56 protein-coding genes (1 of these 56 running past the window's edge) are annotated in these 56,555 nt (G+C 62.6%); 29 read left to right on the top strand and 27 right to left on the bottom strand.

Annotated elements, in window-relative coordinates:
* The 3 genes in view from RE4_RS25455 to RE4_RS25445 are tightly spaced (at most 25 nt apart) and all read right to left on the bottom strand, a layout consistent with a single transcriptional unit that may run on beyond the window.
* On the bottom strand, positions 1-642 hold the 5' portion of the coding sequence (locus tag RE4_RS25455; RefSeq protein WP_020969356.1) for a 2-aminoethylphosphonate ABC transporter substrate-binding protein. 408 nt of this gene lie to the left of the window's left edge; only the first 642 of its 1,050 coding nucleotides appear in the window; its start codon is at positions 640-642; its stop codon lies off the left edge, out of view.
* A gap of 25 nt (positions 643-667) precedes the next feature.
* Positions 668-1,345 carry a phosphonatase-like hydrolase gene (locus tag RE4_RS25450; RefSeq protein WP_020907384.1) on the bottom strand — a complete coding sequence of 226 codons (678 nt, stop codon included), beginning with the start codon at positions 1,343-1,345 and terminating at the stop codon, positions 668-670.
* A 25-nt stretch (positions 1,346-1,370) separates the two neighbouring features.
* Positions 1,371-2,498, bottom strand: coding sequence for a TIGR03364 family FAD-dependent oxidoreductase (locus RE4_RS25445; RefSeq protein ID WP_060939585.1), 1,128 nt, complete (start codon positions 2,496-2,498; stop codon positions 1,371-1,373).
* A 96-nt stretch (positions 2,499-2,594) separates the two neighbouring features.
* Between RE4_RS25445 and RE4_RS25440 the strand changes: the two genes are divergently transcribed.
* Both RE4_RS25440 and RE4_RS25435 read left to right on the top strand, forming a co-directional pair.
* Positions 2,595-3,338, top strand: coding sequence for a GntR family transcriptional regulator (locus RE4_RS25440; protein ID WP_051720809.1), 744 nt, complete (start codon positions 2,595-2,597; stop codon positions 3,336-3,338).
* Between the two features lie 102 nt (positions 3,339-3,440).
* Positions 3,441-4,283: an SDR family NAD(P)-dependent oxidoreductase gene (locus RE4_RS25435; protein WP_042951642.1), complete on the top strand. Its 843-nt coding sequence runs from the start codon at positions 3,441-3,443 to the stop codon at positions 4,281-4,283.
* Between the two features lie 23 nt (positions 4,284-4,306).
* On the opposite strand, the gene RE4_RS25430 is transcribed toward RE4_RS25435, so the two are convergent.
* The 7 genes from RE4_RS25430 to RE4_RS25400 all read right to left on the bottom strand — a co-directional run bounded on the left by RE4_RS25430 (position 4,307) and on the right by RE4_RS25400 (position 12,720).
* The gene (locus RE4_RS25430; protein ID WP_060939584.1) at positions 4,307-5,434 is read right to left on the bottom strand and encodes an FAD-dependent oxidoreductase; all 1,128 of its coding nucleotides are present in this window, start codon (positions 5,432-5,434) and stop codon (positions 4,307-4,309) included.
* A gap of 9 nt (positions 5,435-5,443) precedes the next feature.
* Positions 5,444-6,130 carry a TetR/AcrR family transcriptional regulator C-terminal domain-containing protein gene (locus tag RE4_RS25425; RefSeq protein WP_020969360.1) on the bottom strand — a complete coding sequence of 229 codons (687 nt, stop codon included), beginning with the start codon at positions 6,128-6,130 and terminating at the stop codon, positions 5,444-5,446.
* Positions 6,131-6,426: 296 nt separating this feature from the next.
* Positions 6,427-7,587, bottom strand: a complete 1,161-nt coding sequence (locus RE4_RS25420) for a serine hydrolase domain-containing protein (RefSeq protein WP_060939583.1) — start codon at positions 7,585-7,587, stop codon at positions 6,427-6,429.
* A gap of 126 nt (positions 7,588-7,713) precedes the next feature.
* Positions 7,714-8,598, bottom strand: coding sequence for a hypothetical protein (locus RE4_RS25415; protein ID WP_238077138.1), 885 nt, complete (start codon positions 8,596-8,598; stop codon positions 7,714-7,716).
* 124 nt (positions 8,599-8,722) lie between these two features.
* The gene (locus tag RE4_RS25410) at positions 8,723-10,081 is read right to left on the bottom strand and encodes an L-serine ammonia-lyase (protein WP_060939581.1); all 1,359 of its coding nucleotides are present in this window, start codon (positions 10,079-10,081) and stop codon (positions 8,723-8,725) included.
* Complete coding sequence (locus RE4_RS25405) at positions 10,078-11,292, bottom strand: amidohydrolase (RefSeq protein ID WP_046378407.1); 1,215 nt, start codon at positions 11,290-11,292, stop codon at positions 10,078-10,080. The genes RE4_RS25410 and RE4_RS25405 overlap by 4 nt, the downstream gene beginning before the upstream one ends.
* A gap of 84 nt (positions 11,293-11,376) precedes the next feature.
* The gene (locus tag RE4_RS25400) at positions 11,377-12,720 is read right to left on the bottom strand and encodes a DUF3100 domain-containing protein (protein WP_060939600.1); all 1,344 of its coding nucleotides are present in this window, start codon (positions 12,718-12,720) and stop codon (positions 11,377-11,379) included.
* Between the two features lie 136 nt (positions 12,721-12,856).
* On the opposite strand from RE4_RS25400, the gene RE4_RS25395 reads away from it, so the two are divergent.
* A complete protein-coding gene (locus RE4_RS25395) occupies positions 12,857-13,855 on the top strand; it encodes an Lrp/AsnC family transcriptional regulator (RefSeq protein WP_238077137.1) in 999 nt (332 codons plus the stop codon).
* A gap of 36 nt (positions 13,856-13,891) precedes the next feature.
* Here RE4_RS25395 and RE4_RS25390 read toward each other — a convergent pair whose 3' ends face one another.
* The 4 genes from RE4_RS25390 to ppk2 are packed head-to-tail and all read right to left on the bottom strand — an operon-like array spanning position 13,892 to position 20,153.
* On the bottom strand, positions 13,892-14,857 hold the full coding sequence (locus RE4_RS25390) for an endonuclease/exonuclease/phosphatase family protein (protein WP_020969367.1): 966 nt from the start codon (positions 14,855-14,857) through the stop codon (positions 13,892-13,894).
* A 47-nt stretch (positions 14,858-14,904) separates the two neighbouring features.
* Complete coding sequence (locus RE4_RS25385) at positions 14,905-16,599, bottom strand: SulP family inorganic anion transporter (RefSeq protein WP_019748017.1); 1,695 nt, start codon at positions 16,597-16,599, stop codon at positions 14,905-14,907.
* On the bottom strand, positions 16,596-19,358 hold the full coding sequence (locus RE4_RS25380; protein WP_060939580.1) for a cation-translocating P-type ATPase: 2,763 nt from the start codon (positions 19,356-19,358) through the stop codon (positions 16,596-16,598). Before RE4_RS25380 ends, RE4_RS25385 begins: the two co-directional genes overlap by 4 nt.
* Positions 19,359-19,385: 27 nt before the next feature.
* The gene (ppk2, locus tag RE4_RS25375; RefSeq protein WP_153212522.1) at positions 19,386-20,153 is read right to left on the bottom strand and encodes a polyphosphate kinase 2; all 768 of its coding nucleotides are present in this window, start codon (positions 20,151-20,153) and stop codon (positions 19,386-19,388) included.
* A 219-nt stretch (positions 20,154-20,372) separates the two neighbouring features.
* On the opposite strand from ppk2, the gene RE4_RS31690 reads away from it, so the two are divergent.
* Both RE4_RS31690 and RE4_RS25365 read left to right on the top strand, forming a co-directional pair.
* Positions 20,373-20,624 carry a three-helix bundle dimerization domain-containing protein gene (locus RE4_RS31690; protein WP_019748020.1) on the top strand — a complete coding sequence of 84 codons (252 nt, stop codon included), beginning with the start codon at positions 20,373-20,375 and terminating at the stop codon, positions 20,622-20,624.
* Between the two features lie 131 nt (positions 20,625-20,755).
* Positions 20,756-21,133 (top strand): SHOCT domain-containing protein, encoded by a 378-nt coding sequence (locus RE4_RS25365; protein ID WP_020969370.1) that lies wholly within the window; start codon positions 20,756-20,758, stop codon positions 21,131-21,133.
* Here the strand turns inward: RE4_RS25365 and RE4_RS25360 are convergent.
* Together RE4_RS25360 and RE4_RS25355 are read right to left on the bottom strand one after the other, a co-directional pair.
* Positions 21,111-22,556 (bottom strand): hypothetical protein, encoded by a 1,446-nt coding sequence (locus RE4_RS25360; RefSeq protein ID WP_042951662.1) that lies wholly within the window; start codon positions 22,554-22,556, stop codon positions 21,111-21,113. The two genes, RE4_RS25365 and RE4_RS25360, sit on opposite strands and share 23 nt — an antisense overlap.
* Before the next feature lie 78 nt (positions 22,557-22,634).
* Positions 22,635-23,033 carry a DUF7144 family membrane protein gene (locus tag RE4_RS25355; RefSeq protein ID WP_019748023.1) on the bottom strand — a complete coding sequence of 133 codons (399 nt, stop codon included), beginning with the start codon at positions 23,031-23,033 and terminating at the stop codon, positions 22,635-22,637.
* Between the two features lie 162 nt (positions 23,034-23,195).
* Here RE4_RS25355 and RE4_RS25350 point away from each other — a divergent pair, with 162 nt between their 5' ends.
* On the top strand, positions 23,196-23,789 hold the full coding sequence (locus RE4_RS25350; RefSeq protein WP_060939579.1) for a GNAT family N-acetyltransferase: 594 nt from the start codon (positions 23,196-23,198) through the stop codon (positions 23,787-23,789).
* 17 nt (positions 23,790-23,806) lie between these two features.
* Here RE4_RS25350 and RE4_RS25345 read toward each other — a convergent pair whose 3' ends face one another.
* The 4 genes from RE4_RS25345 to RE4_RS25330 all read right to left on the bottom strand — a co-directional run bounded on the left by RE4_RS25345 (position 23,807) and on the right by RE4_RS25330 (position 26,572).
* Positions 23,807-24,883, bottom strand: a complete 1,077-nt coding sequence (locus RE4_RS25345) for an ABC transporter substrate-binding protein (protein WP_225989566.1) — start codon at positions 24,881-24,883, stop codon at positions 23,807-23,809.
* Between the two features lie 142 nt (positions 24,884-25,025).
* Entirely contained in the window at positions 25,026-25,844 is an 819-nt protein-coding gene (locus RE4_RS25340; protein ID WP_019748026.1) for a helix-turn-helix transcriptional regulator, read from the bottom strand.
* A 54-nt stretch (positions 25,845-25,898) separates the two neighbouring features.
* Positions 25,899-26,225, bottom strand: a complete 327-nt coding sequence (locus RE4_RS25335; protein ID WP_019748027.1) for a DMT family transporter — start codon at positions 26,223-26,225, stop codon at positions 25,899-25,901.
* Entirely contained in the window at positions 26,222-26,572 is a 351-nt protein-coding gene (locus RE4_RS25330) for a DMT family transporter (protein WP_019748028.1), read from the bottom strand. Before RE4_RS25330 ends, RE4_RS25335 begins: the two co-directional genes overlap by 4 nt.
* A 53-nt stretch (positions 26,573-26,625) precedes the next feature.
* Here RE4_RS25330 and RE4_RS25325 point away from each other — a divergent pair, with 53 nt between their 5' ends.
* From RE4_RS25325 to RE4_RS25305, 5 genes are all read left to right on the top strand, one after another.
* Positions 26,626-27,345, top strand: a complete 720-nt coding sequence (locus RE4_RS25325; protein ID WP_060939578.1) for a transglutaminase domain-containing protein — start codon at positions 26,626-26,628, stop codon at positions 27,343-27,345.
* Positions 27,346-27,374: 29 nt separating this feature from the next.
* Positions 27,375-28,232 (top strand): type I methionyl aminopeptidase, encoded by an 858-nt coding sequence (map, locus tag RE4_RS25320; protein ID WP_007734970.1) that lies wholly within the window; start codon positions 27,375-27,377, stop codon positions 28,230-28,232.
* A gap of 8 nt (positions 28,233-28,240) precedes the next feature.
* Complete coding sequence (locus RE4_RS25315; RefSeq protein ID WP_060939577.1) at positions 28,241-29,752, top strand: cobyric acid synthase; 1,512 nt, start codon at positions 28,241-28,243, stop codon at positions 29,750-29,752.
* Positions 29,753-29,836: 84 nt separating this feature from the next.
* Positions 29,837-30,406, top strand: coding sequence for an RNA polymerase sigma factor (locus tag RE4_RS25310; protein WP_020969378.1), 570 nt, complete (start codon positions 29,837-29,839; stop codon positions 30,404-30,406).
* A 76-nt stretch (positions 30,407-30,482) separates the two neighbouring features.
* Positions 30,483-31,316 (top strand): GAF and ANTAR domain-containing protein, encoded by an 834-nt coding sequence (locus RE4_RS25305; protein ID WP_019748033.1) that lies wholly within the window; start codon positions 30,483-30,485, stop codon positions 31,314-31,316.
* Here the strand turns inward: RE4_RS25305 and RE4_RS25300 are convergent.
* Together RE4_RS25300 and RE4_RS25295 are read right to left on the bottom strand one after the other, a co-directional pair.
* Complete coding sequence (locus tag RE4_RS25300) at positions 31,313-31,738, bottom strand: DUF6069 family protein (protein ID WP_060939576.1); 426 nt, start codon at positions 31,736-31,738, stop codon at positions 31,313-31,315. The two genes, RE4_RS25305 and RE4_RS25300, sit on opposite strands and share 4 nt — an antisense overlap.
* A gap of 88 nt (positions 31,739-31,826) precedes the next feature.
* Positions 31,827-32,696, bottom strand: a complete 870-nt coding sequence (locus RE4_RS25295) for a PhzF family phenazine biosynthesis protein (RefSeq protein ID WP_238077136.1) — start codon at positions 32,694-32,696, stop codon at positions 31,827-31,829.
* Between the two features lie 121 nt (positions 32,697-32,817).
* Between RE4_RS25295 and RE4_RS25290 the strand changes: the two genes are divergently transcribed.
* The 3 genes from RE4_RS25290 to RE4_RS25280 are packed head-to-tail and all read left to right on the top strand — an operon-like array spanning position 32,818 to position 34,749.
* Complete coding sequence (locus RE4_RS25290; protein ID WP_060939574.1) at positions 32,818-33,279, top strand: PPOX class F420-dependent oxidoreductase; 462 nt, start codon at positions 32,818-32,820, stop codon at positions 33,277-33,279.
* Positions 33,280-33,325: 46 nt separating this feature from the next.
* On the top strand, positions 33,326-33,946 hold the full coding sequence (locus tag RE4_RS25285; RefSeq protein WP_060939573.1) for a TetR/AcrR family transcriptional regulator: 621 nt from the start codon (positions 33,326-33,328) through the stop codon (positions 33,944-33,946).
* The gene (locus RE4_RS25280; protein ID WP_021333016.1) at positions 33,943-34,749 is read left to right on the top strand and encodes an enoyl-CoA hydratase/isomerase family protein; all 807 of its coding nucleotides are present in this window, start codon (positions 33,943-33,945) and stop codon (positions 34,747-34,749) included. The genes RE4_RS25285 and RE4_RS25280 overlap by 4 nt, the downstream gene beginning before the upstream one ends.
* A 34-nt stretch (positions 34,750-34,783) precedes the next feature.
* Here the strand turns inward: RE4_RS25280 and RE4_RS25275 are convergent, their stop codons facing one another.
* Both RE4_RS25275 and RE4_RS25270 read right to left on the bottom strand, forming a co-directional pair.
* Positions 34,784-35,815 carry a phosphotransferase family protein gene (locus RE4_RS25275; protein WP_060939572.1) on the bottom strand — a complete coding sequence of 344 codons (1,032 nt, stop codon included), beginning with the start codon at positions 35,813-35,815 and terminating at the stop codon, positions 34,784-34,786.
* Positions 35,808-36,953 carry an Rv3169 family protein gene (locus RE4_RS25270; protein WP_060939571.1) on the bottom strand — a complete coding sequence of 382 codons (1,146 nt, stop codon included), beginning with the start codon at positions 36,951-36,953 and terminating at the stop codon, positions 35,808-35,810. The genes RE4_RS25275 and RE4_RS25270 overlap by 8 nt, the downstream gene beginning before the upstream one ends.
* 102 nt (positions 36,954-37,055) lie before the next feature.
* Here RE4_RS25270 and RE4_RS25265 point away from each other — a divergent pair, with 102 nt between their 5' ends.
* On the top strand, positions 37,056-37,685 hold the full coding sequence (locus tag RE4_RS25265) for a TetR/AcrR family transcriptional regulator (protein ID WP_238077135.1): 630 nt from the start codon (positions 37,056-37,058) through the stop codon (positions 37,683-37,685).
* Between the two features lie 232 nt (positions 37,686-37,917).
* Positions 37,918-38,463 (top strand): alpha/beta fold hydrolase, encoded by a 546-nt coding sequence (locus RE4_RS25260; protein ID WP_003942671.1) that lies wholly within the window; start codon positions 37,918-37,920, stop codon positions 38,461-38,463.
* Between the two features lie 77 nt (positions 38,464-38,540).
* Here RE4_RS25260 and mtr read toward each other — a convergent pair whose 3' ends face one another.
* Complete coding sequence (mtr, locus tag RE4_RS25255) at positions 38,541-39,917, bottom strand: mycothione reductase (protein ID WP_020969385.1); 1,377 nt, start codon at positions 39,915-39,917, stop codon at positions 38,541-38,543.
* Positions 39,914-40,963, bottom strand: coding sequence for an alpha/beta hydrolase (locus RE4_RS25250; protein ID WP_060939570.1), 1,050 nt, complete (start codon positions 40,961-40,963; stop codon positions 39,914-39,916). Before RE4_RS25250 ends, mtr begins: the two co-directional genes overlap by 4 nt.
* A gap of 146 nt (positions 40,964-41,109) precedes the next feature.
* Here RE4_RS25250 and mqo point away from each other — a divergent pair, with 146 nt between their 5' ends.
* The 10 genes from mqo to RE4_RS25200 all read left to right on the top strand — a co-directional run bounded on the left by mqo (position 41,110) and on the right by RE4_RS25200 (position 52,530).
* The gene (gene mqo / locus RE4_RS25245; RefSeq protein ID WP_020907417.1) at positions 41,110-42,648 is read left to right on the top strand and encodes a malate dehydrogenase (quinone); all 1,539 of its coding nucleotides are present in this window, start codon (positions 41,110-41,112) and stop codon (positions 42,646-42,648) included.
* A gap of 11 nt (positions 42,649-42,659) precedes the next feature.
* Positions 42,660-43,136: a GNAT family N-acetyltransferase gene (locus RE4_RS25240; RefSeq protein ID WP_003942808.1), complete on the top strand. Its 477-nt coding sequence runs from the start codon at positions 42,660-42,662 to the stop codon at positions 43,134-43,136.
* Positions 43,137-43,360: 224 nt separating this feature from the next.
* A complete protein-coding gene (locus RE4_RS25235; protein ID WP_060939569.1) occupies positions 43,361-45,343 on the top strand; it encodes a magnesium chelatase subunit D family protein in 1,983 nt (660 codons plus the stop codon).
* A gap of 21 nt (positions 45,344-45,364) precedes the next feature.
* Positions 45,365-45,979: a cob(I)yrinic acid a,c-diamide adenosyltransferase gene (cobO, locus tag RE4_RS25230; protein WP_019748043.1), complete on the top strand. Its 615-nt coding sequence runs from the start codon at positions 45,365-45,367 to the stop codon at positions 45,977-45,979.
* Positions 45,973-47,349 carry a cobyrinic acid a,c-diamide synthase CobB gene (locus tag RE4_RS25225; RefSeq protein WP_060939568.1) on the top strand — a complete coding sequence of 459 codons (1,377 nt, stop codon included), beginning with the start codon at positions 45,973-45,975 and terminating at the stop codon, positions 47,347-47,349. The genes cobO and RE4_RS25225 overlap by 7 nt, the downstream gene beginning before the upstream one ends.
* Positions 47,333-47,746, top strand: coding sequence for a cobalamin biosynthesis protein (locus RE4_RS25220; RefSeq protein WP_041814958.1), 414 nt, complete (start codon positions 47,333-47,335; stop codon positions 47,744-47,746). The genes RE4_RS25225 and RE4_RS25220 overlap by 17 nt, the downstream gene beginning before the upstream one ends.
* Entirely contained in the window at positions 47,743-48,969 is a 1,227-nt protein-coding gene (gene cobA, locus RE4_RS25215) for a uroporphyrinogen-III C-methyltransferase (RefSeq protein ID WP_019748046.1), read from the top strand. The genes RE4_RS25220 and cobA overlap by 4 nt, the downstream gene beginning before the upstream one ends.
* A gap of 11 nt (positions 48,970-48,980) precedes the next feature.
* Positions 48,981-50,477, top strand: a complete 1,497-nt coding sequence (locus RE4_RS25210) for an MFS transporter (protein WP_019748047.1) — start codon at positions 48,981-48,983, stop codon at positions 50,475-50,477.
* An 80-nt stretch (positions 50,478-50,557) separates the two neighbouring features.
* Positions 50,558-50,986, top strand: coding sequence for a CBS domain-containing protein (locus RE4_RS25205; RefSeq protein ID WP_007735005.1), 429 nt, complete (start codon positions 50,558-50,560; stop codon positions 50,984-50,986).
* A gap of 35 nt (positions 50,987-51,021) precedes the next feature.
* Positions 51,022-52,530, top strand: a complete 1,509-nt coding sequence (locus tag RE4_RS25200) for a protein adenylyltransferase SelO (protein WP_060939567.1) — start codon at positions 51,022-51,024, stop codon at positions 52,528-52,530.
* Between the two features lie 12 nt (positions 52,531-52,542).
* On the opposite strand, the gene yaaA is transcribed toward RE4_RS25200, so the two are convergent.
* Entirely contained in the window at positions 52,543-53,286 is a 744-nt protein-coding gene (gene yaaA / locus RE4_RS25195; protein ID WP_060939566.1) for a peroxide stress protein YaaA, read from the bottom strand.
* A 55-nt stretch (positions 53,287-53,341) separates the two neighbouring features.
* Here yaaA and RE4_RS25190 point away from each other — a divergent pair, with 55 nt between their 5' ends.
* The 3 genes from RE4_RS25190 (at position 53,342) to RE4_RS25180 (ending at position 56,520) form a co-directional block, all read left to right on the top strand.
* Positions 53,342-55,087, top strand: coding sequence for a proline--tRNA ligase (locus tag RE4_RS25190; RefSeq protein ID WP_020907423.1), 1,746 nt, complete (start codon positions 53,342-53,344; stop codon positions 55,085-55,087).
* Positions 55,088-55,166: 79 nt separating this feature from the next.
* On the top strand, positions 55,167-55,838 hold the full coding sequence (locus RE4_RS25185) for an O-methyltransferase (RefSeq protein ID WP_041814959.1): 672 nt from the start codon (positions 55,167-55,169) through the stop codon (positions 55,836-55,838).
* A 22-nt stretch (positions 55,839-55,860) separates the two neighbouring features.
* Positions 55,861-56,520: a rhomboid-like protein gene (locus RE4_RS25180; RefSeq protein ID WP_060939565.1), complete on the top strand. Its 660-nt coding sequence runs from the start codon at positions 55,861-55,863 to the stop codon at positions 56,518-56,520.
* Positions 56,521-56,555: the final 35 nt, after the last annotated feature.

The following is a 56,555-nucleotide window of genomic DNA, read 5'->3' as shown; positions in this document are numbered from 1 at the left end:
GACCTTGGGCTGGAGCTTTCCGGTGGAGGACGAGGGACCGACGTTGTTGGCCTGGAGCTTTCCGAGGTAGTCGAGTGCGCCTTCCTTGCCCATCAGATGCTGGAGCAGCAACAACACCGCGGTACCGTCGCCGGCCTGGCCGGGCGTGGAGTACTGCAACTTGCCCTTGAACTGATCAGTGAGCAGATCGTCCCAAGATTGTGGGGCGGGTGATGCAGTCGGATTGGCGATGAACGAGAGGTAATTCTCGACGACGGGTACGTATTTGCCGGCGTCGTCCTTCTCGTCCGCGGGAACGGCGGAGGTGTCGATTCCGCTGGGCTCGAGCAGACCTTGGGCGTCGGCCTTCTGGATGAACGGCGGCAGCGTGATGATCACGTCCGCCTGTGGGTTGGACTGTTCTTTCTCGACCCGCGAGACGACCTCGCCGGATCCGGCTTCCACGAGGTTGACGGCGATACCGGTCTGCGCGGTGAAGGCGTCGAATCTTCCCTTGTACCAACCGGACAGACCGTCGGCGCTGTAGACGGTGACGGTCTCGGTATCTGATCCGGCAGCAGTGCCGGTGCCACCGCAGGCAGTGGTGAACGAAAGGACGGACACGGCGAGAGCGGCCGCAGCGATGCTCGGGCGTAGACGCATGACGATTCCTTTTTCGGAGGTGAGATCAGGAGTGGGTGAGGAGTTCGGCGAACTCCGTCACGGACGGGACGATGTGGGTGGCTCCGGCGTCGCGAAGCTGTTGCTCGTCGTGTGCGCCGGTCAGAGTTCCGGCGACGATGGATGCGCCGGAACGAATGCCGCTGAGCACGTCGTTGGACGTGTCGCCGAGTACGGCGATCTGGTGGACGTCGTCGATCGAAAGTTTGAGCAGGGCAGTCAGAATCAGGTCCGGGTACGGTCGACCGCGACCGGCCTCGGCGGGGGAGAGGGTGAGATCGGCGAGGGTTTCCCAGCCGAGCGCGACGAGGAGTTTGTCCTGTGTCGATCGGCTGAATCCGGTGGTCAAGGCAACTTTGATGCCGGCCTCGCGCAGTGTGGTGATCGCCTTCTCCGCGCCAGGGATCGGCTCGGCCAGGCCCTGGTCGATGAGGGAATCGTAAGTGGTTTCGAAGGCGGCGTTCGCGGCCTGGGCACGGTCTTCGTCACCGAAGATCGCCCGGAACACGACGATCTTCGACTGGCCCATGGTGTCGAGGACGTACTGGCGAGCGGCGTCGGCTTCCGGGCCTTCGGCAGGCAGTCCGCCGGCTTCGGCAGCGGCGGCGAACGCGCGAAGAACCAGTCCGTCGTCGGCGACGGTGGTGCCGGCCATGTCGAGAACGGCAAGGGTGATGGGAGACATGAGAAGTCTTTCTTGTCGGAAGGATTCAGAGACCGAGCTGGTCGGCGGTTTGTTCCGCCAGTGCCGGGCCGAGCGTCATGCCGCGGCCACCGGGACCGGCAACCACCCAGACGTTGTCGGCGGCTTGTGCGCGGTGAACAAGTTGTGAGGGGTCGAGGCACTGGCTGTAGACGCCCGCCCATCGCTTGACGATGGGCGGAAGATCGCGCCCCAGAAGTGTTTCCACCACTCCGGACAGATGGCGATAGGGCGCCTCGTCGACGTCGAAGTCGAAGGGCTCCTCGTATTCGTGGGTGTCACCGATGGTCAGACCGCCGTGCAAGCGCTGCACGCACAGGAGTTGCATGCGGTGCTCCTCGGCAGTCGGTTCCTGTGGCTGCACCGTGCGAAGGTGATCGAGGGCAGATCCGGCGAAACCGGGGTAGTAGCGGAAGCTGTCACCGTCAGCGATTGCGGTGGTGAGCTTTTCGCCGAGTGGGGCGGTCTGCATCATCTGCAGGCGCACACGTCGCAACGGGAGATCGCCGGCGAGATCGCGGGCCAATCCGCCGAGTGTTGCTCCGGGGCAGACGATCACGAGATCGGCGTCGAAGTTGCGACCGTGATCGTCGCGGATGTGTACGCCGGGGGTGTTCGTCGTGAGCTCGCGGGCTTCCGTTCCGGCGTGGAAGGTGTAACGGCCGGTGGATTCGAGGTAAGAACGGATGGCGGGGAGCGCTTGCCGTGACTCGACAGCGGCGTCCAGGGTGCAGTGCAGTCCGCCGAGAAACTTGCCCCGGAGCGCGGGGTTGACGACGCGAACGGCGTCGGGATCGAGAAGTGCGAACCCTCGGTTGTCGGCGTCCGGCCGAGCGAATGCTTCCTGCGCGACCGCGACCTCCTCCTCGGTGCGCATGAGGGTGATGGAGCCGGCCGGGCGGTATCCGACGCCGGGGACACGGGCGGCAAGGTCCGCCCACAGCTCGCGCGAACGCAGCGCGGCTTCGAGTTCGTGCGGAGCACGCCCGGATACCCAGACCAATCCGAAGTTCCGTACCGTTGCACCGCGGGCTTCGGGCTCGCGTTCGAGATGGATGACGTCGTGTCCCCGGCGGATTGCCTCGTCGGCGTGCGCCGTTCCGAGGATTCCTCCGCCAACAATCAAAATTCGCATGTAGAGATAGTGACGTTTGGTCTAGACCAATAGGGGGAATCGAGACGAACTCCAGGTTAACAATTGGTATAGACCGAATTCTTGTACGCTTGCGCCATGAATCAGCAGACGTCCACCGGGCCGGGGACCTCGAGCGTCGTGATCGAACCGGAGCTGAAGTACTACCGGGTGCGCACCGAGATCGAGACCATTCTCAGTGGGCTCGAGGAGGGCGACGCAGTCCCGTCCGAGCGGGAATTGGCGGCACGGTTCACTGTCGCTCGCGAGACGGTCCGTCAAGCGCTTCGTGATCTCCTTGTCGAAGGACGGATCGAGCGGCGGGGGCGGGGCACTGTCGTCGCGAGTCCGAAGTTGGTTCAGCCGCTCTCGATTCGTTCTTATACCGAAGGCGCACTGAGTGCTGGGCGAGTGCCCAGTCGTAAGGTTGTGACGTTCGAACGAATGTCGGCCGACGACGGTCTCGCCACGGAGTTGGGTATCGAGGTGGGCGACAGCGTCGTTCATCTCGAGCGTGTCCTCTTCGCCGACGGTGAGAAGATCGGACTCGAGTCAACCTTCCTGCCGGACAGCAGGTTCGGTGAAATGCTCGACGCTTTCGATGCCACGACGTCGCTGTACGCGGCCATCCGTTCCATCGGCGTGGTCTTCGCCTCCGCAACCGAACGGATCGAGACGGTGCTCGCGTCACCGCGTGAGGCAACGCTCGTCGAGTCCACGACCTCGATGCCGATGCTTCTGCTGCACCGGACCTCCGTCGATCCGGAGGGTGTGCCGATCGAGCGCGTTCGTTCGCTCTACCGTGGTGACCGTATTGCCTTCTTGACGACTCTTCGCGAGTAGGAGGGGCGTCGAGGGGGTCTGCTGTTACCGGGAACGATAGGCACTCCCAGGCCCGTGGAATCTGTTCTGTACTGGACTCCATCAAACGGGAGGACAGTGAACATGGGTGACAAGAAGGTCTGGTTCGTAACCGGCGCAGGCCGGGGCATGGGAGTCGACATTGCGCAGGCGGCTCTTGCCGGCGGGCACGCGGTGGTGGCAACGGGGCGTGATGCGGACCGTGTTTCTGCAGCGATCGGTGAGCATGACGACCTGTTGGTGATTGCCTTGGACATCACCGACGAACAAGCCGCATATGCTGCGGTGGACACGGCAGTTGCACGATTCGGTGGAATCGATGTGCTGGTGAACAACGCCGGAAACTTCTACGCCGGGTTCTTCGAGGTTGTCAGTCCGGCGCAACTTCGCGCTCAGATGGAGACCAACTTTTTCGGGCCGATCAATGTGACACGGGCGGTGTTGCCGGTGATGCGTAGGCAACGGGGTGGACATGTCGTGACTGTCAGTTCGCTTGCGGGCCTGGTTGGTCAGGAGTTTTGCGCAGCCTACGCCGCGTCGAAATTTGCGCTGGAGGGCTGGATGGAATCATTGCGATTCGACGTCGAACCGTACGGAATCGGGACGACGATCGTGGAGCCGGGATTCTTCCGGACCGAACTGCTTGTCGAGGGTGCGTCGTCGATCTGGCCTGAATTGTCGATAGACGATTACGACGCCCGGACTGGCAAGACCGTCGAAGCGTGGAAGAGCATGAACGGTGCCCAGGGTGGGGATCCGGTGAAACTTGCCGCGGCACTTGTGGCACTTGTCGATTCGCCGCTACCCCCGCGTCGGTGGGTCGCCGGCGCCGATGCACTGTCCGTGGTCGAGCAGAAAGCCCACCAACTGCTCGATGAAGTCGAAGCCCACCGTGGTTTGTCTTCGTCGCTTGCCCTCGAGGCATGACGACCTGATCCGAATTCGTCAGGTCACGGTTGTGAGTTGAACATGTCCAGGAGCCCCTGGGGTGCGTTCTCGCCGAAGCACATGTCCAGACCGTCAGCCGACTGTTGTGCCGATGCGGCGCTGCGTGGGAAGAGTCGTTCTTCGTAGGCAGCAAGTCCTTCCTCCGTGCCGCTATGTGACGCGATCGCCTGGCCGAGTTCGGCGCCGTCGAGCATTGCCAGGTTCGCGCCCTCTCCGGCAAACGGCGACATGACATGCGCTGCGTCCCCGAGCAGAGTGACCCCGGGAGTACGGCTCCAACTGTGCCCGATGGGAAGAGCATGGATGGGGCGAGGGGTCAGCGAGCTGTCCGCTTCGACGATCAGTGACCGCAGCGACTCGTCCCAGTCCGAGAAGTGTTCCAGCAGAATCTTCTTCGCAATATGATCGTCGGAGAAGTCGACACTCGCTGACCAGTTCTCGGGAACTCGCAGGGCGGCATAGATGTGCAGACTGTTGTCGGTCTCACGGTGGGCAAGGAAGCCCTTGTCGGCACTGAGCGCGAACATCATTCCGCCGCCGACTGTTTCAGCGGCCTTCGCGTGCTGGTTGTCGGCGTCGTGAAGGTCGAACTCCACGAAAGATACTCCGGTATAGGCAGGAGTGGCGTTTGAAACCAGTGGGCGAATTTTCGACCACGCGCCGTCGGCGCCGACCAGGAGATCGGTGGTGAAGTGGGTGCCATCCACGAGGTGGACTTCATGCCGACCGTCCGGCAACGGATGGGCACTGCGGACCTTTGCTCCCCAGCGGATTGTTTCTTTCGGAATTGAGCTGAGCAGTAGGTCACGCAGCTGGCCGCGGTCGATTTCCGGGCGGTCGCCGTCTCCGGTGTCCTGCTCGCTCAGGTGCACGACGGCATTTCGATCGAGGACGCGTGTCTCTTCGCCGCCTTGATGAACGAGTGCGCGGAACTCGTCGTAGAGGCCTGCGGCACGAAGCGCGATCTGGCCCGAGTCTTCGTGGATGTCGAGCATCCCGCCTTGGGTCCGAGCTGTTGGTCCGGATTCGAAATCGAATACCGCCGAATCGATTCCGCGGAGATGGAGGACTCGGGCGAGGGTGAGGCCGCCGAGGCCGGCGCCGATGATTGCGATGGGGTAGTGGTTCATGGTGGGTTCCTAAGAAGTGAGTGGGGTGTTCTCGATGCCCGTGATGAGCGTGCGGAATCCCCAGGAGAGGCGCGCGGTGGGTTCACCGGCAAGTAGAGCTGTTGCATGGCCTGCGACGAGTGGGTGCGTCTGCGGGTTTGCGTTCCGGATTGCGTCGGTCAACGCGCTCCATTGGGCATCCGAGTCGGCGGAATTGTTCGGCGCCGAGTGTTCGGCAGCAGTGGACGTCGCGTACTGCAGCAGCAAGTCCACGCCCCACGCGGCTTGACCCGAAGGGACTTCGCCTTCGTCGAGCAATGCCAGCAGGCGCTCGAGCAGGCGTACGTAGTGAACTCCGCTGGGCCGGGAAACGAGAGCCGACTGGGCAAGGCCGGGATGATCGAACAGTATGGCCGTGTAGGACGTCAGCACCCGTTCGAGGCGCGCTTGCCAAGTGCCGGAGGAATTTTCGGCGAGGTCCACGACTCCGAGCAGTTCGTCCAGAACGGCGGCGTGCAATTCGGCGGTATTTTGAACGTACACGTACAGCGACGCCGGCCCGGTGTCGAGTTCGAGGGCGAGTCGACGCATGGTCAACTTCTGCAACCCCTCCGACCGCAAGATTTCCACCGCGGTACTGACGATGCCCTCGCGTGTCAGAGCGGGTTTGGCCGGACGATTGCGTCGGCTCGATGGACTTGCTGGCTGATTGGGCATATTTTCACGGTACACGAACATGTTCGTAACGAACATGTTCGTTGAGTCACGTGAAGATGTCACGAATCACATGCTGATGTGAATGGGCTACATGCCCGTACCGCCGGAGAGCATTGCGATCGTCAGCAGGATGCCGCCGACTATGCCCACGAGCGGGCTGTCGCTGTTGAGTAGCCAGTCGTTCAACGATCCCATGAGCGCCTCTTTCGGGTTTCGATCTGCCGACGGTCGAGCTTATCGACAGATCGAACCCGGTATGTCACTTTTGTCCGAATTGTGGATCGGACCTGAGGTGATCAGCCGTAGACGTTGTCGGGGCTGATCAACTTGGTGATCGGTGCCATCAATGCGCTGGTCAGATCAGTCTCGCCGTCGATGTCGGTGTTGATGAAGACGACCAGGGTGGTGTCCTTCTCGGGCAAGTAGACCGAGACTGTCTTGTAGCCGGGCAGGCTTCCGTTGTGACCGATCCAGCCACCGCTGTTGAACAATCCGAGTCCGTAGCCGGAGCTGTCGTCCCCTTCGCTCAAGTTCACGGTTTGCAGGCGCTGCTTCTGAGTGTCGTCGGTGAGGAGATCGCCCTTGGCCAGCGCCGGAACCCAGATGCGCATGTCGTCCAACGACGAGATCATTGCACCCGCGGCGCCGCCCCACGACGGATTCCAGTCCGTCGCCGCGGTCACGGATTCGTCGAGCGTTTGGTTGGTGTACCCCTGTGCGTGTGGTGTCGGGAACGCGTTGGTCGTGGGAAAGCTGTTGTGCTCCATGCCGAGTGGTGTCGTGATCTTGGTGTCGATGACGTCCGACAGTTTTGAGCCGGAGACCTTTTCGATCACCATTCCCAGCAGAATAGTGTTGGTGTTCGAGTAGTCGACGGTGGTCCCTGGTCGAAGTTGGAGTGGGAGGTCCTTGACGTATCCGACGAGTTCCTCCGGTGTGAAAGTTCGGCGAGGATCCGAAAGATATTCCATCACAAACTGTTCAGACGTCGTGTAGTCCACGAGGCCGCTGCGCATCCCTGCCAGATGACGCAAGCTGATCGCATCACCTTCCATGACCCCGTCGACGTACTGGGAGATCGGATCGTCGAGACCGATCTTTCCCTCGTCGACCAATTGCAGCAGGGCGGTGACGGTAAATGTCTTGGTGACGCTACCGATCCGGTGGTAGAAGTCGGTCTCCATCGGTGCCTTGGTTGCAGTGTCGGCGACTCCTGCAACCTTCACATAGTTGCCGTCGGGTCCCCAAATGCCCACCATCGCACCGGGAATCCCCGTCGAATTCACCGCAGCGTCGATGATCGAATCGAGCTGGCCGGTGATGGCAGAGTCCATGACCTTGTCAGTGGTGGATGTGGGATTGTCTGCGGATTTGTCCGTGCTGCAGCTGATTACAGCGCCGGCAACCATGGCGCTGCACAGGCCGACAAGCATGATGCGTCTTGCTCCGGTTTTCATGAGTCGAACTCTGCCTGTCCGAGGGCACTCACACATCGACCCCGGGTACGGCAGACGCAGTCCCCAGGTACCTCCTCAACCGGTACCGGGGGACTACGGAACCCTGGCCTGAACCCTTGACTTGGGTCAGAGCCCGCCGTCGAAGAACGCCGCCAGCGCCGGTGCGGGGTCTGCCGCGGTGCCCATATTTGCTACGCCGACAACGATCAATCCCAGCGTGAACAGTGCAGTGAGAAGGCCTATCGACCCCGACATGAATCTCGTCCGCCTGTCGGATCGTGCCGTTCTCGCGAAGCGTGCCCACACGACCACAGTCACGGCCAGTGATATTGCTGCCGCGATCAGCGCGATCACCGCCATGGCCAAGTGATACCGCGCGAAGTCGCTGATCATCAGTTCGACGGCGGGACTTTGCTGATTTCCGGTGGCCGTCGACTGAGCGAGCTGTTGTCGGACCTGCCCGACAGTTTCGGAGAGTGCCCCATCCGTCTGGGCCACGGGCAACATCGAGATCAGCGAGGAGAAGGGTGCGACAACACCTTGGACATTTGCCATCACGAGTACCGAAGAGAACAGCGCGAGGAGCGTGACCAGGCCTCCCGCCGAGACGAATGCGAGTTTCTTTACAACCGTCAGAGAGCCGGCGTTCACGAACGACGCCTTGACCATGCGGCCGAGTGCGAGCAGAACCGTCAGCAGGATTACCGCGATCACAGCCTTGGCCACGTGGTAACGCAGCCAGTAGTCGACAGCGGACTCCAAGCTCGGAGAGAAGGCTTGGACACCGGAACTCCAGTATTCGACGAACGCGGCGCGGACCGTCTCGACGAGTTCCCCCTCGCCTGCGTACCCATCGCCCGGCCTACTCGTCAGCATGCCCGGGGCGAGAACGAAGGCAGCGGAGAAACCGGCGACCAACGCGATCAACGTGGCGATCTTGCGACCGGAGGACTGCGTCGAGCGCAGTGGAGAGTGGTGCAGTGGGATTCCTCCAGCGTGATGAGCGATCATCTGGTCACCGTCCACAAAGTCATGTCAACGAGTGTAGAAATCGGTACACCGGACTTCATCGTTCGAGAGGATGATATTTCCGGTGATGGCGTCCGCCCGCCGTCGCCGCTGCCGTCGACATCCCTCAGCACTCGACGACATTGACGGCGAGTCCGCCTTCACTGGTTTCCTTGTAACGCACGGACATGTCGTTTCCGGTTTGGCGCATGGTTTCGATGACGGTATCGAGGCTCACCACATGCGTCCCATCACCCAGGTATGCGAGCTGAGCTGCGGTGACTGCAGTCGAGGCGGCTACGGCATTTCGTTCGATGCAGGGGATTTGGACCAGGCCACCAACCGGATCGCAGGTCAGCCCCAGATGGTGTTCCATGGCAATCTCAGCTGCATTCTCGATTTGTCGTGGTGATCCGCCCATGACAGCGCACAAGCCGGCTGCCGCCATCGCGCAGGCAGCTCCGACTTCACCCTGGCACCCCGCCTCCGCACCCGAGATCGAGGCATTCGCCTTGATGATCGATCCGATTGCGGCAGCGGTGAGGAGAAAGGTTCGAACGTCGTGAGCGCCGGCGCCCGTAGCGCGTATGTGGTGATAGAGCACCGCCGGCACGATGCCCGCAGCGCCGTTCGTCGGAGCCGTTACCACGCGGCCACCTGCTGCATTTTCTTCGTTGACCGCCATGGCGTAGACGGTCAGCCACTCGCGTGAGGAGGGGTCGCAGTTACGTTGTTCCAGTTGAGTGTTCGCAGACCGTGCTCGTCGGCGAACTCCGAGACGCCCGGGCAATACACCTTCGGTCTGGGTACCGCGTTCGATGCATGCGCGCATCGCGGACCAGATCGCGTCGATGCCGGTGAATGCCCGATCCTGGCCATGCATCGCGATTTCGTCCGACAGTGCCAGTTCGGCGATAGTTCCGGAGTCGCATTCCGCCAGTAGCTCTTTCGCGGTTCGATAGCGTGAGTTGATCGAATGCGCGCTTGCTTGCGTCTCCGTTCCGGCGTGCAGGACGAATCCGCCACCGATCGACAGATATGTACTCGTACAGACGATTTCGCGACCGTTGAAGGCCGTCAGTGTCATCGAGTTGGGGTGCCCGTGACGGCGAACGAGCGGCTCGAACACCATGTCCTCGTGAGTGAACACAACATGTCCGAGTGAACCGCCGACGAGCATCACCGATCCGCCGTCCGACAGTTCGGCCCATCGCCCGTGAACGTCGGTCGGCTCGCACGTTTCAGGATCCAACCCACGAAGTCCCGCAATCACCGCGTCGGGAGTGCAGTGACCTATTCCGGTGGCGGCGAGAGAGCCGTGCAGGTTGCAGCGAATTCGGTCGACCGACGCGGTCAAGCCGGCGGCGGAGAGCTCGCCGCCGAAAGTGTGGGCGGCGCGCATCGGACCGACCGTGTGTGAACTGGAGGGTCCGATGCCGATGGAGAAGAATTCGAGAGCGGAAACGTAGACGCCGGTGGTGCTCATTCGGCGCTCGTGACGGTGGTCGCTCCTGACTCGCGCTGGGCCGCAATCGTCAGGAGGTTGGAGCGCGAGTCCCCGGTGGCGGCTCGGATCACTGTGCGCGCCATTGCGATTGCTCCGTGCAGAACAGCTTCGTCGCCCGCTGCGGAGCGGGCATCAGCGGCAAACTCGATAGTGTGAGGAACTCCGGTGACGCCGCGCAACGCGATCATCGGGTGGATCGAGGGGACCACCTTCGACACGTTGCCCATGTCCGTCGAGCCGCCGGTCAGGGGAGTTCTGGCGGCCGCGGTGCGGCCCAGGCTCGCGATCTCCTCGTCCCAGATCGTCGCCAGCACGCGATGTTGAACAAGCTCCTCGTAGCGCGGTTCGGCGCGTTCGGTCGACCAGGAGCAGTCGCTGGCCACAGCTGCGCCCTCGAAGCAGGCGAGCATGCGACGCTTGGCGTCCAACAGCACGTCGAGTTCTGCGGCCCGAACTTCCGCTCGCACCAACGTCGAGGCCGGAATGATGTTTGTTGCTTCGCCGCCGTGCTCGACGTAGGCGTTGAGCCTGACGTCGGACGGAAGTTGTTGACGGAGAAGTCCGATGGCGACCAAGGCGATCGTGGCGGCGTCACCTGCGTTGATGCCCTTGTGTGGCGCAGCGGCCGCGTGTGCGGCTCGTCCGGTGTAGGTCACGTCGAACCGGTCGACTGCCTGCGTTCCGGTGACGGTGCAACTGACGTCTTCACCTGCAGCGCCGTGGACCATGATCGACATCGCCGCGCCCTCCCATGCGCCACGTTCGAGCAGCAAGACTTTCCCGCCGCCATGTTCTTCGGCCGGCGTACCGAGAAGGACGACAGTCAGGCCGTGTTCCTCCGCGACCTCTCCGAGCGCGATCGCTGCTCCCAGTCCGGCAGCGGCGATGACATTGTGTCCACACGCATGACCGATGTCGGGAAGGGCGTCGTACTCGGCGCAGACTACGACGCGGAAGGGGCCGGAGCCTCGCACAGCTTCGAATGCCGTCTCGAGGCCGTAGGCGGCGCGAGTAACAGTGAAGCCGGCTTCCTGTGCGGCGTCCGCCAAGAGGGCGGACGCCCGATGCTCTTCGAATGCCAGCTCTGGGTGAGCATGGATCGTGTGGCTGACATCGATGAGGCGTGATGCCCACTTCTCGATCGTGCTCGAAACCGAGTCTGTGTGGGTGAGGGTGTCAGCGATGGACATGGGTATTGCTTCCTTTCAACATCTTTGGTTCTCTGTGTCTTCGGATCGCGGTGTCTTCGGTTCTCAGCGTCTTCGGGTGCAGTTCTAGTGCCAGAGGCCCAGCGCGAACTCCGCGACGACCACGGAAAGTAGGTAAGAGGCGAGGATCGCGACGATTCCGACGGGCACGATCTTCCAGCCGATCGTCTTGAGCAAGGGAAGGTCCTTGCCGAGGCTGAGACCTGCGACAGTCAAGGTGAGGGTGCAGATCGAGAGAAAGTCGACAGTCCCGACGGTGCTCGAGACGAAATCACCGATGGGGGACCACGGTGTTGTCGCCAAGGCGCCGATGGTGATGATTGCGATCATCGCCGCGATCTTGCCGCGCGTCAGGCGGGCCACGCCGACGCCCAGGAGCAACAATCCGGTGAGGATCAGGTAACCGACGATGATCGATCGAGATACGCCACCCGCTGCGATCGAGGAGACGATGACCCCACCGACGAACAGAATCGGAACGATGGTGGTCAGCGGCACGGTGACGCTCGGCGCAACCGCTCGTGGGGCCGTGTCGGCTTTCCGTTCGCTGGTCGTCTTCGAGCGCTTGGTGAGTGCGCCGTAGATTCGATCGGCAAGGGGGAGTGCGACATACATGCCGACATACACGCCGAGGAGGCCGGTGATGATGTTGGATGTTGCCGCTACGGCGAGTACCTGGTCGGCCATCTCGGGGTGCGCCGAAACGACGCTGGCGGCAGCGGCAGCCATCATCGAGCCGGATCCGACCCCAGCACCCATCGCCAATGCAAGGGGGTCGAAGATGTTGAAGGATGTAGCCAGCGACGCAATCAGGCTGATCAGCACGGCACCGAACAGAGTGCCGAAGACGTACATCGACAGGACACCACGGTAGTGGTCGGAATCGGGACCGTAGCGTTCACTGACCATCGCGAAGGACCCCTCGCGGTCGATGGAGAAGGTGGCTCCGACGGTGGCCGGTCCCATCCGAAGGAGTACCGCCAGCGGGAGTGCGAGAGCGATAGTGCCGAACAAGTGCCCCAGTTCCTGCAGTAGCAGGGCGGGGCCCGCCTCGAACAACAGTTGGATGTTCGGGCCGATGGTGAAAGACAGTCTCGCGCAAAGCAAGAGAACAGCCAGCCCCATGATTGCCGAGGCTGCGGCCTGAAGATCGAGGCCGAGAGGTTTCCACTTCTGACTCGAGACGACACCGCCGGCAATCAGTCCCCACACCATGGGCAAGATCGTGATGGCGGCAGCGCCGACAGGAATCACTGCGGGGCCGATCAGTTGGGCACCTGCCGCAAGCGCGAGGAGCAGAATCGCCACGATCCACAGGCGTGGCGACCTCAAGGCGAAAACGACCTTTTGCGTCGCGGTTTGATCGCTGACCGGAGAATCGTCATGCGAGACAGGGAATGCTTCGGTCATGTCGGTGTCTTTCTCGAGGGGGCGAACGAACGCAAGAAGCAAGCGTTCTCGAGGTTCAGGATTTGGTGGACTATTGATGTGATGAAGTTAGGATCGATGCGTTTCGATCCTGTTTCGGTGCAGCATTCTTTTGAAAGTGAGGTCCTCGGTGCAGGATCAGGTGCTCAAGGACGAAGATCTTCGACTGTTGAACGCACTGCAGATCAGGCCGCGAGCCTCGTGGTCCGAGCTTTCACGCGCGATCGGTTCCGACCCGGTCACCCTGACCAGGCGTTGGGAGCGTCTGCACTCGCAAGGGATAGCGTGGATCGCTGCGTACCGTGGGGGTCCCATCGTGTCGGCGACCGCACTGCTCGAGATCGAATGCGCACCGGCACAGACCTTGAGCGTGGCCGAACAGATCGCGCACGATCCCGAAGTTCTCACAGTCGATCTCACAACCGGCAATCGGGATCTACTCGTCACGCTCACCTGCACTGACCTCGATCAATTGTCCAGGTATGTCTTGGAACGAACACGATCGCTGCCCATGGTCACTGCGATGCGAACTCAGATCGTGTCCTCGGCGAATTCCGACGCACGAAACTGGCGTCTACGTGCTCTCGATGCGGAAGAAATTGCCGCGCTCGAGTCGGCCCCGGCGGCGAAGAGTCGTGGGGTACGCGCCAGCGAAGAGGAACAGTCGAAGCTGTTCGACATCCTTTCTCGCGAACCACGAATTACCGTCTCGGCTCTCGCTGCAGCCCTCGGCGTCACGCCGGCTCGCGCCGGGGCGCTCCTTTCTCACGAGCTGTCGACGGAGCGCCTGGTCGTCCGCACGGAGATTGCTCGGCCCTACTCCGGCTGGCCGGTCTACGCCTGGTATTTCTTACGTCTCGAGGGGCGAAAGGAAGCCATTGCTCAGCGCCTTTCCCTCCTGCGTGAGGCGAGGCTTGTTGCTTCGACGATCGGCAGCTACGACATCGCATTGGCGGTGTGGCTGCGCTCGATCGACGACGTGCAGCGTTTGGAAGGTTATCTCGCCGAGCAGTTTCCGGGCGTATCCGTGGTGGACCGGTCGATCGTCCTGCGTACGCCGCATCATCTACATCGAACAATCGATGTGTCGGGTCGAAGCATGCCGAAGCACGGGTGATCCGTAACGCGTTCGCGCGGATCGGGTGCTCTCCGGTTACTGGGGGATCGCCACGTCGACGATCAAGCCGTAGTGATCGGAACCTTCGATCTCGATGCGCTCGAGAGACTTCGCCTGTGCACCCCGCAGAAGTACATGGTCGATGCCGACGATCGCGGGAAATTTTTTGTCCGCCGGGTAGGTGCGAACGATGCCGACTCCCAATTGGTCTGCGGTATCGGAGTAGCCGACGTCGAGAAGGTCACGGAATTGCTTGTGCGTGAAGGTCGTGTTGAAATCGCCACTGACGACGACGGTTCCCTCGGCGGCAGCAGCGTCGAGCGCGTTTCGCAAAGTGCTCAGCTCGGCAGTCCACACGTCGGGCGGGGTCACGTACGCCGGTCCGGGGTGAACCGCCAGAAGGGTGAACGGGGTTGAGAATCCCACTTCGGCAACAAGATTGGTAGGTCCGAAGCCGTTCAATTCCCGAGTTTCCGTCAGTGGATAACGGCTGTAAATACCTGCGCCACCCCCGCCGGCCTCGTCCGGTACCAAGTAGTGATGCGGCAGCAGTTGCTCGAGCCCTTGATCTCTCAGAGAGCCTTCGAGTGATGTGGTCAGTTCCTGAACCGTCAGGACATCGACTGCCTTCTCACGCACCGTCGCAGTCAAACTGACGGGGTCTGCCTGCCCGAAGAGAAGGTTCGCTTGCATTACACGCAGAGACGGCCCGTCGATTTCGGAACTGTTTGCTACATACAGTGGACTGATCACCGACGCGCCCACCGCTGTCAGTACTACCGAGATCGCCAGCAGGATCCAGCGGCGAAAAACCAGGCATATCAGGGACGCTGCGAGTGTGACTGCAAGCAGCATCGGGACAAAGGAGGCCACGGCGATCAACGGGTTGATCGGCTTGGTGGAGTACAACGAGATCAGCGCAATGACACCGACGGCAATCCCACCCACCCCGGCGACCTGAGCGATACGGCGAGCCGGAACGTTGTCCGTCGTGAATCCCATACCAAACGGTACCTAATGCAGCTTAGGCTCCCGATTGCCTGGCGTTGTCAGTCGCCGGTTCGGGTGCGGAATGCGTTCACGGCCGCTTCGATGGTCGGGTAGAAGTGCGTCGAATCGAACCTGTCGCCGACCCCGAATCGGATGAGTCGATCCTTGATCGGACCTTTCATCTCCGCGAATGCCAATCGAATTCCTTTGCCCTCCAAAAATGTATCCAGATCGACGAGTTCGTCGACGGCGGTCGTGTCGAGCCCGGTGATCGGCTCGGCGGCGATGACCACCCATTCGACCGGGTCGGGTGCCTTGGCGACGACGGAGCGAACGTACTCGTCGAAGATCTCGCCGTTCGCGAAAAACAGTGGTGCGTCAAATCTCACCAACACGAGGCCGGGGATGCGATGTCCGTCCGGGTGGCGTTCGACGTCGTGGAATCCCGCGGGTTCGCCCGTCTCGACGAGTTCGGTTCGATGTGGCTGCCATACCTGCGCGATGACCGCTACGAAGGAGAGTCCGATCGCAACAAGGATGCCTTGAAGCACCCCGACCAGGGCAACGCCCAGAAACGCCGCGACGGCGAGGCCGAATTCCACGGTGCTCATGCGCCACATGCGGACCATGCCGCCCACGTCGATCAGTGCACACGCGGCGACGATGACGACGGCGGCCAGTGTTGCATCGGGCAGATATGCCGTCAGTCCGGGAGCGACGAGGACAAACACCAGGACGGCGAGTGCTCCGACGACACCGGCCAATTGTGTATGCGCCCCACTCTGTTCGGCTACCGGCGTCCGTGATCCGCTCGCCGATATCGGAAATCCGCCGAACAGTCCGCCGGCCACGTTCGCGACACCGATCGCCTTCATCTCGGTACTGCCGTTCACGTCCTCGCCGTGGCGGGCGGCGAAGGTGCGCGAGAGAACGCCGGTGTCGGCGAAGGCAATCAGCGCGATACCTGCCGCCGGTCCGATCAGGTGCCCGACGTCCTGCCAGGTGACTCCACCGAGAGAGGGGAGGGGAAGTCCTTCCGGCAGTGCGCCGACCATGCCGATGTCATCGGTGAGACCGGCGGCGGCGGACAAGACTATTGCCGCGACGACGGCGACCAGCACACCGGGTACAACAGGTACCCAGAGCCGGAAGACCACAATGACAATGAGCGAACCCACGCCGATGACGGCAGCGAGGGGATCGACATCTCCACCGGCCAGAGCCTTTCCGATCTCACCGATTTCACCGAGGAGGCCGGACGCGTCGACGGAGAAACCGAGCAGCTTGGGAATCTGACCGATTACGACGACGAGCGCGATGGCGTTGAGGTAGCCGAGGCGGATCGGTTTCGAGAGGAGTTCGGTCACGAAACCCAGACGCAGGAATCCGCCGATCACCAGGATGAGCCCGACAAGAACGGCGAGAACCCCGGCGAGTGCAAGCGCGTTCTCCGAATCGCCGACCACCGCCAGCGGTATGACTGCGGCGGCGATGAGCGGTGCCAGCGACGAATCAGGCCCGAGTACAAGAATCTTCGACGGTCCGACTACCGCGTACGCGAGCAACGGCACGATGGTTGCGTACAGACCGGCGTACGCGGGCAATCCGGCGGCCTCGGCGTAGCCCATCCCCGCCGGGATCAGCAGGGCCGTCAAGACGAGCCCGGCTGTGATGTCGGTTCGCAGCCATTCGCGGCGGTACCCGCGGGCAGTCGCGATCCCCGGTAGCCGACCTAGACCCTCCGTCCACGTCATCGTGTGATTGTCCCTCCCTCAGCGGAGTGACGGGCGCGCTCGGGGGCAACTGCAGTGGTCGCGGTGATGGCGACAGGTGTCGGTGAGAGGCGGCGGCGTCGGATCGCCTTTTCCAACTCGACGACAACCGGGATGATCAGCGACCAGCCTAGGCAGACGAGCCACTGGGCGCCGGTCAGTGAGGTTGTCATGAGGAGATCCTGGAGAACACCCGCCTCGACGGCAAATACGGTCACGACCGTGGGGATGGTCAAGATCTTGATGGCACCGAGAACCGGCGGAACAAGTCCGGACTCGGGATCACGCCGCATGGTCAACCCAGCGAATATCGAACCGAGAGAGAGCACGACGAATGCGGTGGTCATGGGGACATTCGCCTCAGTAGTACTCATTTCGCCGGGCGCGAGAAGCATCGCTGCGAGTGTCACGGCAAATTGCAAGACGCCGTACGCGAGCCACTGAGCGACTGCGCTTCGATGTGCGATCGGCATCTTGGGATCGCGTGGCGGCTTGTTCATCAGATCCGGTGGCGGCGGGTCGAGCATGATCACGGCGACGGGGAACAGTGTGATGAAGAAGTGCTGGAACAGCACCATCAGCGGTGTCAGTGCCACACCCTCGTTGATGTTGAAGATGCTCGCAGCGAGGAAGAGGAGAACCAACGAGAAGAGTTTCGACATCTGGTAGCGGATGTACGAGACGATCTTCCCGTAGATGTTGCGGCCCAAGGTGATCGCGGTGATGAGGGTTCCGAAGTTGTCGTCGGTGAGCACCATCTTGCCCGCCTGTTTGGTTACCTCACTGCCCGAGCCCATGGCGACGCCGATATCGGCCTTCTTCAACGCGGCGGCGTCGTTGACAGCATCTCCGGTCATCGCGACCACGGCGCCACCGCTCTGCATGACATCGACCAAGCGAAGTTTGTCCTGCGGAGTGACTCGGCCGAACACGTGCAGGTTCGGCAACGCGGCCGAGAGTTCGTCATCGGTCATCGCTTGCAATTCGGCTCCGCCGACCGCGCCCGGGCCGAGTCCGAGTTCGGCACCGATCGCGGCGGCGGTGATGGCATGGTCGCCGGTGATCATGCGGACCTCGATGCCGGCCCGGTGTGCGGTTCGCATCGAATCGACCGCCTCCGGACGCAGCGGGTCGATGATGCCTGCCATACCGACAAACGTCAGGTCCTCGACAAAGGACATAGGGTCCGCCACGACAGCGTCTTCCCGTCCGTCGAGGCGTCTGACCGCGAATGCCAGCACCCGAAGACCCTTCTCGGACATGGACTGATTTGCTGCCGTGAGTTCGTCTCGGACTTCCTCGATCGGGACCTGCCGACGGCCGGGGAGAAAGGCCGAAGAACACCGAGCGAGGACGACATCGGGTCCGCCCTTGACCAATCCGACGAACTGACTTACGCCGTCGACTTCGAGATGGTGGTACGTGGCCATGAACTTGTACGCGGAATCGAACGGAACCGTCGCCACCCGCGGGTAGGTCCGTCTGGTGAGTGGTGCGTCGGCACCGATCTTTGCCGCGAGCACCACGAGTGCGGCCTCGGTCGGGTCGCCGACAACTTCCCCGGAATCGGAAACCGTTGCATCGCTGTCGAGACACAGTCCGTATGCGAGAAGGGTGAAGTCGGGCGGTGCCTCGCCGGCAACCTGCGTGATCCTTCCCGCTTTGGCGTAGCCTTCGCCGTCGACCGTGTACCAACGGCCGTGGACGTACAGCGATCGGACGGTCATCTGGTTCATGGTCAGCGTGCCGGTCTTGTCCGAGTTGATTGCACTGGTCGCGCCGAGAGTTTCGACGTCGGTCAGGTTCTTCACGACGGCCTTGGCGTCGGCCAGTTGACGGGCCCCGTAGGCCAGCATTGCCTGGACGAAGGTTGGCAGGCCGGTCGGAATCGCGGACACTCCCATCGCGATACCAAGGAGCAGAAGCGTTGTCAGGTCCTGACCACGAATGAGTCCGATGACGACGATGACGATCACGGCCGTCCACGCGATGATGCCGAGAAGTTTGGTGAGAGAGTCCAATTCTCGTTGCAGTGGCGACTTGCCAGGGGCGACGGCCGACAACATCGACGCGATCTGGCCGATCTGCGTCTGCATTCCGGTCTCGGTGACCACCATGGTCGCTGTGCCGCGGGTGACCGAGGTGTTCTGGAACACCAGATTGCTGCGGTCTCCGAGTGGAATATCCTCATTGCTCAGCGTTTTCGGGTCCTTCGGGATCGGCGCGCTTTCCCCGGTCAATGCGGCTTCCTGTGTCTCCAGGGTGGTCGAGGCGAGCAACCGCCCGTCGGCAGCGATGATGTCTCCTGCCTCGACTTGGACGACGTCACCCGGCACCAGTTCGGTAGCGTCGAGTTGAATCAGGTTCCCGTCACGAATGACCCGCGCTTGGGGTGTCTGCATCTTGGCGAGCGCGTCGACGCTGGCCCGTGCCTTCAACTCCTGTCGAGTTCCGAGGACGATGTTGAGCACGACGAGCACCGCCACCACGATCGCTGTCGGCACTTCACCGATGGCGATGCTGACCGCGGCCACGGCGACGAGCATCAAGTTCATCGGATCTTTCAGTTGCAACAGTGCGATCGACCACGTCGACGGCGGTGGCGTCGAGGTGATTTCGTTCGACCCGTAGCGTTGTCGACGTTGGTCGGCCTCACTCGATTGCAGTCCGCGCTGCTGGTCCGACTGCAGTACGGACACGACTGATTCGCCACTCTGCGCATGCCACGGCGTGGGGCTCATGACCGCACGTCCTTTCCTTGGCGATCGTCAATACCGGGTCGGAATCCAGTGAAGCGGTTGTTTGGGCGTCTGGTAGCCGTGGGCCTTCTGCCGTTTCGGCAGGGTGATGTCAGTGGATTGCACGGGCTCGTAGGGGATCTGACTCAAAATGTGACTGATGATGTTGAGTCGTCCGCGTTTCTTGTCGTCGTTGTTCGCGACATACCAGGGCGCCCAGCCGGTGTCGGTGAAGCGAAACATCTCATCGCGAGCACGCGAGTAGTCGTACCAATGACTGAACGACTTCAGATCGAGATTCGACAGCTTCCAGATCTTTCGAGGATCGTCGATCCGGCTTTGCAGACGTAAGAGCTGCTGTTCTTCGCTGACCTCGAGCCAGTACTTGAGCAGGATGACTCCCGATTCCACGATCGCGCGTTCGACGGTCGGAATGAGCTGGAGAAATTGATGAGCCTGTTCTTCGGTGCAAAAGCCCATCACTCGTTCGACTCCGGCACGGTTGTACCAACTTCGGTCGAAGATGACGATCTCGCCCGCCGCCGGGAGATGTGGGACGTAACGCTGGACATACATCTGCGAGTGCTCTCGCTCGGTCGGCGCCGGTAGAGCAACCACCCGGAACACTCGTGGACTCACGCGTTCGGTGATGGCTTTGATTACTCCGCCCTTCCCCGCGGTATCTCGGCCTTCGAACACGATGCAGACCTTGGCGCCAGACGATTTGACCCACTCCTGCAAAGCCACGAGCTCACCGTGCATCGGCTTGAGTTCGTGGCGGTATACCTTGTTCTTCATCGGTTTTTCTGCGACGAGTGCCGCGTCGTCGTGAAGAATCCGAGCGTTCTTTCCCACTTCCACTCCTTGGAGACGTGAGCGCGCGGGGCATCGTCCGCTCGTATGTGTATGCCCCGTATTCGGTCAACCTATTCTCTCCGGGATCGCGACTCGAATCGTGTTGTTTTCGAGCCCGTTTCGAGTCTTGACGGTGTCAGCGATCGGCGCGAGTATTAATTGATGACTGGCGACGAAGAGTTGCTCCACGTCGAGCGGGTGATCACTCGCCTGATTTCCCGGTATCCGAATGTTCCTCCACCGGAGATCGAAAACAGAGTGCGAACAATTCACCAACGTTTTGCGGGGTGTCGGATACGTGATTTCGTGCCTCTCCTTGTCGAAAAGGCGGCCAGACACGAGATCTCGAACCGGATGATCGTGATTCCGATAATGGATGAACGGTCCGCAGTGCTGAACCCTCTCGAACTGTAGCCGGAACGGACGTCGTCGGCGCATACTGAAATGACCTTGGACCAGGGAGTTTTGGCCGACTGCAGATTTCAGGCGCGGAATGTCAGCCTCCCGAACTCCTTATGTGTAAACCGAGTACAGGGAGCGTTGACATGGAAGGTTTCTGGGAATTCTTCTGGTTCATCTTCGTCTGCTTTGCCTTTGTGGCGTATTTGAGCGTGTTGTTCTCGATCATCACCGACTTGTTCCGTGATCACGAGACTTCGGGTTGGGCCAAGGCGTTGTGGATGATTTTCCTCTTCGTCATTCCATTCTTGTCCGCGATGATCTACGTGGTTGTCAAGAATGACGGAATGACTCGGCGGTCGATGGAGGCCGCTCAACAGCACATACACGCGCAGAGTGACTACATTCGAACCGTCGCCGGCAGGTCTCCGACTCAGCAGATTGCCGACGCCAGAGAGCTTCTCGACTCCGGCGCGATCAACGAAGAGGAATTCCAGGCAATCAAGGCAAAGGCGCTGGCGTAGTTTTCGTATCTTCTGCCCCAGGCCTGGCGTCGTCGGTTCCGGCGTCGTCAGGCCGGGCGTCCTGCGCGGCGGCGCGTGCGGGACGAACCAGCACTTCGAGAGCTACGAGTGCAACCAGCGCAATGACGACGATCCAACCCACGACCAAACCGGTGGGGTAGCGCCAGAAGAGCAGCAACAATGCGGCGATGCCGATGATGGCGCAGCGCAGCGGAACACGAAGCTGATTGGCCCACCGCTCCACCTGATTTGGCGTACGGCCGCTTGAAGAATGCCGGACGAAGTCCAATGCCTGCCCGTAGCCTCGTCGAACGGCGATCGCCGACGACGACCCACCGACCAGGTAGGCGCCGAGCCCGACCACCACGCCGAGGACCGCAACCGCTCGCAGGCTCGTGCGCAGTGGTACCAGAACTGTGTCGATGACGGCAGTCGCGGCGTCTGGCGAGAGGATATCGGTGGGCACACTGTCGAGGTAGATTGCGCGTCCGATGAGAATTCCGATCGCGAGAACCAGCATTCCCAACGCAATCGACAAGCCGACCAGGGACAGTGCGCGGAGCCTGCGACCGGTTGGCGCAACGGCGACAGCGGCTGCCGCGCAAGCGATTCCCAACCACGGCAACACCGCTGAGACCTTGTCGAGTGCCGAGACGGCTCGCTGAGCCTTCACCAGCTCGGGGGACTGGAAGAGAACAAATTCCTTGTCCACGGAGGGGATTTTGTCTGCGAAGGCGAAGCCGCGGTCGATCAAAGCTGCTTTGACCCTGTCGATGATCGTACTGAGCGAAATGCTGACGGTTCCGCTCTGATCGACTTCGACGGAATTGGGGCCGTAATCTCCGGTCATGACCGAGACCAGTGCGTTGTGCGCCGATCGGTTCGCTTGAATCCACAAGTCCTCGAACTGTTGTGACCGAACGAGCGAGCCCACCGTGTCGTGAACAAAGCTCTTTGCCTGGCCGGCGATCACCGGTGCCAACCCCACTACGGCTTGATCCAGACGCGGCGCGTTGGCCGCAAGATTCGACACGTCGGTCAGTGCGGTGAGTGCGTCGGTGGTGAGCCCCTCGACGTCGACACGATCGAAGATCTCGTCGGTGATCTGATTCGTGATCTCGGCCTGCACGGCGGGATTCTCGCCCAGTGGCGCGACCGTGCTGACGTAGCGGTCCGTATCGAGTATCTGACTACGGGTGAAGCGGGTGGTCACGGACAAGACTGCAAGGAGGGCGACCAACACCAGCAGTATCGCCACGGCAGTCCACCGGAGTCCGTGTCGAGGTGGCCGGGAGACTTGCTCGACGGTCGTTTCGCGGGCGCTGGGAGTCTGCTCTCGAAGTGTTGCAACCTCTTGCCGCAACCTGGCTAGTTCGGCACGTTCGTCCTCCTGGAGTGGGCCGTCGTTCGTGCCGTTTGCCATCATGTTCCTCTCCGGAGGGAAACTACTGCCGCACAGATGAAAACGCTGAATTCGATGGGTGTATCCGAAGTCGAGACCTCAGATCACGTCGGGATTCCATGTCGCGACAGCCCAGATGACGAATACGTCGAGCGCGATGATGGTGATCGACCACCACGGAGAGTGGGGTAGCCACAGGAAATTCGCGAGGATCGAGAGCGAACAGAAGATTATCGCGCCTACCCGTGCCCACGTCGCGCCGGTGAAGAGCATGATTCCGACAGCGGTGACGAGCACGCCGAGTACGAGGTGAATCCATCCCCAGGAGGTGAGGTCGAATTGGTACGCGTATTCAGGGCCGACAACGGTCACATCGTCCTTGGATATCGCCGAGATGCCTTGGAGAATTTCGAGCACGCCGACGGTGACGAGAAGAACGGCTCCGCCCAGCGCGCTTCCTTTTGCCACACCTTGCTTGACCAGTGATTCCTCGGCCATGACCGCCCCTTGGTATCAAGTGCGAAATTGCCTGGCGTAACTCCGTATTGCGACTATTTACGGTGGTGAAGTATCCCGCCACGGGGCAAATCAAACATTGAGCGCTGGACATCCTCGCGATATTCGCTCGCCCACGAATCCGAGAGGATCTACCGTGACGGCATGGATGTGGAGGACGCAGGCATGACGCCGACGACTGCGCCGGTAACAATTCGGACGGATCGACTGGTGCTTCGTACCTACCGTCCCGGCGATCATCAGGACCTTCTCACCTTCTACGGGCGTAGCGACGTGTGCCGGTATTTGTTCAACGAACCCTGGAGCCCGGACGATGCGCGAGAGGCAGTGCAGACCAGAATGTCTCGCCGCGACCTGACAGCGGGCGCGGTGGCTCTTGTCGTCGAATACGAGGGCCGGGTTGTCGGAAGCGTGAGTGCCTGGCTAGTCGACGAATCAGGGGACGCTGTCGACACCGAGCGCACCGCCGAAGTCGGGTGGGCATTCTCGCCCGACTTCGGCGGCCGAGGATTCGCGACGGAAGCTGTGACCGCTCTGATCGACCTGGTCTTCGCGACACCCCGATTGCGCCGCGTGGTCGCGCAGATGGATGCGAGAAACGAATCCTCGGCGCGACTCGCGCGGCGAATCGGGTTGCGGCGAGAGGCACATTTTCGGCAGAACGCGTGGATCAAGAACGAGTGGACCGACACTGTGGTTTTTGCAACGCTGCGCAGTGAGTGGCCTACAAGTCTCTGATCAGGAGGGCCGAGCTGCTACTTCGCAACCAGTTCGGTCAACTGGGGGACCAGCTCGTCAGTTGCCCATGGAACGCTCAAAACGCTGACGTACATGGTGGCGGCTGTCAGGCGATTGTCGGTGATCCACAAGTCCTTCCCGTTGGCGATAACCGGCCACCGTGCGAACAGGGTGTTGGCCAACGTGCTGTCGACTTCCGACTGATCGCTTGCCCATCCGAGATATACGTCGGTGTTTATCGTGTCGAGCTTTTCCATGCTGATGCCGAACAGGAACGAGTCGCCTGCAAAGTTCTTGGCACCGTTGACCACGTCGGGAGCGACTGTGAGTCCGAGGTTTTCGACGAACTTCACGCGCGGATCGTCCGGGCCGTAGATGGCCGTTTCGGTTTCGCCTTCGCGGATGTAAGACCCGAAGGCGAACGTGACTCCATTGAATTCAGGATGGCTGGTCTTCGACTCTTCCACCGTCTTTTCGACGGACTTGATCAAATCCGCGGTCTGGGCCGGGCGCCCCAAGGCCTTGCCGACATCGGTGGCGAGGTTTTGCCACGAACTCGGCTGGTACGGCTTGGTGTCGTAGGGGAGTGTCGGGGCGATCGAGCTCAGACGCGAATAGTCCTGCTCGGAGAAACCGGAGTACGGGGCCAGAATCAGGTCGGGGGCGGCATTGAGGATCTGCTCGAACAGAAGCTCACCGCTGTCGGAGTAGTACGGCGCCGGTGTGGGCAGCGGCTGGCCCGACTTCTCGAGTTCCGCGCGCGTCCACGGGAGGAAGCCGTCGGCGTCGCCGGCCCACGAGTCCTTCTGCATTGCAATCGGAGTGACGCCGAGGGCGATGACAGTGTCGGCCGCTGCGGAATCGAGGGTGAGGATCCTGGTCGGTTCCTTGTCGATGGTGGTGCCGCCGAATGCGTGCTCGATCGTGACGGGGTATGCGCCGTCCTCGACAGCAGATGCCGACGAACTATTTTCCTGGGCGTCCGATGACGACTGCGTGCAGGCGGTCAGAGGCAGTGCGGCCGCCACCATCAGCGCAACGACAATTCGCCTCTTCCGTTGGGGACGAATTCTCTGACGGGCAGATCTGAACACGCGAAACTCCTCGGGATAGATCGGGGAAGTGCTTGCACGACTCAGCGCGGTACGCACATGAGAGCAGGCTTACCTAAGTGAATCTAGGGCGCGTGCGTGTAGCGAAGGGGCCAGCAGATGTCGACAACAGGTCAGGCTCGAGTCAGTTGACAGCGGCGAGCGCATTGCCAGGGGTGTAGCCGACCGTCTTACGAAAAGCAGCGATGAACGAGCTCGACGTCCCGTACCCGACTCGACGGCTGACGGCGTTCACACTCATCCCGGTCCCGAGCATGCCCAGTGCTGTGCTCATGCGAACCAGAGTGCGCCATTGCGCAAAACTCAGCGCAAGTTCCGCGGCAAAAATCCGGGTGACCGTGCGTCGGCTGAGGTTGAGAACGTGCGCCCACTGGTCGAGTGACCGATCGTCGGCGGGATCCGACAACACTTTGTCGACGAGTTGTCGAAGCCGGGGATCGCGGGGGATCGGTACGTCGAAGTGAGGTGCCGATGCCGGGGTGAGGAGATCGACACAGACCTGCTGTGCCCGAAGGCGTTGTTCTGCAGGCATTCCGGTATGGGCGAGGTGTATCAGCAGTACCCGGGCTGCCTCACTCAAGGTCACGATGCACGGTTCGTTCCAGGCGGGAGTCCACAACTCGGGGGTGAAGAGAGTGGCGCGGAATGCGACGTGCGGATTGGCCTGACCTTCGTGGAGGACCCCGCGAGGGATCCACAGGCCGACGCCGGGCGTGACGGTCCAGAGTTGATTGTCGATGATCATGTTGACGACGCCGCGGTCGGACCAGATGAGTTCGTGCTCGGCATGAGCGTGCTGTGGCCACTGGGTGATGTGGTCGGTCTCGACGATGTACGTCGTCAGTTGGAACGGCGCCGGGACGGCGCGCGCCATCGGAGTGTGGCGGTCGGAATCCGACAGGTGGAGGCCACCGTCGATTTCACGAAGGGCAGGGATCGGCACCGCGGACTACCTCCAAAGCAAAGTTAGGTAAACCTTACACCCTGTTTGCTGGGTTCAGTGGCCCGCACCGAGTTCGATGAGAAGCACGCCTGCCGCGATAAGGCCGATCCCCACGATCATGAGCTTGGTCAGCGGTTCGCGAAAGAGAATGCGGGATGCGATTGCTGTCAGCGCCACCCCGCAAGCAGTCCAGATGCCGTACGCAACGCCGATTGTCAGGCCCGCGTCGAGTGCGAGCGTGAGGAAAGCGAAAGCGGCGAGGTACCCCACGGTGACAACCGCGAGCCATCGTTTGTCGCTGCCGTCCTGCGACGCCATCCGTAGTGACAACGTCGCGGTGACCTCGGAAATAATTGCAGCGATCAGAAATACGAAAGTCATGCCGGGTCCGCCGGCCCGCTGTCGGCAGCAACCTGGGAACCGAGTTCAACGCAGAGGACTCCGCCGATGACCAGGGCAATGCCGACGCCCATGGTGGCTGTCAGGGGGTCGCCGAAAAGGAAAGTCGCGAACACCGCGGTCAGGACAACTCCGGTTGCGCCCCAGATTCCGTATGCAACACCGAGTCCCATGCCCTCCCGCAGGACGAACGACAACGCGGTGAATGCTGCGAGATATCCGCCGACGACCACGACGTACCAGGCGGGGTGATCGAGGGCCGCGCGCAGAGACAGAGTCGCGGACACCTCGGTCAGGATCGCGGTGATCAACAGGAGCCATTTCTTCACGGTTCGGATTCTGTCAGGCTCCACCGATTCCGGTCGCGCACTACGGTTGAGACATGACGTGCGTGCTGCTCGGCGGAATCCGCCAAGGTGACATCCGCCACGATGTGTCCGTTGGCGATATAACCGCGACGCCGATTCTCGACTGGGGCCACGATGACGTGGCTCGCCTCTGCGAGGACATTGCAGAAGGTTCGATCCAGTCGGCGCAGGAGTTCCTGGTGTCGGCGCATCGCAGCGTCGCTGCAAATATTCGGCCGGTGTACGGCCTCGACGACCGGCAACCCGTCTCGGTGACATTGAGCCGAGGACGCGGATCCTGCAGTCAGAGACTGGCTGTCGTCGAAGCGTTGGCTCGCCGCCGAGGTATCGCCACGCGAGTTCGCGGTCTCGTACTTCGTGGGGAGTTCTGGTACCCGAGATTTCGGCGTCTACATGCGGTGATTCCGAAGTCTGTGCTGCTGGCGTGGCCGGAATTTCTGGTCGACGGACGCTGGCAGGACATCTCCGAGATCGTTTCACCTGCGGTGGTCTCAGCGCTCGAACCGTTCACGAACACTGGCGAGGAGACACTGTTCGACGCGATCGGACGCGCTCCGATCAGTTGGGGCAAATCAATTTCGTGCGATTGCTTGGACTTCTCCGAATTCGTCGACCGTGATCTGGGCACCTTCGAATCTCGCGACAAGCTCTTCGAGGAATTCGGACAGACGATGTCGACCCCCATCAGAATTCTCGTCGATCCGGTTTTCCGGAACTGGAGTGCATCCGGCTGACGCGCGACGCGAGGTCTAGGCTGTTCTGCATGTCTGTGCGTACCCCATTGGTCCCTGGAACCGTCTCTCCCGTCCTCGCTGTGCCCTCGAAGATCGAGCGGCCCGAGTACGCGTGGAAGCCGACCGCCAAAGAGGGCAACGAGCCCTGGGTTCAGACGCCGGAGACGATCGAGGCGATGCGCATCGCCAGCAAGATCGCTGCCGGCGCGCTGCAGGAAGCCGGCAAGGCTGTCGCTCCCGGTGTCACGACCGACGAGCTCGACCGCATCGCACACGAGTTCATGCTCGACCACGGCGCATACCCGTCGACGTTGGGCTACAAGAGCTTTCCCAAGTCGTGCTGCACGTCTCTCAACGAGGTGATCTGCCACGGAATCCCCGACTCGACCGTGATCCAGGACGGAGACATCGTCAATATCGACGTCACCGCGTACATCAACGGGGTGCACGGGGACACCAATGCGACGTTCCTCGCCGGTGACGTGTCCGAAGAGAACCGCTTGCTCGTCGAGCGCACACACGAGGCAACGATGCGGGCCATCAAAGCCGTCAAGCCCGGCCGCGCGCTCAACGTGATCGGACGCGTCATCGAGTCCTACGCCCATCGGTTCGGGTACGGCGTCGTCCGGGACTTCACCGGACACGGAATCGGCGAGACCTTCCACAACGGCCTCGTGATCCTGCACTACGACGAGCCCGCGGTCGAGACGATCATCGAACCGGGTATGGTCTTCACGATCGAACCGATGATCAACCTCGGTGGTATCGACTACGAGATCTGGGAGGACGGCTGGACCGTCGTCACCAAGGACCGTAAGTGGACGGCGCAGTTCGAGCACACCTTGGTGGTCACCGAGACCGGTGCAGAGATTCTCACCCTGCCTTGAGTTCGGCGATGCGCGGCGCTCTGCTGGTAGCCGGCACTACTTCCGACGCAGGCAAGAGCGTTCTGGTGGCCGGATTGTGTCGCATGTTGGCGCGTCGAGGCGTCCGAGTGGCGCCGTTCAAGGCGCAGAACATGTCGAACAACTCCGTGGTCACGCTGGACGGCGGAGAGATCGGCCGTGCGCAGGCACTTCAGGCGCGGGCATGCGGTCTGGAGCCGAGTGTTCGATTCAATCCCGTGCTGCTCAAGCCGGGGAGTGATCGCACTTCGCAACTGGTCGTTCGGGGCAAGGCGATGACCACGGTGGGTGCTCGCGATTACATGCAGCATCGGCAGTGGCTTCGCGCCGTCGTGGCCGAAGATCTCGAATCGCTTCGATCCGAGTTCGACGTCGTGATCTGTGAAGGCGCCGGTTCACCGGCCGAAATCAACTTGCGCGCAACGGATCTTGCCAACATGGGATTGGCTGAGGCTGCGCAGATTCCGGTCGTCGTCGTCGGTGACATCGATCGCGGCGGCGTCCTGGCCCATCTGTTCGGGACCGTTGCTGTGCTCTCGCCGAGCGACCAGGCATTGATCGCGGGATTTGTGATCAACAAATTCCGCGGTGACGTTGCACTGTTGGAACCCGGACTGGATCAACTGCGCAGCCTCACCGGTCGACCCACTCTCGGAGTGATCCCGTTTGCCGACGATCTTTGGCTCGACGCCGAGGATTCGCTTGGCGTCACCGGCAACGCCCCGGTAGGGCGCCCTGGCCCACCCGTCGGTTCGGCCTGGCTCACCGTTGCTGCGGTTCGGCTCCCCCGCATCTCCAACTCGACGGATGTCGAGGCGCTGGCATGTGAACCGGGCGTGGCAGTTTCGTGGGTGACCGATCCGTCGCGGATCCGCGACGCAGACCTCGTGGTGATCCCCGGTAGTAAGTCCACCGTGAGTGACCTCGAGTGGTTGCGGAGTACCGGCCTGGCTGACGAGATCATCGCCCGAGCGGGCCGCGGGCAGGCGGTGCTGGGAGTCTGCGGCGGATACCAGATGCTGGGTAATTCGATCGTCGACGAGGTCGAATCAGGATCAGGGACCACCGCAGGACTCGGTCTGCTGGACCTCGACATCGAATTCGCTTCGGACAAAGTGCTGGCGCAGGTAACCGGTTCCGCCGACGGTATCTCGGTGTCGGGGTACGAGATTCATCACGGACGCGTCGTGCACAACGGGGACCGTCCATTGCTGGCGGACTCGGGCGGTGTGCCGGAAGGCAGTGTGCGAGGGTCTGTTCGAGGGACACACTGGCATGGTCTCCTGGAAAGTGACGACTTTCGGCGCAGCCTTCTGCGTGAGATCGCGGTTCCCGGTTTTGTTGCTGCACCCGACACCTCGGTTGCCGCGGTGCGAGAACAACAACTCGACCTTCTCGCTGATCTCGTCGAGCAGCACCTCGATCAGGATCTACTCGAGAAACTGATCAACGGTGGGGCGCCGATCGGGCTTCCCGTCATTGCCTCCGCACTCGAAGCCTGAGAGCGCTCCCGCGGGCGTCGACGTGGACGCGGTAGAATAGCCAGGCCTCACTCCCGCGACGGCTCCCTAGTAGGAGTGTGCGCGGTGACAGATCAATTCGACGGCTTGCTTACCGACTTCAGTGACGAGGTGCTGGTCGACTCGGCAATGCTCGGCGATCATGCGGCCTTCGACGTCATCGTTCGCCGATACGGCCCGCACTTGTATCGATTTGCCCGTCGACTCGTCACCAGTGAGAGTGACGTCGACGACATCGTCCAGGAAACCTGCGTTGCCGCCTGGCGCCAACTTCCGGGGTTTCAGCGGCGCTCGAGCATCAAGACCTGGTTGTTCGCGATCTGCTCTCGCAAGATCGCGGATGTCCATCGAAAAGTCGGCTCCTGCGCCGCCGATGTGGACGGACTTCGGGACGAAGTCGATACTCGATTGCGCGATCCGAGCGAGGAAGTCTGCGGCACAGCATTTCTCGACGCTCTTGAAGCCGAACTCGATCGTCTACCGCTGCGTCAGCGCGCCGCCTGGGTCTTGCGGGAAGTGGAGGGCATGACGTATCCACAGATCGCAGTTGTCCTGGAACTGAGTCCGGACGCGGTTCGTGGCCAACACACTCGGGCGAGGCGGAATCTGGGTCTCGCGCTCGACCGATGGCGATGACGACTCGGCGGTTTGCCGGGTTCTGTCACCGAACTCACTCTCCTGACGGCCCGGGTAGCTGGAAGAATGCTTCGTCGTGGATACCGCTTTCGACCCCAGAGGCTTCGACCCGAGAACCGAGGATTCGGTGCCGTCGGTAATGCCGGACGATGCGACGGCAACGGGTGCTGACGTCGCCGTCGAGGCTGCGGAAACTCGGCTGACCGCAAGCGCGGTCCGGGAGTTGCTGGCAGCGCTCGGAGGAAGTATCGGCGACGAGGACGAACTCGTGGTTTTGCTCCAGCGCGCCGTCGAAATCGCGAACGACGCCATCGAGGGCGCCGACAGCATCGGCGTCACCATCGATCTGGCCGGGCAGACCTACACCGCCGTTCATACCGATTCGCGGACTCTGCGTGTCGACATCGAGCAATACGACGCCGGCGACGGACCATGTCTGCACGCCGCTCGAACCGGTGAAACCGTTGTCGTCGATGCCGAGACCAGCGCGGAACGCTGGCCGCGGTTCGCGGCGGCGGCGAAGGACGAAGGGATCAAGTCCTTTCTCGCGGCGCCGCTTTTCACGCCGGATCAGCGACTGGGTTCGTTCAACCTGTACGGACGCGCCTCAGCGGCATTCGACCGCGTCGACGCGGATGTCATGGAGATTCTCACGACAACGGTCTCACGCGCGATCGGCGACTTCTCTCGTTTCAAGTCCGCCAAGGCGGTGGCTGATGCCTTGCAACGTGCGCTCGAGACCCGGGCGCCGATCGAACAGGCCAAAGGCATGCTGATGGCCATCCATCGGATCGACGCCGACACCGCATTTCACATGCTGCGCAAGCAGTCTCAGACGACGAATACCCGGTTGCGCGACGTGGCAGCCGAGATCGTCGAGACGTATTCGGCGCCGCCTACCGCTGTCTAGTTCGAGGGGGACCGACGTACAGCCTCGAGCGCGACGACGACGCCCGCGGCGACAACCACGTGCATCAGCGCGAGCATGACCGTGCTGGCGGCGTCGAAGTCCGCGGCAATGGTCAAAGCGATGGTGCCGAGCGCCACGACTGCACCCACGATCTGGGCGATGCGGATGATCGGCTCCCACTTCAGTGAGATCAACATTGCGACCGACAAACCGACCAGCAGTGGCACCACCGTCAATGTGATGACCCCACCAGGCGCGACGCTCGCCGGCTTTCCCTGATCTGTCATCTCGAATGATCCGCCCAATGCGAGGCCGATCAACCACAGGATCAGATTGACGACGAGAGCAATTACCGTGGCGCCGAGTACGGCACGTGGCTTGGTGACGTGGAGGTTGTGTGCGGTTGACGCGATTGCAGACATGGTGTTCTCCCGGCTCGATGCGATGGTCTTGTGACGTCGCTCTGGTGAATAGACCCGCCGGCTGGGAGAAACTCATCGCTGAGGTTGACTATTGCCCGTCGATGACGGGCACTGCGGTGCCGGTGACCGAGATACCGCCGTCGACTGGGATGTCGACCTCGAGCACACTGGGACGCCCGACGTGTCGGCCCTGGTGGATGGTGATCCGCCGCGGAGTGGCCGCGGGTTCGAGTTTGCGCAGGTAACCGCCGGTCGACGCCACTGCGGACCCGGTTGCGGGATCCTCGACGATGTTTCCCACCGGAAACAGATTTCGGGCTTCGAAGGTGTTGTCGTCGAGGGGGTGCAGGATTGTCACCGTGCCGGCCCACCCCTGCGCGTCCATCAGAATTCGCATTGCGGATGGATCGAAGGTGAACTCGTCGAATGTCGACTGATCACGAAGTACGACGATCGGGTGAGTGTTGCCGGCGTACGAGAGCATTGCGGGATACCGCGCGTCGAGCGCAGACGAATCGACGCCGATGAGCCCGAGCAGCGCTGTCAGCACGGCGTGATCGATCGGCGAGACCGACGGTTCGACGCTGGTGAAGGTCGCGGTCGACCTTCCGTCCTCGTCGGTCGCCGTGTCGATGGATACCGGTCCGATCGGTGTTTCGAATGTGAAGGTTCCGTCGCCGTCTCGCTCGGTGAGAGCGATGGCCGTCGCAATAGTGGCATGACCGCAGAACGGTACTTCGGCGATAGGGGAGAAGTACCGGATCCGGCTGTGGCGCGGGTTGCCTCCGAGTTCCGGTTCGATGAGGAACGCCGTCTCGGCATACCCGACTTCGGCTGCAACGGATTGTAATTCGGGGTCGTCGAGCCCGCGGGCGTCGAGCAGCACGCCGGCGGGATTACCGCCGGCCGGATCCGAACTGAACGCAGTCAGTCGGAGGATGTCGTGAGAAGTTGCCATGTCGACCATCTTTGTCCGCTGTCGTCCATCGGGGGAAGAGTCATCGCGCGATTGCGGTCCGCGATCTTCGAACTGGACTGCCTCCGGAACAAACCGGCCGCACGGCGTCGTTGGTGCAGATATGAGTAATGACACAGACACCGCCGAAGCGTTGTTCGCACTCGTGGCCCAGGGAAAACAAGGCGTGCTGGCAACCGTCAAGCGTGACGGCCGCCCGCAGTTGTCCAACATCATTTACTGCTGGGACGTCGAGTCGAAGACGGCTTCCGTGTCCATCACAGCCGATCGCGCCAAGAGTAAAAATGCGATCCGCGATCCGCGGGTTTCCCTCCACGTCAGCGCGCCCGACTTCTGGAGCTACGCCGTGATCGAAGGACTTGCCGTGGTGACACCCGTCGCGGCCGATCCTCACGACGAAGTGTCTGACGCACTGGTCGAGCTGTACCGGGACATCAGCGGTCAGGAGCATCCCGATTGGGAGGAGTACCGCGAAGCGATGGTTGCGGAGCGTCGACAGATCCTCACGGTGCGCGCTGATCACGTCTACGGAATGACGAGGCTCCCCAAGCCGTCCGGCACCTGAACTGCGTTCGTTCAGGTAGGGAGATAACGTTACGAGTTAATATGTAATGGTGAAAACCGAGTCTCCCGCCCGTATCGGACGACCACGCGACCCAGGCAAGGACGAGGCAGTGCTGGTTGCAGCTCGCACACTGCTGGCCGAAGTCGGGTATCAGCAGACGACCATTTCGGCCATTGCCAGGACTGCCGGTGTCAATACGCCGGCCATCTACCGTCGCTGGTCGTCACGGGAAGCCCTGATCGAAGAAGCAGTGCATGGACCGGGCGGACATCCGTTGCCTCGGTCGACCGGTGATTTGCGGGTGGATCTGACGACGTGGGTGCACATCTTCCTGGTTCGCGCTGCCCGACCCGCGGCGCGGGCCGGAGTTCCTGGCCTGCTTGCCGATTCGCGGACGGTGGAGGCGCGACAACGTCTGTTGGCTATCGGTGCACCGGTTCGTGCAGCGTTTCAGGATCTGCTGGACGACGCGGTGAGGCGTGGTGAGATCCCGGCAGGTGCGGATGCGATGTTCTTGTTCGACCTGCTGGCCGGGACGACGACAATGCAGGGGTTGACCCGTGGGCTCGAGGGTCAGGACGGCTTTGTAGATGCCCTCGCACGATCTCTGTACGTCCTGGCTGCGCATCCGGCCGATGCCGTCGGGACGGAAGCGGTGGGGCGATGATCTCGGTTTCGGTGGACGGCGGCGTTGCCGTCGTGACCCTCGACAGGCCTGACAAACGGAATGCCTTCAACAAGCACATGGGTCGAGACTTGGGGCAGGCGTACCGAAAGCTCGACGAAGACGATTCCGTTCGCGTGATCGTGCTGACCGGTGCGCCACCAGCATTCTGCGCGGGTGCAGATCTTGGCGACGGCGCCGGCACCTTCGATTCACCTGACGGCGAGCAGTTTTCGTCATCACCGGTGGATCCGCCGGCGTTCGAGTTGCGAAAGCCGGTCATCGCAGCGGTGAACGGACATGCGATCGGAATCGGCCTCACCATCGCGATGCAGGCCGATATCAGAATCTTTGCAGCTGACGCCAAGTATGCAATTCCGCAGGTTCGCCTCGGTGTGTTGCCGGATGCGATGGCGCATTGGACGGTTCCGCGCATCGCCGGAATGGCTGTGGCCGCCGACATCCTTTTGACTGGAAGGACGTTCGACGGAGCCGAGGCAATCGCGCTCGGGTTGGGTAGCCGTTGCCTGCCCGCTGACGAAGTGCTTTCGGCGGCGTTGGTGATCGCCCGAGACATTGCGACGAACACTGCACCGATGTCGGTGGCGCTCTCGAAGCGACTGCTCTGGCAGAGCCAGAGCAGCAGCTGTCGACCAGAGACGGTGGCGGCCATCGAAACGGACCTGCATCTACGCGTCATGGGGAAGCCGGACGCGGTGGAAGGTGTTCGTGCATTAATGGAACGGCGCACGCCTGTGTGGGTTTCGCGCTTGTCCGCCGAGTGGCAGGAAATCCCGTCGGAATGATTCGGGAGCCTTGCGGAAAATCACACGCGGACGACTACGCGTCTCGCAGCAACTGTTCGAGACGATGTTTGCAGAACGCGGTGATATCCGTATGTTCGCCGAGATGGAGATGCGTGGACAGGCGCAGGAGCGGAACAGCGAGCAGAACCGCAGCGAGTACCTCGTTGAACAAAAGGTTCTCGACCCTCCAGCCGGTCAGTTCCTCGTAGCGGGCAATGGTCTCTTCTCGGCTGGGAGTGCCTGGCAAAGGTGTGTGTCCCTCGAATTCGCTACACGCCCAATCGAGAAACAACAGCCAGGCGAGGTCGGCCTCGTGATCGCCGAGGTAGGCCATCTCCCAGTCGAGAACCCCGGCGATCGACTGGTCCGGACCGTAGAGGATGTTCGACATCCGGGCATCGCCCCAGCACAGTGTCACATGTTCGGGTTGGTAGATGTTCTCCCTCAGCCAGGCCAGTGCTTTGTCGAATATCGGCGGTAGGTCCGGCGATGCCCAACGAACGGCCCAGTCGAGGTAGTTCACCGCCTGTTCGACCGGATGGGTGCCGAACTGGGGGTAGGAGAGGAATCCGAGTTCGAGCTTGTCCGGGTCCAAGCGATGAATCTGCGCAATCGTCTCGACGCATCCCCACCACATCTTCGCTCGGCCTGCCTCATCGGCTTCGAAGTATGTTCCGGCACTGTGATACGACGGAAAGTCGCTGGGCGCCTCGGCATTACCGATGCGGTCCATGACGTAGTAGGGGCTGCCGAGTGGGTTGTCACCGCTGTCGATCCACCGAACGTGGGGGACTGCGAGGTCGGACTTCGCGAGCCTTTGTGTCACGAGGAACTGGCGGCGGAGATCGTAGTCGGGGAACAGCGAAACCTCCGGTGGACGCCGGAAAACAAAACCACTCGACTCGCCAGTGGCGCCATCGAGGTCGAACAGGTATGTCTCCGTCGAGAATCCGCGTTCGGTGCGCTTGAAGTTGACGATCTTGGCGCCTCGAGTACCCGGAATGTGCTCCCGGACAATTGGTTCAAGGGCGGGTGCGATGTCTTCTGCGGCTGTTCGGTCAGTCATTGTTCGTACCTGTCCGTGTGTTGCTCCAATCGGTGTACCCGTAGCGGGGATTCACGCCCATGAAGACCATTTCCACGAGCCCGTATCCGACTTTGTCTCCCATGCGGACCTCGCACAGCGTCTCGCTGAGCATGCTCACCTGCCGGATTTCGTCGAGGTTCGTGATGTCGACGGTGAAGCTGTCGCTGAAGTCCTTGCCGCGGTACATGCCGGAGGCGTACCCCCGGTACTCGTCGTAACCGGCCAGTCCGGGCCAGAAATCGCACACTGGATTCACCTCGATCACGTCGGTGGTCCGGTCCGCTCGGTGCACGGTGAAAGTGCCGGATTCGACCACCCGCATGTCGTCACGGAATTTCAGGTCGTGTTCCACGTCGATGATCGGTAGCGCGTCCTTGCCGGAACCGATCGGGAAGAGGACCTCGCCCTCGAACTGCCAGCGCGCGCCGGTACTGGTTTCGCGCTGCGCGAAATGCACTACCTCGTCGTCGAATTGGAATATCCCCATGTAATAGAGGACTCCGTCCGGAACCTCGGACGGCTGCAGGTTCGCGCCCTCGGACAGACTGCCGCCGCCACCGCCGTGTCGTACGCCCCACGAGTGATCGCGGCCGAACCACCAGTTGTCGGGATCGATGTCGATGCGGGTGCCGTCGATTTCGATCCAACCCGTGATGGTGCCGTTCTGGTAGAAGCGTCGGGCGTCTTCGCGAACGCGGCCGCGCGTGCGATGGAACGCTGCCGTCTGCTCGTACACCGGGAAGTCGCCGTGGAAGTCGAGTTGCAGGCTCAATCCGTGTTCGTTTGCGTCGACCGTGGAACGTACCTGGCGGAGTGGTTCGACGATTTCATAGGTGTACGGCCCCACTCTCCACGCTGCCAGTCCTCCGGTCTGAGGGTTCAACTCGGTGGACAGGCGCACCACGCGGGCTTCCTCACCCTTGCGCGTCACCATCGCGTAGGCGTCGAGGACGTTGCGGTTCGGGTATTTGGCCAGTCCCGTCATGATGCTGATCTCGCCCGTTTTGTCGAAGCCGTACATCACGATGCGTTCGGTCCAGCGCAGGTCACTTTGGGAGACGTGGTCGAGTGTCGTCGGGAGTTGATGAATGAGTAGTTCGTCGTGCGGTGTGATCACAGTCGGTCCTTGTGTCGACGGAGTGGGGTGTTCACAATCTATTACGGAGCGCTACGCAACGTAATGGTTTTCGGCGAAACCGGTCGGGTACTGTCCGCAGTTGTGGACGAACGCAGAGATCGACGCATCGGCACCGTCGGAGTCGGGCGCCCTCGAGATCCGCAAGTGGACGACGCCATCCTCACCGCCGCCCGCGAGTTGCTGGCGGAGCAGGGTTACCAGAAGACCACGATCACAGCCATCGCGCGAAGGGCCGAATTGGGCACTGCCGCAATTTATCGGCGCTGGGCGACCAAGGAATCCATCATCGAGGATGCGGTCTTCGGAATGCAGGATGCGGCGCTACCGGTGACCACGTCGAATTTGCGTGACGACATGCAGGCCTGGACGAGATGGTTCCTCGCGAGAGTTGCCGAACCGGCAACGCGCGCAGCGATTCCCGGCCTGCTGTCGGCCTACCATCAAGAAGACGGCGCCTACGAACAACTGGTTCGGAGATCGGAAGACCCGGCCCGGCTCGCACTCGCCGAGCGCGTGCGTGTCGAATTTCCCGAGCGGTCCGACGCGGAAATCGTGTCGACCGCCGATGTGGCCTTCGACATTCTCGTTGCAACCACCATCGTGCGGGGCCTTACGAGTGGCCTCGCCGACGGTGACGGGTTCTGCGCGCGCACTGCGGACGCACTGGTTCTGCTGGTTACGTCGACGGGAACCGAGATCAGCCGGCAATGAGGGGCTGACCGAGGCGCTTCCTCCGGTCAGGCGCTCGGTGCTTCGCCCACCCCCAACCCGAGCGAACGGTACGTCCGTCGCCTCAGATGCGCCGAACGCCACTTTCGCTCAGGGGAGAGGCGGTGGAGAGCGAACAAATCGGACTCGCCGGCGGTGGTGAGAATGTATGAGTGGTCATACTTCTGTCGACTCCAGGGTCCTCCACAGTGTGGATCGCGTACCGTTTCCAGACATGGAATTGACTCGAGTAGCGGTGGGCAGTGGTTCGTGCACCGTTCGGATCGACGGGCCGGTCAGCAAGCATGCGGTACTCCTGCTCCCCGGCAAGGGCGACCCCGTCGACTTGTACGACGATGTGTGTGAGCGACTGCATCATTCGGATCTGCGGACCGTCGCGGTGGAATCGATCGAGAATCTCGACGAGACCTCGGCAGTGGTACTTCTGGACGAGTTGAACATCGCCTGGGTGAACCTGGTCGGTCACCGGGAGGGCGCCGATCTCGCGTGGCTGTTGGCTGCACGTCAGTTCGGCCGCTTCGCGAGTTTGATCGCCGTGGACCGTGGACATCCGTCGGCCAGCGATATTGCCGGCGTACCGCCGGTCGAGGTTCCGACCACCGTCGTCGTGGGCAGTGGAGGTCGGGCCATCGCCGACGCCAGCGGTCGTTTCGTGTACTCCGACTTCCGCGTGACGGAACTTCCGGGTGTCGACGACGTCGTCAAGTCGGCACCGGCCGAACTCGCAACCGAGATCGTGCTGCGTACCAGCCCCTGGTGAAACTCTGACCTACGAAAAGGCGGGCACTCCCACTGCGCGGAGTGCCCGCCTTTTCGGCGTCATTAGGGCTGCGGGGCTCAGATGTCGAGGCCGAGCAGCGCGTTCTCGACCACTTCGGCCAGGGCCGGGTGGATCCAGTACTGGCCGCGTGCCATGTCCTGAGCTGACAAACCGAAGCTCATCGCCTGAATGAGCGGCTGGATGACGGTCGGAGCCTGCGTACCCATGACGTGGGCGCCGAGGATGCGTCCGGTGCCGCGTTCGGCGATCACCTTGCAGATGCCCTCTTGATCCTCCATCGCCCAGCCGTACGCGACGTCGCCGTATGCCTGCACCTTGACGGTGATGTCGAGTCCGGCGTCGCGAGCCTGCTTCTCCGTCATTCCGACGTCGGCGATCTGCGGGTCGGTGAACACGGCTGCCGGCACGAAGCGGTGATCGGTGCTGCGAAGCCCGGACGTGTCCTTCCAAGCGTCCTGAAGCAGGTTGTGCTGAACAACGCGCGCTTCATGGTTGGCGACGTGCTTGAGCTGGTACGGCGACGAGACGTCACCGAGTGCGAAGACGCCCTCGGCGGTGGTGCGTTGGTATTCGTCGACCACGATCGAGCCCTTGTCGTCGAGTTCGACGCCGGCCTTGTCGAGACCGAGTAGATCGCCGTTGGGCTGGCGGCCCACTGCTACGAGCAGGACGTCACCGGAAACGACTGTGCCGTTTGCCAGTTCGACGGCAATGTTGTCGCCGTCGCCGCGTACCGACGTGAGGGGTGAGCCTAGATGGACGTCCCACTTCTGTTCGGCCAACTCGGTGAAGCGCTCGGAGATCTCGTCGTCGAGGTGCCGCAGCAGTCTCTGGCTGCGACCGATGATCGACACGCGAGAACCCAACGCGGAGAACACGTGTGCGAACTCGGTGGCAATGAATCCTGAGCCGACGATCACCAGGTGCTCGGGAAGTTCGGGCAGTCGCATGATGTCTTCGTTGGTGTAGTACTTCACACCGCTCGACGCGATCTCTTCCGGGATGATCGGACGCGAACCGGCAGCGATGACCACCTGGTCGGCGGTGATCGTCTCGCCGGTTCCGGTGTCGATCGTCTTGTCGCCGGTGAACGTGGCGTGGCCGCGGTAGACGGTGGTGTTGGGACTGTCTTCGCTGCGGTACCGCTCACCACCTGCGGAAATGGGATCGATGCGGCCGAAGACGCGCTTGACGATGTCGGACCAACGGACGCCGTCGAGCGTGGCGTCGACGCCGTACTTCTCGGCAGTGGTGATGGTGCGTGCCACCTCGGCGGCGTAGACGAACATCTTGGTCGGGATACACCCGACATTGAGACACGTTCCGCCGAAGGTGCCCTCTTCGAGGATTGCGATCTTCTTGCCGTCGAACCGCTCGTCGGGCAGCGAGTTTCCGGATCCGCTGCCGATGATTGCAAGGTCGTAGTGCGTCACTGCGCGATCTCCTGTGTGTTGCTTGCTGTGCTTGCCGAACTTTCTGCGGTTGGGGCGAGGTGGCCGTCGAGCCACTCCAGCCACAGGTCGAGTTCGGAAAAGGCTGTGGCCAAGGGCTTCTCGGTCGAAAGAAACACGTCGTGACGGGCGCCGTCGATCGGGACGATGGTGGTGCGATCGCCGAGGCAACCCGCCCAGCGTGCGATCTGCTTGACGTCGAGAACGGAATCGGCGAGGTCGACGCTCGGGTTGTACGCCTTGGCGAACTGCGACTTCTTCGAGCGCAGAATCAGCGCGGGCACTCCGATGTCGAGGCCGCGGTGAAGTTTCGCGTGACCCGCTCGGACGGCCCGCATCCAGCCGAAGGTGACGGGGCAGCCGGCCAACGGCTTCCAGTCGAGGTTGTAGTCCCACACTCCGTTTGCCGAAACATGAAGGCTGGAACCGTAAGTCGGTAGTCCGGTTCCCGGGATCACCGTCTTCGCCGATACCCGTCCGAGGGCGTCGATCGCGGTGGTTCCCACGTTACGAACCACCGAGGGGCCCTGAAGATCGAACCAGGGACTGTTGAGCACCAGCCCGCAGATTCCGGCGCCATCGCTGCCACCGGGCTTGCGCTGCAAACGGTTCAGCCACAGCGGAACGATCAGACCGCCGGTCGAGTGCGCCATGAGCAGCACCTCGCTCCCGTCGGTCTCGCTGCGGACGATGCGCAGCGCCTCGTTCAGTTCGGCGTCGTAGAGCGCAAGGTCGGAGACGTAGTGCGCCGTGTGTCCCGGCTTGAGGGATCGCCCGCACTTGCGTAGGTCGAGTGCGAAGAATGCGTAGCCCTGCTCGGCAAAATGCTCGGCCAGGTGCTTCTGGAAGAAGTAGTCGGTGAATCCGTGCACGTACAAGACGGCACGACGTGTCTTCACCGCCTCCTTCCGCGGTTGGTAGCGGACCAGTGTTGCGTCCACCTCGCCTTCGCCGTCCGGATCCGTTCCGAGCGGGATCGTCAGCTGCTGATATCCGTCACCGAGGACGTCTGGAACCCAAGTAGTCACAAATCACAATCTAATCGTCGTTTCGGGTGCGCGTTGTAGAGCACAATTGGGGGTGGTGAACCGCGCGAGTACGCACGGGTAACCTATTCGGCGTAACACAGCAGGCGGATGCGCGCACGGCTAATGACAAGGAAGTCGATTCTCCAGTGTCGAATCAGAACGCGGTAGAGACGAAGACGGATGTAGTGCTCGTGGGCGCAGGCATCATGAGCGCCACGCTGGGTGCATTGCTGCGCCAGCTGCAGCCCGATTGGTCGATCTCGACCTTCGAGCGGCTCGATGCCGTCGCAGCCGAGAGCAGCGACCCCTGGAACAACGCGGGAACCGGTCACTCCGCCCTGTGTGAGCTCAATTACACCCCGGAGAACTCCGACGGCACGGTCGACATCAAGAAGGCCGTCAACGTCAACGAGCAGTTCCAGGTGTCCCGCCAGTTCTGGGCACACGCGGTCGAGCAGGGCGTCCTGACCCAGCCCAAGGAATTCATCAACCCCATCCCACACGTGAGCTTCGTTCACGGTGAGGCCAACGCCAAGTACCTGCGTGCTCGCTACGACGCACTTGCCGGCCATACGCTCTTCCGCGGCATGGAGTACATCGACGATCCGGCCGAGTTCAGCGAGCGTTTGCCGCTCATGGCCAAGGGACGCGACTTCTCCGATCCCATCGCCCTGAACTGGAGCCAGGACGGCACCGACGTCGATTTCGGAGCGCTCACCAAGCAGCTCATCGGCTACATCGGTAAGACCGGCGGCAAGATGTACTTCGGCCACGAGGTCACCAACCTGACCCAGAACTCGGACAAGTCCTGGACCGTCAAGGTCACCAACCGTCGCACCGGTGAAAAGCGCACCGTTCGCTCGCGCTTCGTGTTCGTCGGTGCCGGTGGCGGCGCCCTGCACCTGCTGCAGAAGTCCGGCATCAAGGAAGCCAAGGGCTTCGGTGGCTTCCCGGTCAGCGGTGCTTTCCTGCGATGCACCAACCCCGAACTCATCGACCAGCACAGCGCCAAGGTCTACGGCAAGGCTGCCGTCGGCGCCCCGCCCATGTCGGTGCCGCACCTCGACACCCGCGTCATCGGCAACAAGCCGGGACTGCTGTTCGGCCCCTACGCCGGATGGTCGCCGAAGTTCCTCAAGCAGGGTCGCGTCACGGACCTGCCCGGCTCGGTCAAGCCGAACAACATCCTCTCGATGCTCGGCGTCGGCGTCAGCGAGCTCGGCCTGGTCAAGTACCTGGTCAGCGAACTCGCCAAGAACGAAGCCGGTCGCATCTGGGATCTGCGTGAATTCGCGCCCAAGGCGCAGGCTCAGGACTGGGAGCTCATCACCGCGGGCCAGCGCGTCCAGGTGATCCGCCGTGCCAAGGGCAAGGGCGGCGTCCTCGAATTCGGTACCGCTGTGGTCGCCGCTGAGGACGGCTCCATCGCCGGCCTGCTCGGCGCTTCGCCCGGTGCGTCCACGGCCGTCCCGGCGATGCTGGACGTCCTCGAGCGCTGCTTCCCGACCGAGTTCCAGGGTTGGAAGGGCAAGCTTCGTGAGATGGTTCCGTCCATCGGCGTCAAACTCACTGACAACGAAGGCCTGTTCAACCAGGTCTGGGATTGGTCCTCGAAGGTTCTCGAGCTCGATTCCGCTGGTGCTTCCGAATCGGCTCCGGTCGCGGATACCGTCGCGACTGTGTGATAGTCCAACCCATGACGGCAACAGCAGCTTTGAAGCGTTCATGGGCACTCGACCTCGACAACAAGACGTTCTACGAGTTGTTGAAGCTTCGAGTGGAGGTCTTTGTCGTCGAGCAGGCCTGCCCGTATCCCGAGTTGGACGGGCGGGACCTGCTGACGGAAACACGCCACTTCTGGCTCGAGCAGGACGGCCAGGTGGTGTGCACACTCCGTCTGCTCGAAGAGCACGACGACGGAAACAAGAGCTTCCGAATCGGACGCCTCTGCACGTCGCGTCAGGCTCGCGGCCAGGGCCACACGACCCGCCTCCTGCAGGCCGCACTGGCCGAGGTCGGCGAAGCGCCGTGTCGGATCAACGCCCAGACCTACCTGGTCGAGATGTACGCCAAGCACGGATTCAAGGCTGACGGCGAAGAGTTCATCGAAGACGGCATCCCGCACACCCCGATGCGCCGTGGCGGGGGAGAGCCTTTCGTGGCTGTCAGCTAGTTTGTCGGAGATTTGACCCTGGTCGGCTCGTGGAAAAGCGAGCCGACTAGGGTTTTTTCGATACCGAATGTTCGCGGGGAAGTCCTGTTCGATCCAGGCGCGGTCCCGCCACTGTGAAAGATCTCTCCTCTACCGACTGACCGGGAGATCTCAGCCAGGTTGCCGCGACATTCGAGTGCAGCCAAATTCTCGGCGAGGAAACCGAGAGGTGGAGGGATATCGACGTGCGAAGTGAAGAAGATCGACCAGTGGCGGGCTTCCCGTTCAGTGCTGTGGTCGGCCAGGATCAATTGCGGTTGGCGCTGATTCTGTGTGCTGTGCATCCGGGGATCGGTGGAGTCCTGGTCCGCGGTGAGAAGGGAACTGCCAAGTCGACGGTCGTGCGCGCGCTGACTGCGCTGCTGCCCGCGGTCGACGACGCCGGAACGACACGACCGGCCCGCTTGGTGGAACTGCCCGTCGGCGCCACCGAGGACCGAGTGATCGGGTCCATCGACCTCGAGAAGGTTCTCCGCGACGGTGAGCGCGCTTTCCAACCTGGACTGCTCGCCGCGGCTCACCAGGGAGTTCTGTACGTCGACGAGGTGAATCTGCTTCACGACCACCTGGTCGACGTGCTTCTCGACGCCGCGGCGATGGGTCGCGTTCACATCGAGCGTGACGGAATCTCCCATTCGCACCCGGCTAAATTCGTACTCGTCGGCACGATGAATCCCGAAGAGGGAGAACTGCGTCCACAGTTGTTGGACCGTTTCGGACTGGCGGTCGATGTCGCAGCTTCCCGCGACGTCGACGTACGCATGGAAGTGGTGCGTCGCCGGCTCGACTACGAGCGCGACCCCGAGGCGTTTGTCGCTCGGTACGAATCCGCCGATGAGGAGCTCGCGGCCGAAATCCTCACGGCGCGTGAGAAACTGGACTCGGTCGAGCTGAGCAACCGCGAGCTGCGTCGAATTGCCTCACTGTGTGCGTCGTTCGACGTCGACGGTATGCGCGCGGACTTGGTGCTGGCGCGCACCGCGACCGCCCACGCTGCCTGGCGAGGCGACAGTGAGGTCACTGCGGAGGACGTGCGAGTGGCTGCGGAACTGACGCTGCCGCATCGCCGCCGCCGCGATCCGTTCGACGAGCCTGGCTTGGATCAGCAGCAGTTGGACGATGCACTCGAGCAGGCCGATCAGGACGCCCAGTCGCAGGTCGAGGACGACGCGCGCGACGGAGAGCCCGAACCTCCCGAGAATCCCGAAGACCGTGGCCCTGACGAAGACCGTGGCCCTGACGAAGACCGTGGCCAGGAAGATGGTGGCCCCGAAGACGGCGGTCCTGACGACGAGGGTCCGGACGACGACGGCCCGGAAGACCCTGACGGACCTGGTGGGGGAGTGCGCGCTACCGATCGCCCCTCGGCGTCACCGGCCGGCGAATTCAAGGCCAAGCTCCTCGAGGTTCCTGGTGTCGGGGAAGGTGCACCGGGACGCCGCTCGCGGTCCATGTCGTCCCGTGGACGAGTCGTGCGGTCCACGCGGGAACGTGGCCACGGATTGCATCTGACGAGCACGGTCGTCGCCGCAGCCGAGTCTCAAGTTGCCCGTGGTCGCACTGCTGGACGGCTGCGGCTGGCACCTGCTGATCTCCGCGGCGCGATTCGTGAAGGGCGAGAAGGCAATCTGATCGTCTTCGTTGTCGACGCGTCGGGGTCGATGGCAGCACGCGACCGCCTCTCCGCGGTCACCGGTGCGGTTGTCTCGTTGCTCCGCGACGCCTATCAGCGCCGCGACAAGGTCGCCGTCATCACTGTCCGTGGTCGTGAAGCAGAGCTCGTACTGCCGCCGACCTCTTCGGTGGACATCGCCGTCCGTCGCCTGCAGTCGATGCGTACCGGCGGCAAATCCCCACTCGCAGAGGGATTCCTGCGTGCTCGCGAAGTGGTTCTGCGTGAACGGCTTCGTGACCCGCAGCGCCGCGCCCTCGTCGTCACGCTCACCGACGGCCGGGCTACCGGAGGCAAGGACGCGCTGCACCGCGCCCGCGTCGCCGCGCATCTTCTTGCCGACGCGTCCGTCGCTTCCATCGTCGTCGACTGCGAGACCGGCCTCGTGCGTCTGGGGCTGGCAGCCGAGTTGGCCCGAGAACTACGTGGCGGTTACGTCCGCCTTGCCGAATTGTCAGCGCAGCAGGTCGCGGGTGTCGTCCGCGCCGCAGCCTAGATCCCAGCTCAGGAGTTCACGATGCCCAAGGGTGTTCCCGAGACAGTTCCCGACGACGGTCTGACCACGCGTCAGCGTCGTAACGCGCCGGTACTTGCCGTGCACACCGGCCCGGGAAAGGGTAAGTCCACCGCCGCTTTCGGCATGGCGCTGCGTGCCTGGAATCAAGGGTTCGACATCGGCGTGTTCCAGTTCGTGAAGAGTGCCAAGTGGAAGGTCGGCGAGGAAGCCGCGTTCCGCGCGCTCGGAAACCTGCATGACGAAACCGGCGTCGGTGGGCCGGTGCAGTGGCACAAGATGGGCGAAGGTTGGTCATGGACACGCAAGGCCGGTAGCGAGGAAGATCATGCTGCTGCCGCTGCGGAGGGTTGGCAGGAGATCGCGAGAAGGCTTGCAGGCGAAGAGCATCGATTCTACGTCCTCGACGAGTTCACGTACCCGCTCAAGTGGGGTTGGGTGGACGTGGACGAGGTAGTGCAGACACTGCGCGATCGCCCAGGCAACCAGCATGTCGTCATCACGGGGCGTGATGCCCCGCAGGCGCTGATCGACGCCGCCGACCTCGTGACCGAAATGACGAAGATCAAGCACCCGATGGATGCCGGCCGAAAGGGTCAACGGGGCATCGAATGGTAAGTCCTTCCACTCCGGCCGTGGTGATCGCCGCTCCTGCCTCGGGTAGCGGAAAGACCACGGTGGCAACGGGATTGATCGGCGCGCTGCGACGGTCCGGAAGCAGCGTTGCACCCTTCAAAGTGGGGCCGGACTACATCGACCCGGGTTATCACGGACTCGCGGCAGAGCGGCCCGGACGCAACCTCGACACTGTCCTGGTCGGCCCGGATCGCATCGGACCGCTCTACCGGCATGGAACCGCCGGCTGCGACATCGCCGTGGTCGAAGGTGTCATGGGTCTGTTCGACGGAAAGATCGACGAGGCCAACTCGCAGCCGTCGGCGGAGGGATCGACGGCGCAGGTCGCGTCGATCCTCGGTTCGCCGGTAGTCCTCGTGATCGACGCCCGTGGGCACAGTCAGAGTCTGGCCGCCGTACTCCACGGCTTCGCGACCTACGACGCAGGTGTGCGCATCGGCGGCGTCATTCTCAATCGCGTCGGGAGCGCTCGTCACGAGCAGGTGTTGCGTCATGCGTGCGACAAGGTCGGCGTCGCAGTGCTCGGAGTTGTGCCACGGTTGACGGAACTCGAAGTTCCCTCCCGGCACCTCGGTCTGATTCCGGCGGCCGAGCACGGCGCCGCCGCTGTGGCCGCAGTGGACGCGATGTCCGACTTGATTGCCTCGCACGTCGAACTGGACGCTGTTCGTGCACTGGCCGCCTCGAACGTGGGTGCAGCTGCATGGGATCCGGTTGCCGAGGTCGGCGCACACGCAGAGTCTCGCCCTGTGGTTGCCATGGCGGGCGGCCCGGCCTTCACCTTCGGCTATGCCGAGCACCGTGAACTCCTGACTGCCGCCGGCGCGGACGTGCAGGTGTTCGACCCGTTGCGTGACGAGCTTCCCGCGGGAACTGCTGCTCTTGTCCTTCCTGGCGGGTTCCCGGAAGAGCATGCGGTGGACCTCGCGGCCAATACCGTTCTGCTGCAGCAGGTTCGTGACCTGGCGGACGGCGGTGCGCCGATCCACGCCGAGTGTGCCGGTCTGCTCTACCTCGCTCGCAGCTTGGACGGTCACAGCATGGCCGGTGTTGTCGGGGTGGATGCCACATTCGGGAAACGCCTGACCCTCGGGTACCGCGAAGCAGTGGCGATCAGCGACTCCAGCCTCTTCGAAGCAGGCTTCCGCGTCACCGGTCACGAGTTCCACCGAACGTCTCTCGTCTCGGCAGACGCGGACGGTTGCGGAAGTGCGTGGGGGTGGCGGCCCTGGGACGGCGGCAGTGTCCGCGAAGGATTTGTTCGCGGCGGCGTCCACGCGTCGTATCTCCACACTCATCCGGTGGGGCAGCCCGAATCGATCGCGAAGTTCGTCGATGCCGCACGGGGATGACCTCTGTATAGGCGTTGGATTCACGACGAGCGCCACCGCGAAGGACATCGTCGCTGCGGTGAACGCGGTGCTGCAGGAGCGAGCGAGGATCGTGGTCCTCGCCACTGCGACCGGCAAGGCGGCGTCTGCAGCTCTGCTCGCTGCCGCCGATGAACTGAACGTCCCGATTGTGAGTTTCGACCCGGACGTACTTGGGCGAGTTCAGGTTCCGTCACCGTCGACTCGCGTCGAGCACGCGATCGGGACGGCAAGCGTCGCGGAAGCGGCGGCGATCCTCGCCTCCGGGGGCGGCCCGCTCCTAGTGGCCAAGACTGCCAGGGATGGAGTGACCGTGGCGGCGGCCCGTAAAGTTCCCTCCAGCTTGAACAATTCTGACGACGAAACGGAGTGCGAGTGAGCGAGTCCACCGCAGACGAGACCAACTACTTGGTCGGCCTCAACCTGACCGATCGACGCGTGGTCGTGTTCGGTGGCGGCACTGTGGCTCAGCGCCGACTCGGACTGCTGGTCGCCTCTGGTGCCCGTGTTCACGTCATCAGTCGCGCGTTCACTCCAGCCGTCGAAGGTATGGCCACGGCCGGGCAGATCACGGTCGAAGAGCGCCCGTACGCCGACGGCGACCTCGAAGGTGCGTGGTATGCCATCGCCTCGACCGACGAGCCGGAAACCAATGCGGCGATCGTCGCCGAGGCGGAGCGTCGCCACATCTTCTGCGTGCGCGCCGACAACGCGAAGCACGGTACCGCGGTAACTCCCGCCAGCGCCGAGTACGACGGTATGAGTATCGGAATTCTTGCCGGCGGCGATCACCGTCGTTCGGCAGCAGTCCGCACCGCGGTCGTCGAAGGTCTTCAGTCGGGCGTGCTCGCCGATACGGCCGAGCCGGCCGCTGCGGGCGTTGCTCTCGTCGGTGGTGGCCCCGGTGACCCCGACCTGATCACCGTGCGTGGACGCCGTTTGCTCGCACGCGCTGACGTCGTCGTGGCCGACCGATTGGCTCCGCCGGAGTTGCTCGCCGAACTGGGTCCGGACGTCGAGGTGATCGACGCCGCGAAGATCCCGTACGGCCGTGCCATGGCTCAGGAGGCCATCAACGCCGCGCTGATCGACAACGCGAAGGCAGGCAAGTTCGTGGTCCGCCTCAAGGGCGGGGACCCGTACGTCTTCGGGCGGGGATACGAAGAACTCGAAGCGTGTGCCGCTGCCGGCGTTCCGGTGACCGTAGTGCCCGGAATCACGAGCGCGATCTCGGTCCCGTCGGCCGCAGGCATCCCGGTGACCCACCGCGGCGTCACCCACGAGTTCGTCGTCGTCAGTGGTCACGTGGCTCCGGATCATCCGGATTCGCTGGTCGACTGGTCGGCACTGGCCAAGTTGCGCGGCACGATCGTGCTGCTCATGGCGGTCGAGCGCATCGATCAGTTCGCGAGGGCGCTCGTCGACGGTGGACGCCCGTCAACAACGCCGGTCACCGTGATCCAAGAGGGCACTCTGCGCACCCAGCGTGAACTTCGGGCCGATCTGGCGACCGTTGCTCAGCGCGTCAAAGACGAGGAGATCAAGCCTCCGGCGATCATCGTGATCGGGCCGGTCGCGGGCTTTTCCGTCGACGCTGGGTAACGTGAAGTCTTGTGTCTGATTCCCCAACATCTGAAACCGCTTCGGCGAATGCCCCGGTAGCGACTCGAGTCATCGGGCTCGCCATCATCGTCCTGAGTGGTTTGCAGATGATGGTGGTGCTCGACGGCACCGTCGCGAACCTCGCGCTGGCGCCATTGCAGGCAGACCTCGGGCTGAGCGACAGTGGTCGTAATTGGGTGTTGACCTCGTACGCGCTTGCGTTCGGTGGGCTCATGCTCCTCGGTGGTCGCCTCGGTGACGCGTACGGGCGCAAGAAGATGTTCATCGCGGGAGTCTCGCTGTTCACGGTGGCGTCGTTGCTCTGTGGTCTCGCCCTGAACGAGGGCATGTTGATCGCAGCGCGGGCGCTTCAAGGTGTCGGCGCAGCCGTGGCGTCGCCCACCGCCTTCGCACTTGTTGCCACGACTTTCGCCGCGGGTCCGGCTCGTAATCAGGCCATCGCGATTTTTGCCGCCATGACGGGCGTCGGATCGATCGCCGGTCTGATCATCGGCGGCGCATTGACCGAGGTGTCGTGGCGTCTGATCTTCCTCATCAACGTCCCGATCGGCATCGCGCTCGTCGGCATGGCGTTCCGCGCCCTTCGCGAGACGAATCAGACGCGTCTGGCTTTGGATGTCCCCGGCGCGATCCTCGCGACCCTCGGTTGTACCGGTGTTGTTTTTGCTCTCACCGAAGGCCCGGAAATGGGATGGGGGAGTATCGCCGTCATCGGTGCATTGGCGGCCGGATTGGTCGCCCTCGCCGCCTTCCTCTTCGTCGAGCGAACTGCGGACAACCCGCTCTTGCCCTTCTCGTTGTTCGCCGATCGCAACCGTGTCGCGACGTTCCTCGCCATCTTCTTCGTCGGTGGCGCGATGTTCAGCATGACGGCCTTCGTCGCACTGTTCGTGCAGGACATCATGCAGTATTCGCCGTTGCGTGCCGGTATCGCGTTCATTCCGTTCGCGTTCGGATTGGGCGCTGCCGCGTCGGTTGCTTCCAAGCTCGCCGTAAAGGTTCAACCCCGTTGGCTGGTCCTCACCGGCGTAGTGATCATGATCGTCGGACTCCTCTACGGATCTACTCTCGATTCCGATTCCACCTACCTGGCCAACTTGTTCGTGCCCGTGATCGGGATCGGATTCGGTATCGGCCTCGCGATGGTGCCCTTGCCACTGTGCGCGATCGCCGGTGTGCCGGAGACCGAGATCGGCCCGCTGACGGCCATCGCTCAGGTTGCCCAGACGCTCGGTGGACCACTGGCGCTGTCGGTGATCGGTGCGATGGCGACGTCGAAGACGCTCTCGCTCGGCGGCACTTCGGGCAAGGCCGCGGACATGAATCCGGCGGAGTTGATCGCACTCGGAGAGGGATACACCTTCGCGCTTGTGGGCTGCGCGGTCTGCGCGGTGTTCGCCGGTATCGCGGCGCTGTGCATCAGGTTCACACCTTCTCAGGTAGCCCAGGCTCAGGCTGCGGAGAAGGCAGCTCAGGGAATCGCCTGATCAGTCCTGTTTTTCCGCTTCGCTAGCCGATACGATCGTTGCAGGACGTGCCGAGAGTCTCGACGAATCGGGGTGCCGTGATGCGGATCGCGGACATATTGCGAAACAAGGGCAACAGCATCGTCACGATCGACGCCCACACGACGGTCAACGGGTTGCTGTGCGATCTTGCCCGCCACAACATCGGAGCCATGGTGGTGGTCGACGACGACGCGGTGGTCGGCATCATCTCCGAACGCGATGTCGTTCGACGCCTGCACGAGCGTGGCCCGGACCTTCTCGGGATCCAGGTTTCCGAGGTCATGACCGCTCTGATGTACACGTGCGTTCCGGCAGACGCGGTGGACAGCATTGCCGCGATCATGACCGAGCGTCGAATCCGACATCTGCCGGTGATCGAGGACGGCAACCTCCTCGGCATCGTCAGTATCGGTGACGTGGTGAAGAGCCGCATCGACGAGCTCAAGAGCGAACGCGATCAGCTCGAGTCGTACATCGATCAGGGCTGATCGATAGGTTGTCGCACGGTGACTACTCTCGTGTGATGGCCGCATTCCAGGAATCCACAGCAGGCACGGTCACCATCGTGGCCGGCCTCGAGAGCACCTTCGCCGACGAACTCGGCGCTCTGACGGTGCCGTGGCAAGGTGCTGCCGCGCCCGACCCGCAGTTGCTCGTGCTGAACGAGCAGCTGGCTGCGTCGTTGAGATTGGACGTAGCAGCGCTGCGAAGTGTGGACGGGATCGGCGTCCTGTCCGGTTCGACGGTGCCGGTCGGGGCCACACCGGTGGCGATGGCATATGCGGGTCATCAGTTCGGTGGGTACGCACCAATTCTCGGGGACGGTCGGGCTTTGTTACTCGGCGAACTCGTCAGCATTGACGGGCAGCGAGTGGACTTGCATCTGAAGGGCTCCGGGCGCACGCCGTTCTCTCGGGGCGGCGACGGGTATGCGGTCGTAGGGCCGATGCTGCGCGAATATCTCGTCAGTGAGGCGATGAATGCCCTCGGTGTCCCCACTACGCGCGCGCTGTCGGTGGTGGCGACGGGCCGAGACGTTCGCCGCAACGGCGCAGAACCCGGTGCCGTGCTTGCACGGATCGCGTCGAGTCACCTACGCGTTGGGACCTTCGAGTTCGCGGCCCGGCAGGGCGAGGTATTGCAGCCGCTCACCGATTACGCGATTGCCCGGCACTACCCGGAGCTGACCGAACTTCCGGCAACGGGTACACACAATCGCTACCTGAAGTTCCTCGAGGCGGTGGTCGAGGCGCAGGCATCACTGGTGGCGAGGTGGATGCTCATCGGTTTCGTGCACGGGGTCATGAACACCGACAACACGACAATTTCGGGGGAGACCATCGATTACGGTCCGTGTGCCTTCCTCGACGCGTTCGATCCGGCGGCAGTGTTCAGCTCGATCGACCACGGGGGCCGCTATGCATTCGGCAATCAGCCCGCTGTACTGAAGTGGAACCTGGCGCGCTTGGCAGAAACACTGTTGCCACTGATCGATTCCACACCCGACGAAGCAATTTCCGCGGCGTCAGCAGTTCTCGAGACCTTCGACGAGCGCTACGAGGGTCACTACGCGGCCGGTCTCGCGGCAAAGCTCGGTCTGGCCCAGCCGTTTGTCGATCGGGCGCTCGTCGACGATCTGCTGACGTTGTTGGCGGAACACGGTGCTGATTGGACGGGCAGTTTCCGCGCTCTCGCCGACGAATTGCGCGGAAATTCGGTGCCTCTCGACAACCTCGTGCCACGGGAGCACATCGCGCCCTGGTTGCAGCGGTGGCAGGGAGCCCTGACCGAAAACGGACACGGGGCCGCGGAGACCGCGAGCGCGATGGATCGCGTCAACCCGCTGTACATTCCGCGTAATCATCGGCTCGATGCGGCCTTGCGCGCCGCGACCGACGGTGACCTCGCTCCCTTCGAGAAGCTGTTGGAAGTGGTCACGCACCCGTTCGGCCGACGCGACGAGTGGGCTGACTACACCGAGGCGGCTCCGCAGTCTTTCAGCGAAACATTCCAAACCTTCTGTGGCACTTGACAGACGAAGCCATCAATCCGTCAGGATGATCAATTCGCGCTCCGACGCGATTTCGACGCGCAAGCCCGCCTTCGACGCCACCCGCGCAACACCCTTGATGTCGGTCGGTTCGGCACGCGAGACCACCAGCGCACGGGCGAGCAGACCTTTGTGGTGCTTGTTGAAGTGACTGACGACAGTGCGGGTGCCGTCCGGCTTCTCGGTGAGGACCGTTGCGATCAGTGCGTCCGGAACCGGTCCGAGGTCTTGGTAGGTGCCGGACCGTAGATCGATGACAAGGCCGTCGGCTTCGGCCGCCAAGGCCTTCGGCAGTTCCGGCTTCCACAGTGAGCGGAGCGTGCCCATCCCGGGCAGCTTGGACCCGCCGGAAAGGCGGTAGGCGGGGATCAGATCTCCCGCACGGACTGCACCGAACAGAGCGGAGCCGATCGCGATCCGATCGAGAGCCTTGGCCCTCTGGGCGCGGGTGAACGACTTGGCGTCGAGGGCGTCGAAGAGCACCCCGGTGTAGCGCTGCAGCGCGGGCCGCGTCGCGGACACCCACAGCTTGGCGTTGCGTTCCACTTCGTCTGCTTGCGTCGGACCGAGCCCGAGCGCTTCGCACGACGCCTCGACGTCAGCGGCCAGATCGACCAGCGTCTGAACCAGCAATTCGCGCGTTTCGGTCAACTGTGGCATCGACAGTTCGGCCAGATCGAGGGGCGCATCCTTGCCGCCGTCGGACTTGGTTTCTGAGGGAGGCAGCAGTACAAGCACGCTGTAACCGTACCGAGGCCCGCTCGGCCGACTGCGGCGACTATCCTTACACCTCGTGATTACCCGTCTGTCCCACCTGTTCCTGCGTACCCTGCGTGACGATCCCTCGGACGCCGAAGTTGCCAGCCACAAATTGCTGGTTCGTGCCGGCTACGTGCGTCGTATCGCTCCAGGCGTCTACTCGTGGTTGCCGCTGGGATTGCGGGTGCTGCGCGAGGTTGAGCGTGTTGTCCGCGAAGAAATGAATGCCATTGGTGGGCAGGAAATTCTGCTGCCTGCTCTGCTCCCGCGCGATCCCTACGAGGCGTCGAACCGCTGGACCGAGTACGGCCCCAACCTGTTCCGCCTCAAGGACCGCAAGGGCAACGACTACATGCTCGGCCCGACCCACGAGGAGCTCTTTGCTCTGACGGTCAAGGGTGAGTACAACTCGTACAAGGACTTCCCGGTCACCCTGTACCAGGTGCAGACCAAGTACCGCGACGAAGAGCGTCCGCGTGCGGGCATTCTGCGTGGTCGCGAGTTCCTCATGAAGGATTCGTACTCCTTCGACCTCAGCGACGAAGGCCTGACGGAGTCGTACCAGGCGCACCGCGGTGCCTACGAGAAGATCTTCACGCGTCTGGGCGTCAAATACGTCATCGTCTCGGCGACCTCCGGTGCGATGGGCGGCAGCGCGTCCGAGGAGTTCCTTGCCGAGAGCGAGATCGGCGAAGACACCTACGTACGCTGCCTCGAATCCGGCTACGCCGCCAACGTCGAGGCCGTCAAGACTGTTGTTCCCGACTCGATTCCGTTCGACGGGCTACCCGAAGCGAAGGTGTACGACACCGCGAACACACCCACCATCGACACCCTCGTGGACTGGGCGAACGGTGCCGACCTCGGCCGCACCATCACCGCTGCCGACACTCTCAAGAACATCATGGTCAAGACCCGCCTGCCCGGCGGCGAGTGGGAACTGCTCGGTATCGGCATCCCCGGCGACCGTGAGGTCGACGAAAAGCGCCTCGAAGCTTCACTGGAGCCGGCCGAGTTCGTGATGATCACCGAGACCGACTTCAAGAACAACCCGTTCCTGGCCAAGGGTTACATCGGCCCGAAGGCTCTGCAGGCCAACGGCGTTCGCTACCTTGTCGATCCGCGCGTCGTCGACGGCACCAGCTGGATCACCGGCGCCGACGAAGACGGCAAGCACGTGGTCGGCCTCGTTGCCGGTCGCGACTTCACCCCTGACGGAACCATCGAAGCCGCCGAGGTTCGTGACGGCGACGCCTCTCCCGACGGAGCCGGCACGCTGGTCTCGGCTCGCGGTATCGAGATCGGGCACGTCTTCCAGCTCGGTCGCAAGTACACCGACGTCTTCACCGTCGACGTCCTCGCCGAGAACGGCAAGCCCGTCCGCCCGACCATGGGTTCGTACGGCGTCGGCGTCTCGCGTCTGGTGGCCGTCATTGCCGAGCAGCATCACGACGAAAAGGGCCTGCGGTGGCCTGCCGAGGTTTCACCGGCCGACGTCTACCTCGTCATCGCGAACAAGGACGAGACCGCGCGCGAAGGCGCCGAAGGCCTCGCCGCGCAACTCGACCGTGCCGGACTCGAAGTAATCCTCGACGACCGCAAGGCATCGCCGGGCGTGAAGTTCAAGGACTCCGAGCTGATCGGCGTTCCGCTGATCGTTGTCGTCGGACGCGGTTGGGCCGACGGCAAGGTCGAAATTCGCGACCGCTTCACTGGCGAGAGCCGTGAGATCGACGCCGACTCGGCGATCGAGGCGATCATCAGCGCAGTTCGCGGCTGATTCGAATAGTCGTCAGGGCCGCCGCAGCCACCTTCCGAGGTGTCTGCGGCGGCCCTTCTTTTCTGCCACAATCGTGGCTATGGAACGCGAACCGGATTGGGCAGAAGTCGACGGCTATCTCGTTTCCACGTTGGTAGGTGAAGATCCGGTTCTCGACGCGGCACTCGCCGCCAATTCCGAGGCCGGCCTCCCGCCCATCGACGTGGCGCCGAACCAGGGCAAGCTCCTCAATCTTCTGGCGCGAATGTGCCTGGCGCGCAATGTCCTCGAGATCGGAACGCTCGGCGGATACAGCACGATCTGGCTCGCTCGCGCAGTCGGTCCCTCTGGCCAAGTCATCACGCTGGAATTCGATCCCACCCATGCGGATGTCGCTCGGGCGAATATCGAGCGCGCCGGCTTGGCTGACCGTGTCGACATCCGCGTCGGGGCTGCGCTCGACAGCCTCCCGTCGATCGCGAAGGAAGAGTTGGGACCTTTCGACTTGGTCTTCATCGACGCAGACAAGGAGAACAACACCGAGTACGTGCGGTGGGCGTTGGCCCTTTCGCATCCCGGAACCGTCATCATCGTGGACAACGTGGTGCGTGGGGGACATGTGTCCAACCCGGATATCGACGACGAGCGCGTCAAAGCGAGTCGAGCGGTGTTGGAGATGATCGCGGCCGAGCCGAAACTCGACGGCACCGCCATTCAAACCGTGGGTTCGAAGGGATGGGACGGGTTTGCCGTTGCAGTAGTGAACGAGTGAGCGCAGACTCGAAGCGGTGAGGATGCTGGGGGCAGCAAAGGCGGCATGGCGATGGGTGCGCAGTGCTCCCGGTACCTACGTCTGGTTGCTGGCCCTGCTGTTCACCACACTGTTCCTGCGGCATCTGCCTGACAATGTCGAGGAGCGTTTTCTCGGCAAGCGCTCGACCAATCTGCATCACCTGGCCGAAGACCCGCTACGAGTCCTGTTCTCGAGTGCCTTCTGGCTCGAAGGTGGCGGTTGGTTGGGATACCTGGTTCTCTTCACCATCTTTCATGCAACGGCTGAGCGTTGGCTCGGGACGTGGCGGTGGCTGTGTGTTGTCGTCATCGCCCACGTCGGAGCCACGTACATCAGCGAAGGTGTTCTGTACGAAGGTATTCGGCACGGATACGTGGCGGAGTCGGCGGTCAACACTCTCGACGTGGGAGTGAGCTACGGTCTGGCCGGCATCATGGGGATTCTGGTGTACCGCATCGTCGATCCGTGGCGATACGTCTATCTCGCGGGGCTGTTGGTCTTCTACGGTGTACCTCTGATTTTCGCCACCAATTTCACCGCCATCGGCCACATGTCTGCGTTGTTGCTGGGATTGGCGTGCTATCCGATCACGCGTGCTCGGTCCGGCACGTGGAATCCGATGGACCTGTGGCATTCGCGAAGAATCGCAGGTCTTCCATGAATCGCACCGCGGAAAGTTACCCGCTGGTAGTTTAG

Origin of the sequence: Rhodococcus erythropolis NBRC 15567, assembly GCF_001552595.1 — a bacterium.
Lineage (GTDB): Bacteria > Actinomycetota > Actinomycetes > Mycobacteriales > Mycobacteriaceae > Rhodococcus_F > Rhodococcus_F erythropolis.
The sequence above is the reverse complement of the archived record's forward strand: the minus strand, read 5'-3'. Positions and strand labels throughout refer to the sequence as shown.

Excerpts from the sequence above, each read along its gene's own strand:
- RE4_RS25450 (WP_020907384.1), bottom strand. The coding sequence starts at position 1,345 with ATGTCTCCCATCACCCTTGCCGTTCTCGACATGGCCGGCACCACCGTC.
- RE4_RS25445 (WP_060939585.1), bottom strand. The coding sequence starts at position 2,498 with ATGCGAATTTTGATTGTTGGCGGAGGAATCCTCGGAACGGCGCACGCC.
- RE4_RS25440 (WP_051720809.1), top strand. The coding sequence starts at position 2,595 with ATGAATCAGCAGACGTCCACCGGGCCGGGGACCTCGAGCGTCGTGATC.
- RE4_RS25435 (WP_042951642.1), top strand. The coding sequence starts at position 3,441 with ATGGGTGACAAGAAGGTCTGGTTCGTAACCGGCGCAGGCCGGGGCATG.
- RE4_RS25430 (WP_060939584.1), bottom strand. The coding sequence starts at position 5,434 with ATGAACCACTACCCCATCGCAATCATCGGCGCCGGCCTCGGCGGCCTC.
- RE4_RS25425 (WP_020969360.1), bottom strand. The coding sequence starts at position 6,130 with ATGCCCAATCAGCCAGCAAGTCCATCGAGCCGACGCAATCGTCCGGCC.
- RE4_RS25420 (WP_060939583.1), bottom strand. The coding sequence starts at position 7,587 with ATGAAAACCGGAGCAAGACGCATCATGCTTGTCGGCCTGTGCAGCGCC.
- RE4_RS25415 (WP_238077138.1), bottom strand. The coding sequence starts at position 8,598 with ATGATCGCTCATCACGCTGGAGGAATCCCACTGCACCACTCTCCACTG.
- RE4_RS25410 (WP_060939581.1), bottom strand. The coding sequence starts at position 10,081 with ATGAGCACCACCGGCGTCTACGTTTCCGCTCTCGAATTCTTCTCCATC.
- RE4_RS25405 (WP_046378407.1), bottom strand. The coding sequence starts at position 11,292 with ATGTCCATCGCTGACACCCTCACCCACACAGACTCGGTTTCGAGCACG.
- RE4_RS25400 (WP_060939600.1), bottom strand. The coding sequence starts at position 12,720 with ATGACCGAAGCATTCCCTGTCTCGCATGACGATTCTCCGGTCAGCGAT.
- RE4_RS25390 (WP_020969367.1), bottom strand. The coding sequence starts at position 14,857 with ATGGGATTCACGACGGACAACGTTCCGGCTCGCCGTATCGCTCAGGTC.
- RE4_RS25385 (WP_019748017.1), bottom strand. The coding sequence starts at position 16,599 with ATGACGTGGACGGAGGGTCTAGGTCGGCTACCGGGGATCGCGACTGCC.
- RE4_RS25380 (WP_060939580.1), bottom strand. The coding sequence starts at position 19,358 with ATGAGCCCCACGCCGTGGCATGCGCAGAGTGGCGAATCAGTCGTGTCC.
- ppk2 (WP_153212522.1), bottom strand. The coding sequence starts at position 20,153 with ATGAAGAACAAGGTATACCGCCACGAACTCAAGCCGATGCACGGTGAG.
- RE4_RS31690 (WP_019748020.1), top strand. The coding sequence starts at position 20,373 with ATGACTGGCGACGAAGAGTTGCTCCACGTCGAGCGGGTGATCACTCGC.
- RE4_RS25365 (WP_020969370.1), top strand. The coding sequence starts at position 20,756 with ATGGAAGGTTTCTGGGAATTCTTCTGGTTCATCTTCGTCTGCTTTGCC.
- RE4_RS25360 (WP_042951662.1), bottom strand. The coding sequence starts at position 22,556 with ATGGCAAACGGCACGAACGACGGCCCACTCCAGGAGGACGAACGTGCC.
- RE4_RS25355 (WP_019748023.1), bottom strand. The coding sequence starts at position 23,033 with ATGGCCGAGGAATCACTGGTCAAGCAAGGTGTGGCAAAAGGAAGCGCG.
- RE4_RS25350 (WP_060939579.1), top strand. The coding sequence starts at position 23,196 with ATGGATGTGGAGGACGCAGGCATGACGCCGACGACTGCGCCGGTAACA.
- RE4_RS25335 (WP_019748027.1), bottom strand. The coding sequence starts at position 26,225 with ATGACTTTCGTATTTCTGATCGCTGCAATTATTTCCGAGGTCACCGCG.
- RE4_RS25325 (WP_060939578.1), top strand. The coding sequence starts at position 26,626 with ATGACGTGCGTGCTGCTCGGCGGAATCCGCCAAGGTGACATCCGCCAC.
- map (WP_007734970.1), top strand. The coding sequence starts at position 27,375 with ATGTCTGTGCGTACCCCATTGGTCCCTGGAACCGTCTCTCCCGTCCTC.
- RE4_RS25315 (WP_060939577.1), top strand. The coding sequence starts at position 28,241 with ATGCGCGGCGCTCTGCTGGTAGCCGGCACTACTTCCGACGCAGGCAAG.
- RE4_RS25300 (WP_060939576.1), bottom strand. The coding sequence starts at position 31,738 with ATGTCTGCAATCGCGTCAACCGCACACAACCTCCACGTCACCAAGCCA.
- RE4_RS25295 (WP_238077136.1), bottom strand. The coding sequence starts at position 32,696 with ATGGCAACTTCTCACGACATCCTCCGACTGACTGCGTTCAGTTCGGAT.
- RE4_RS25290 (WP_060939574.1), top strand. The coding sequence starts at position 32,818 with ATGAGTAATGACACAGACACCGCCGAAGCGTTGTTCGCACTCGTGGCC.
- RE4_RS25285 (WP_060939573.1), top strand. The coding sequence starts at position 33,326 with ATGGTGAAAACCGAGTCTCCCGCCCGTATCGGACGACCACGCGACCCA.
- RE4_RS25280 (WP_021333016.1), top strand. The coding sequence starts at position 33,943 with ATGATCTCGGTTTCGGTGGACGGCGGCGTTGCCGTCGTGACCCTCGAC.
- RE4_RS25275 (WP_060939572.1), bottom strand. The coding sequence starts at position 35,815 with ATGACTGACCGAACAGCCGCAGAAGACATCGCACCCGCCCTTGAACCA.
- RE4_RS25260 (WP_003942671.1), top strand. The coding sequence starts at position 37,918 with ATGGAATTGACTCGAGTAGCGGTGGGCAGTGGTTCGTGCACCGTTCGG.
- RE4_RS25240 (WP_003942808.1), top strand. The coding sequence starts at position 42,660 with ATGACGGCAACAGCAGCTTTGAAGCGTTCATGGGCACTCGACCTCGAC.
- cobO (WP_019748043.1), top strand. The coding sequence starts at position 45,365 with ATGCCCAAGGGTGTTCCCGAGACAGTTCCCGACGACGGTCTGACCACG.
- RE4_RS25225 (WP_060939568.1), top strand. The coding sequence starts at position 45,973 with ATGGTAAGTCCTTCCACTCCGGCCGTGGTGATCGCCGCTCCTGCCTCG.
- RE4_RS25220 (WP_041814958.1), top strand. The coding sequence starts at position 47,333 with ATGCCGCACGGGGATGACCTCTGTATAGGCGTTGGATTCACGACGAGC.
- RE4_RS25205 (WP_007735005.1), top strand. The coding sequence starts at position 50,558 with ATGCGGATCGCGGACATATTGCGAAACAAGGGCAACAGCATCGTCACG.
- RE4_RS25200 (WP_060939567.1), top strand. The coding sequence starts at position 51,022 with ATGGCCGCATTCCAGGAATCCACAGCAGGCACGGTCACCATCGTGGCC.
- RE4_RS25185 (WP_041814959.1), top strand. The coding sequence starts at position 55,167 with ATGGAACGCGAACCGGATTGGGCAGAAGTCGACGGCTATCTCGTTTCC.
- RE4_RS25180 (WP_060939565.1), top strand. The coding sequence starts at position 55,861 with ATGCTGGGGGCAGCAAAGGCGGCATGGCGATGGGTGCGCAGTGCTCCC.